General features: G+C 70.3%; 49 protein-coding genes (1 of these 49 running past the window's edge). 16 read left to right on the top strand and 33 right to left on the bottom strand.

Annotated elements, in window-relative coordinates; genetic code table 11:
* Positions 1-1693, top strand: the 3' portion of a protein-coding gene (locus tag CHAN_RS07335; protein ID WP_290288056.1) for an FAD-binding dehydrogenase. It extends 482 nt beyond the left edge of the window; only the last 1693 of its 2175 coding nucleotides appear in the window; its start codon lies off the left edge, out of view; its stop codon occupies positions 1691-1693.
* A 1218-nt stretch (positions 1694-2911) separates the two neighbouring features.
* Here the strand turns inward: CHAN_RS07335 and CHAN_RS07330 are convergent.
* Positions 2912-3241 (bottom strand): putative quinol monooxygenase, encoded by a 330-nt coding sequence (locus tag CHAN_RS07330; protein ID WP_290288054.1) that lies wholly within the window; start codon positions 3239-3241, stop codon positions 2912-2914.
* Positions 3242-3284: 43 nt separating this feature from the next.
* Entirely contained in the window at positions 3285-3569 is a 285-nt protein-coding gene (locus CHAN_RS07325) for an Lrp/AsnC family transcriptional regulator (RefSeq protein ID WP_048743527.1), read from the bottom strand.
* A 116-nt stretch (positions 3570-3685) separates the two neighbouring features.
* Here CHAN_RS07325 and CHAN_RS07320 point away from each other — a divergent pair, with 116 nt between their 5' ends.
* From CHAN_RS07320 to CHAN_RS07305, 4 genes are all read left to right on the top strand, one after another.
* Positions 3686-4504 (top strand): AzlC family ABC transporter permease, encoded by an 819-nt coding sequence (locus CHAN_RS07320; protein WP_290288052.1) that lies wholly within the window; start codon positions 3686-3688, stop codon positions 4502-4504.
* A complete protein-coding gene (locus CHAN_RS07315; protein WP_290288050.1) occupies positions 4501-4812 on the top strand; it encodes an AzlD domain-containing protein in 312 nt (103 codons plus the stop codon). Before CHAN_RS07320 ends, CHAN_RS07315 begins: the two co-directional genes overlap by 4 nt.
* 117 nt (positions 4813-4929) lie before the next feature.
* On the top strand, positions 4930-5427 hold the full coding sequence (tpx, locus tag CHAN_RS07310; protein ID WP_048743531.1) for a thiol peroxidase: 498 nt from the start codon (positions 4930-4932) through the stop codon (positions 5425-5427).
* A 237-nt stretch (positions 5428-5664) separates the two neighbouring features.
* A complete protein-coding gene (locus CHAN_RS07305) occupies positions 5665-7146 on the top strand; it encodes a sodium/glutamate symporter (RefSeq protein ID WP_048743533.1) in 1482 nt (493 codons plus the stop codon).
* Positions 7147-7267: 121 nt separating this feature from the next.
* On the opposite strand, the gene CHAN_RS07300 is transcribed toward CHAN_RS07305, so the two are convergent.
* From CHAN_RS07300 to CHAN_RS07290, 3 genes are all read right to left on the bottom strand, one after another.
* Positions 7268-8362, bottom strand: a complete 1095-nt coding sequence (locus CHAN_RS07300) for a hemolysin family protein (protein ID WP_290288046.1) — start codon at positions 8360-8362, stop codon at positions 7268-7270.
* Entirely contained in the window at positions 8359-9720 is a 1362-nt protein-coding gene (locus CHAN_RS07295; RefSeq protein ID WP_290288044.1) for a hemolysin family protein, read from the bottom strand. Before CHAN_RS07295 ends, CHAN_RS07300 begins: the two co-directional genes overlap by 4 nt.
* A gap of 242 nt (positions 9721-9962) precedes the next feature.
* Positions 9963-11060: a PhzF family phenazine biosynthesis protein gene (locus tag CHAN_RS07290; protein WP_290288042.1), complete on the bottom strand. Its 1098-nt coding sequence runs from the start codon at positions 11058-11060 to the stop codon at positions 9963-9965.
* Positions 11061-11112: 52 nt separating this feature from the next.
* Between CHAN_RS07290 and CHAN_RS07285 the strand changes: the two genes are divergently transcribed.
* Entirely contained in the window at positions 11113-12549 is a 1437-nt protein-coding gene (locus tag CHAN_RS07285; protein ID WP_290288041.1) for a PepSY-associated TM helix domain-containing protein, read from the top strand.
* A 22-nt stretch (positions 12550-12571) separates the two neighbouring features.
* Here CHAN_RS07285 and CHAN_RS07280 read toward each other — a convergent pair whose 3' ends face one another.
* The 4 genes from CHAN_RS07280 to CHAN_RS07265 all read right to left on the bottom strand — a co-directional run bounded on the left by CHAN_RS07280 (position 12572) and on the right by CHAN_RS07265 (position 14603).
* Complete coding sequence (locus CHAN_RS07280) at positions 12572-12706, bottom strand: hypothetical protein (RefSeq protein WP_290288040.1); 135 nt, start codon at positions 12704-12706, stop codon at positions 12572-12574.
* A gap of 150 nt (positions 12707-12856) precedes the next feature.
* Complete coding sequence (locus CHAN_RS07275) at positions 12857-13147, bottom strand: hypothetical protein (protein ID WP_290288039.1); 291 nt, start codon at positions 13145-13147, stop codon at positions 12857-12859.
* Between the two features lie 278 nt (positions 13148-13425).
* Positions 13426-14130, bottom strand: coding sequence for a YceI family protein (locus tag CHAN_RS07270; RefSeq protein ID WP_290288037.1), 705 nt, complete (start codon positions 14128-14130; stop codon positions 13426-13428).
* A gap of 125 nt (positions 14131-14255) precedes the next feature.
* Positions 14256-14603, bottom strand: a complete 348-nt coding sequence (locus tag CHAN_RS07265; protein ID WP_290288035.1) for a hypothetical protein — start codon at positions 14601-14603, stop codon at positions 14256-14258.
* 140 nt (positions 14604-14743) lie between these two features.
* On the opposite strand from CHAN_RS07265, the gene CHAN_RS07260 reads away from it, so the two are divergent.
* Both CHAN_RS07260 and CHAN_RS07255 read left to right on the top strand, forming a co-directional pair.
* Positions 14744-15133: an RNA polymerase-binding protein RbpA gene (locus CHAN_RS07260; RefSeq protein WP_048743541.1), complete on the top strand. Its 390-nt coding sequence runs from the start codon at positions 14744-14746 to the stop codon at positions 15131-15133.
* Positions 15134-15302: 169 nt separating this feature from the next.
* Positions 15303-16100 (top strand): hypothetical protein, encoded by a 798-nt coding sequence (locus CHAN_RS07255; RefSeq protein ID WP_290288031.1) that lies wholly within the window; start codon positions 15303-15305, stop codon positions 16098-16100.
* Between the two features lie 64 nt (positions 16101-16164).
* Here CHAN_RS07255 and CHAN_RS07250 read toward each other — a convergent pair whose 3' ends face one another.
* From CHAN_RS07250 to CHAN_RS07230, 5 genes are all read right to left on the bottom strand, one after another.
* Positions 16165-16956, bottom strand: coding sequence for a polyprenol monophosphomannose synthase (locus CHAN_RS07250; RefSeq protein WP_290288028.1), 792 nt, complete (start codon positions 16954-16956; stop codon positions 16165-16167).
* Complete coding sequence (gene lnt / locus CHAN_RS07245; RefSeq protein WP_290288025.1) at positions 16956-18686, bottom strand: apolipoprotein N-acyltransferase; 1731 nt, start codon at positions 18684-18686, stop codon at positions 16956-16958. The genes CHAN_RS07250 and lnt overlap by 1 nt, the downstream gene beginning before the upstream one ends.
* Complete coding sequence (locus CHAN_RS07240; RefSeq protein WP_290288023.1) at positions 18683-19708, bottom strand: FxsA family protein; 1026 nt, start codon at positions 19706-19708, stop codon at positions 18683-18685. Before CHAN_RS07240 ends, lnt begins: the two co-directional genes overlap by 4 nt.
* 765 nt (positions 19709-20473) lie before the next feature.
* Entirely contained in the window at positions 20474-24208 is a 3735-nt protein-coding gene (cobN, locus tag CHAN_RS07235; RefSeq protein ID WP_290288021.1) for a cobaltochelatase subunit CobN, read from the bottom strand.
* Positions 24209-24504: 296 nt separating this feature from the next.
* Positions 24505-25821: a lipase family protein gene (locus tag CHAN_RS07230; RefSeq protein WP_290288018.1), complete on the bottom strand. Its 1317-nt coding sequence runs from the start codon at positions 25819-25821 to the stop codon at positions 24505-24507.
* 224 nt (positions 25822-26045) lie between these two features.
* On the opposite strand from CHAN_RS07230, the gene cobG reads away from it, so the two are divergent.
* The 4 genes from cobG to CHAN_RS07210 all read left to right on the top strand — a co-directional run bounded on the left by cobG (position 26046) and on the right by CHAN_RS07210 (position 30209).
* Complete coding sequence (gene cobG, locus CHAN_RS07225) at positions 26046-27233, top strand: precorrin-3B synthase (protein ID WP_048743555.1); 1188 nt, start codon at positions 26046-26048, stop codon at positions 27231-27233.
* 53 nt (positions 27234-27286) lie between these two features.
* Complete coding sequence (locus tag CHAN_RS07220) at positions 27287-27940, top strand: precorrin-8X methylmutase (protein ID WP_290288012.1); 654 nt, start codon at positions 27287-27289, stop codon at positions 27938-27940.
* The gene (gene cobJ, locus CHAN_RS07215; protein WP_290288009.1) at positions 27937-29541 is read left to right on the top strand and encodes a precorrin-3B C(17)-methyltransferase; all 1605 of its coding nucleotides are present in this window, start codon (positions 27937-27939) and stop codon (positions 29539-29541) included. Before CHAN_RS07220 ends, cobJ begins: the two co-directional genes overlap by 4 nt.
* A 62-nt stretch (positions 29542-29603) precedes the next feature.
* Positions 29604-30209, top strand: coding sequence for an HAD family hydrolase (locus tag CHAN_RS07210; RefSeq protein WP_193388850.1), 606 nt, complete (start codon positions 29604-29606; stop codon positions 30207-30209).
* A gap of 149 nt (positions 30210-30358) precedes the next feature.
* Here CHAN_RS07210 and CHAN_RS07205 read toward each other — a convergent pair whose 3' ends face one another.
* The 5 genes from CHAN_RS07205 to CHAN_RS07185 are packed head-to-tail and all read right to left on the bottom strand — an operon-like array spanning position 30359 to position 35205.
* Positions 30359-31102 carry a cobalt-precorrin-6A reductase gene (locus CHAN_RS07205; protein ID WP_048743560.1) on the bottom strand — a complete coding sequence of 248 codons (744 nt, stop codon included), beginning with the start codon at positions 31100-31102 and terminating at the stop codon, positions 30359-30361.
* Positions 31090-31863, bottom strand: a complete 774-nt coding sequence (gene cobM / locus CHAN_RS07200) for a precorrin-4 C(11)-methyltransferase (RefSeq protein ID WP_290288003.1) — start codon at positions 31861-31863, stop codon at positions 31090-31092. Before cobM ends, CHAN_RS07205 begins: the two co-directional genes overlap by 13 nt.
* Positions 31860-33242, bottom strand: a complete 1383-nt coding sequence (gene cbiT / locus CHAN_RS07195; RefSeq protein ID WP_290288000.1) for a precorrin-6Y C5,15-methyltransferase (decarboxylating) subunit CbiT — start codon at positions 33240-33242, stop codon at positions 31860-31862. The genes cobM and cbiT overlap by 4 nt, the downstream gene beginning before the upstream one ends.
* Positions 33239-34003: an SDR family NAD(P)-dependent oxidoreductase gene (locus CHAN_RS07190; RefSeq protein ID WP_290287996.1), complete on the bottom strand. Its 765-nt coding sequence runs from the start codon at positions 34001-34003 to the stop codon at positions 33239-33241. The genes cbiT and CHAN_RS07190 overlap by 4 nt, the downstream gene beginning before the upstream one ends.
* Positions 34004-34005: 2 nt before the next feature.
* Positions 34006-35205, bottom strand: coding sequence for a M24 family metallopeptidase (locus CHAN_RS07185; protein WP_290287995.1), 1200 nt, complete (start codon positions 35203-35205; stop codon positions 34006-34008).
* A 30-nt stretch (positions 35206-35235) separates the two neighbouring features.
* Between CHAN_RS07185 and CHAN_RS07180 the strand changes: the two genes are divergently transcribed.
* Together CHAN_RS07180 and CHAN_RS07175 are read left to right on the top strand one after the other, a co-directional pair.
* Positions 35236-36321, top strand: a complete 1086-nt coding sequence (locus CHAN_RS07180) for an alpha/beta hydrolase (RefSeq protein ID WP_290287993.1) — start codon at positions 35236-35238, stop codon at positions 36319-36321.
* Positions 36318-37211, top strand: coding sequence for an SDR family oxidoreductase (locus CHAN_RS07175; RefSeq protein ID WP_290287991.1), 894 nt, complete (start codon positions 36318-36320; stop codon positions 37209-37211). Before CHAN_RS07180 ends, CHAN_RS07175 begins: the two co-directional genes overlap by 4 nt.
* A 5-nt stretch (positions 37212-37216) precedes the next feature.
* On the opposite strand, the gene CHAN_RS07170 is transcribed toward CHAN_RS07175, so the two are convergent.
* The 12 genes from CHAN_RS07170 to CHAN_RS07115 form a co-directional block, all read right to left on the bottom strand.
* Positions 37217-37813: a carboxymuconolactone decarboxylase family protein gene (locus tag CHAN_RS07170; protein WP_290287988.1), complete on the bottom strand. Its 597-nt coding sequence runs from the start codon at positions 37811-37813 to the stop codon at positions 37217-37219.
* A 64-nt stretch (positions 37814-37877) separates the two neighbouring features.
* Positions 37878-40721, bottom strand: a complete 2844-nt coding sequence (locus CHAN_RS07165; RefSeq protein WP_290287985.1) for a DEAD/DEAH box helicase — start codon at positions 40719-40721, stop codon at positions 37878-37880.
* 65 nt (positions 40722-40786) lie between these two features.
* On the bottom strand, positions 40787-42562 hold the full coding sequence (locus CHAN_RS07160; RefSeq protein WP_290287982.1) for an amidase family protein: 1776 nt from the start codon (positions 42560-42562) through the stop codon (positions 40787-40789).
* Between the two features lie 124 nt (positions 42563-42686).
* The gene (gene tatC, locus CHAN_RS07155) at positions 42687-43814 is read right to left on the bottom strand and encodes a twin-arginine translocase subunit TatC (RefSeq protein WP_290293404.1); all 1128 of its coding nucleotides are present in this window, start codon (positions 43812-43814) and stop codon (positions 42687-42689) included.
* Positions 43815-43884: 70 nt separating this feature from the next.
* A complete protein-coding gene (tatA, locus tag CHAN_RS07150; RefSeq protein WP_290287980.1) occupies positions 43885-44229 on the bottom strand; it encodes a Sec-independent protein translocase subunit TatA in 345 nt (114 codons plus the stop codon).
* A 71-nt stretch (positions 44230-44300) separates the two neighbouring features.
* Complete coding sequence (locus tag CHAN_RS07145) at positions 44301-45368, bottom strand: helix-turn-helix transcriptional regulator (protein WP_290287979.1); 1068 nt, start codon at positions 45366-45368, stop codon at positions 44301-44303.
* Positions 45368-46372 (bottom strand): helix-turn-helix transcriptional regulator, encoded by a 1005-nt coding sequence (locus CHAN_RS07140; protein ID WP_290287978.1) that lies wholly within the window; start codon positions 46370-46372, stop codon positions 45368-45370. The genes CHAN_RS07145 and CHAN_RS07140 overlap by 1 nt, the downstream gene beginning before the upstream one ends.
* Entirely contained in the window at positions 46369-47898 is a 1530-nt protein-coding gene (gene pafA, locus CHAN_RS07135; RefSeq protein WP_290287977.1) for a Pup--protein ligase, read from the bottom strand. Before pafA ends, CHAN_RS07140 begins: the two co-directional genes overlap by 4 nt.
* Positions 47899-47901: 3 nt before the next feature.
* Entirely contained in the window at positions 47902-48102 is a 201-nt protein-coding gene (locus CHAN_RS07130; protein ID WP_048743577.1) for a ubiquitin-like protein Pup, read from the bottom strand.
* 121 nt (positions 48103-48223) lie between these two features.
* Entirely contained in the window at positions 48224-49792 is a 1569-nt protein-coding gene (gene dop, locus CHAN_RS07125; protein ID WP_290287976.1) for a depupylase/deamidase Dop, read from the bottom strand.
* A 6-nt stretch (positions 49793-49798) separates the two neighbouring features.
* Positions 49799-51523: a proteasome ATPase gene (arc, locus tag CHAN_RS07120; RefSeq protein WP_082144551.1), complete on the bottom strand. Its 1725-nt coding sequence runs from the start codon at positions 51521-51523 to the stop codon at positions 49799-49801.
* 69 nt (positions 51524-51592) lie between these two features.
* Positions 51593-52432 (bottom strand): tRNA (adenine-N1)-methyltransferase, encoded by an 840-nt coding sequence (locus tag CHAN_RS07115; protein WP_290287971.1) that lies wholly within the window; start codon positions 52430-52432, stop codon positions 51593-51595.
* Positions 52433-52497: 65 nt separating this feature from the next.
* Between CHAN_RS07115 and CHAN_RS07110 the strand changes: the two genes are divergently transcribed.
* Both CHAN_RS07110 and CHAN_RS07105 read left to right on the top strand, forming a co-directional pair.
* Positions 52498-53532, top strand: a complete 1035-nt coding sequence (locus tag CHAN_RS07110) for a RecB family exonuclease (RefSeq protein WP_290287967.1) — start codon at positions 52498-52500, stop codon at positions 53530-53532.
* A 120-nt stretch (positions 53533-53652) separates the two neighbouring features.
* Positions 53653-54243, top strand: coding sequence for a TetR/AcrR family transcriptional regulator (locus CHAN_RS07105; RefSeq protein ID WP_290287964.1), 591 nt, complete (start codon positions 53653-53655; stop codon positions 54241-54243).
* Between the two features lie 57 nt (positions 54244-54300).
* Here CHAN_RS07105 and CHAN_RS07100 read toward each other — a convergent pair whose 3' ends face one another.
* Complete coding sequence (locus CHAN_RS07100) at positions 54301-55608, bottom strand: anaerobic C4-dicarboxylate transporter (RefSeq protein ID WP_290293403.1); 1308 nt, start codon at positions 55606-55608, stop codon at positions 54301-54303.
* Entirely contained in the window at positions 55608-57206 is a 1599-nt protein-coding gene (aspA, locus tag CHAN_RS07095) for an aspartate ammonia-lyase (RefSeq protein ID WP_290287961.1), read from the bottom strand. The genes CHAN_RS07100 and aspA overlap by 1 nt, the downstream gene beginning before the upstream one ends.
* Between the last annotated feature and the right edge of the window lie 27 nt (positions 57207-57233).

Raw genomic sequence — 57233 nt, 5'->3', positions numbered from 1 at the left:
CGAGCCGCTGAAGGCGGCCGCGAACGAGGGCCGCGTCGAGTTCCACCACAGGCACCGGGTCGACGAGATCATCATGGAGGATGGCCGTGCCGTGGGCGTCCGCGGGCGCATCCTCGTCCCGTGCGATGGCCTGCCGCGCGGCGTCGCGTCGCCGCGGGAGGAGGTCGGGGAGACCTTCGAGATCCGCGGCGGCGCCGTGCTCATCGCCACCGGCGGCGTCGGCGGCAACCTGGAGGCCGTGCGCCGCTGCTGGCCCGAGGAGCGCCTGGGTGCGATGCCGGATGACATGGTGGTCGGCGTGCCGGCGCACGTCGACGGCCGCGGCATCGACATCGCGGGCGCGGCGGGCGCGCATCTGATCAACCGCGACCGCATGTGGCACTACGCCGAGGGCATGGCCAACTGGGATCCGATTTGGCCGGGTCACGGCATCCGCATCATTCCGGGGCCGTCGTCGCTGTGGTTCGACGCCGAGGGCAATCGACTGCCGGCGCCGCTGATTCCCGGCGCGGACACGGTGAAGACCATGAAGCACATCCTCTCCACCGGCCACGGCTATTCGTGGTTCGTGCTCAATGGCGCGATCGTGGCCAAGGAGTTCCTTTTCTCGGGCTCGGAGCAGAACCCGGATCTGACGGACAAGCAGATCAAGAAGCTCATGGGCAAGGTGACCGCGGGCATCCCCGATCCGGTGCGCAAGTTCATGGACAACGGCGAGGACTGGGTCGTCGCCGAGACTCTCGAGGAGCTCGTCGCCGGCATGAACCGCGTTGCGGGTGTCCCGGAGGAGCTGATCGCGGACGGTTCCGGCTCGGGTCAAGGTATTTCGCTTGACGACGGCCCGGTCCCCGATGCGTCCACCGACGACGTCGACATCGCCGTGGGCGAGCAAGATGCGGGCGGCGGCGACGCGGAGGATGGCGGCGCGGGCGATGACGTTCCAGGCGGCGACGGCGACGCGGATATCGCTGCCGCCAACGATGAAGTCGCGTCGGACGAGCCTGCCGGTGACGCGGACAACGGCGGCGCCGAGAATGTTGCCGACGACGAAGCGGGGTCGGACGCTTCCGCCAATGATGAAGCGGGGTCGGACGAGGTCACCAACGATGATGCGGGGTCGGACGCTTCCGCCAACGATGAAGTCGCGTCGGACGAGGCTGCCGGTGACGCGGACAATGGCGACGATCACGTCCATGACCCCGCGGCGGCCGACGATCACCAGCACGATTCCGCCGACCAGAATCACGTGTCGGAAAGCCCGGTGCCGGTTCTCGACGTCGAGCACCTGCGCCGCCAGATCGAGGCCCGCGATCGCCAGACGGTGAACGCTTTCTCGAAGGACTACCAGGTCAACTACGTGCACGTCGCGCGGAAGTTCCTCGGCGACAAGCTCATTCGGACGGTACCCCAGAAGCCCATTCTCGATCCCACCGAGGGGCCGCTCATCGCGGTGCGTCTGCGGATGCTCACTCGCAAGACGCTCGGCGGCATCGAAACCGACCTCGATGGCCGGGTCATGCGTCACGACGGCACTCCCATCGAAGGGTTGTTCGCCGCCGGCGAGGCCTCCGGGTTCGGCGGCGGTGGCATGCACGGGAACAATGCGCTGGAGGGGACGTTCCTCGGTGGCTGCATTTTCAGTGGAATGCGCGCTGGCCGGGGCATGGCGGGCGTCGCCGAACCGCTCGATTAAGTGCGCAGTCCTTGAGTCGCTGGTCTGCTCGCGCGGTCCATGCAGTGCCACATGAGCCCCACCATTAACACCCACCCGAGCGGTCTAATGTCCGTTCGTGCGATCGCAGTGTGCGGCTCGGCCGGGGTGCGACGCCGATCCTCGCGTCGCCCCATGCGCCCCACTGTCAACACTCAGTTGTGATCCGGGCTGGCATATTCAACACCGGAGATTTCGTGCTCGATTTTCCCGTGCGAAACCGCCGAAGTTGAAGGAATCGGGCCCGAATTCTTCAACTTCAGCGGGTTCGGCGCGAGTTCGAGCTAGGCGAAACCGCTGGAGTTGAATCGGTGGGGCGGAACCCATCATTCTTCGTGTTTCCCGGCGTTGTGACCTGCACAGATGGAGAAGCGCCCTGGGTGGCTCTCAGGGGGTTTCATGGACCGGGGGTGGCGGCGTCGAAAAGCAAATGGCGCTACGAGGCGTGTGGCGAATTCACTGCAATGGCACCCGTGGTGATGGCGCACCGGGCGTCTCTCCTCGAGTGACGCACCAGGCGATCGCGCACCGGGCGCCTCTCCTCGGGGGATTGTCCTTCGGTGGAGTGCGGGGCTGGCCGGGGTATGGCGGGCGTCGCCGACCCACTGAACTGAGTGGCCGGCCCTTGAGTCGTTGGTCTGCTCGCACGGTCCATGCAGTGCCACATGAGCCCCACCATTAACACCCGCCGGAGCGGTCTACTCCCGTCCGTGCAACCCCAGTGCGTGGCCCGGACGGAGTGCGTCGCGCAGTCCATGCGGTGCCACATGTGTCCCATCATCAACGTTCGGTGGTGTCCTGGACTGGTGGATTCAACACCGGAGTTTTCGTGCTCGGTTTTCTCGTGCGAATCCGCCGAAGTTGAAGGAATCTGGCCCGAATCCTTCAACTGCAGCCCGTTCGTCGCGTGATCGGGGCAGGCGAAAACGCCGTGGTCGAATCGGTGGGGCGGAACCCATCATTCTCCGTGTTTCCCGGCGTCGTGACCTGCACAGATGGAGAAGCGCCCTGAGTGGCTCCCAGGGCGCTTCGCGGACCGGGGGTGGCGGCGTCGGAAAGCAAATGGCGCTACGGGGCGTGCGGCGCGTTAGCGGCGGTGGTGGAAAGAGAGCGGTGGTGGAAAGAGAGCGGTGTCGGTACGAGAGCTGTGCCAGTAAGAGAGCGGTGTCGGTAAGAGGGCGGTGGCGACAAAGAAGCGCGCTACGGAGTGGCAGGCGAATTCGTGTCGGCGTTGCGCAACGGCGACCCGCTCACCTGGAACTGATGCCCGGACATGATCCCCGACAGCAGGGGCATCGCCTCCGCGATCGCCGCCCGCACGGACTCCAGCCGAAGAGACGCCTGATGCGCCTCCGCCGACTCCCACAGCTCCGACACGACCACGGTGCCGGGATCGTCTTGGGAGGGACCGACCTCGTAAAGGAGGCATCCGGTGTCGGCCAGCTCCGGATTGGGCCTGGTCAGGATCGCGATGAGTTCGTCGCGCTTGCCCGGCTTCGCGCCCAGCAACCCGACATTGGCGAATGTCATGAGCGTCTCCGTTTTTCCGTGCGCGCGAAGGGCGCGCCGGCGACTAATCCAGGCCGAGCGAGAACGCGGCCTCGAGGTCGTGGCGCGAGTAGGCGCGGAACGCCAGTTGGGTTTCGGTGCGGATGACGCCGTCGACCTTCGAAATGCCGCCGGGGATGATCTCGGCGAGCTTCTCGTGGTCGGCGACGCGCACCATCGCGATGAGGTCCCAATCGCCGGTGATGGAGTACACCTCGGTGACGCCGTCGATGTTGACGATGGCCTCCGCTGCCTCGGGGATCCGGTCGGCCTCGACGTCGATGTGGACGATGGCGGTGGTCAGCGGCATGGGTGCTCCTCGGTGATCGGTGTCGGGTGGGTGATCGGGTGCGGTGCGGCCGGCCGGGGCCGAGACTCCCGGCCCGGTACGCCGCCGATGATACGCGGGTGGTTATGCTGACCGGCGTGAAGAAGGTTGTGGGGGACTCCGGCGGCGCCGCGCGGGCCCGGGATGGTCGGCCCGCCCCCGGTTACGCGGCGGGGTTGCGCGACGGAATCCCCATCGCGCTGGGGTATTTCACGGTTTCCATCGCCTTCGGTCTGGCGGCCGCGGCGGTCGGTTTCCCGACGCTGGGCCTGGCGCTGATGTCGGCGACGAATCTGTCGTCGTCCGGGCAGTTCGCGGGCGTGGCCGTCGTCGCGGGCGGCACGGTGGTGGAGTTGGCGCTGACGACGCTGCTGGTCAACTTGCGTTATCTGCTCATGAGCATGTCGCTGTCGCAGCGCCTCGCCCCCGGCACGTCGACTTTGGGCCGCCTGGTGGTGGCCTACGGCGTGACGGACGAGATTTTCGCGGTCGAGCTGGGCCACCGCATCGTCCGCGCGCGCTACGCGGCGGGCCTGATGACGCTGCCGATCCTCGGCTGGACCTCCGGCACCGTCGTCGGGGCGGTCGCCGGCGAGGTGCTGCCGGAGTCGCTGGCCGGCCCGATGGGCGTGCTGCTGTACGCGATGTTCACGGCGACGGTCGTCCCGGCGCTGAAGCGTTCGCGGCCGATCGCGATCGTGGCGGGCATCGCCGCGGCGGTCAGCGCGGCGCTGTACTACGTTCCGGCGACGGCGGATCTGCAGGCGGGGTGGCGCATCATCGTGGCCACGTTGGTGGCTTCGGCCGTTGGGGCGTGGTTGTTCCCGCAGGGCACGGGGCTTTCCGACGGCCCGTCGCCCGCGTCGAGGGGCGGGGGAGCCGATGGCGCCCGGACCGAGTTGGAGGTGCGGCGATGATCGCCCCGTGGCTGGCGGTGGCGGTGATGTTCGCGGTCACCTACGCGTTGCGCGCCGTGCCGTTGCTGCTGGTGCGCGGCGAGCTGCACAACCGGCGGTTGCGCACGTTCCTGGAGTTCACGCCGTATGCGGTGCTCACGGCGATGACGTTGCCGGCGGTCGTCCACGCCACGGCGCATTGGTGGTCGGGGGTCGCCGGCATCGTCGCGGCGGTGGCGCTGGCGTGGCGGGGGATGTCGCTGATGCCGGTGGCGGTCGGTGCTGCGGCGACGGTGTGGCTCGTGGAGATGGCCGCGGCTCTGGTGTGATGCGGCCCTGGTGTGACGCGGCCCGTGTCATGCGGTTCCGGGGTCATGCGCCCCCGGCGTGTCCCGGCCCGTGTGACGCGGCCTGCATTTTCCCGCGTTCGCGGGTACAACGGTGACATGGCCAACACCGCGTTCAAGGGAACCCCCGTCCACCTGTCCGGCAATCTGCCCGCCGATGGCGAGAAGGCGCCCGCCTTCACCGTCGTGGGCACCGACCTCGCGGACGTCAACTCCGCCGATCTGGTCGGCAAGCGCGTCGTGCTCAACATCTTCCCGTCGGTCGACACCGGCGTGTGCGCCGCCTCCGTGCGCCGCTTCAACGAGCTCGCCGCCGACCTCGGCGACACCGTCGTGGTCAACGTCTCGCGCGACCTGCCGTTCGCGCTGGGCCGTTTCTGCGGTGCCGAGGGCATCGAGAACGTCTCCGCCGCGTCCGATTTCCGCCACGGCTTCGGCGAGTCCTACGGCCTGGTCCAGCAGGATGGCCCGCTGGCCGGCTTGCTCGCCCGCGCGGTCGTGGTGCTCGACTCCGACGGCACGGTCGTTTACACGCAGCTCGTCGAGGAGATCACCGAGGAGCCGGATTACGACGCCGCCCTCGCCGCCCTCAAGTAGGCGCTCGCCCGCTCGACCGTCACCCCGCCGACCACATCGTCACTGGTCGGCGGGTTTTTCGTGCCCGCCGCTCGGCGGCGGGGTGGGCCGTCGCAAAGCAATCGCGCTGAAACGCTGCCGCGAAACGGGACAGGCGATGCTGAGGCCGCCCTTAAAGCGGTTAAGGTCTATGGCGAAAGACACATTGTGAGCGAGCGCCTCCCGTGATCCGGGGGCGCGAGACGAAAGGAGGTGCGGATGTCCCCGAACATGGTTGGATTCGCGCTGTTGCTGCTGGCGCTGATGCTGTTCGTCGGCAAGGTCATGCGGATCCAGATGAAGGTGACGCAGAAGCTGTTCCTGCCCGCCTCGATCATGGGCGGTTTCGTCGCCCTGTTGCTGGGCCCCGAAGTCCTCGGGTTGCTGGGCGGAACCATCGGCGGCGGCGTCGGCGAGTTCCTGGAATCCGGCGGCCTCTTCGGCGAAGAAGTGCTGAAGGTGTGGAAGACGCTGCCGGGTCTGCTGATCTCGGTGGTCTTCGCGACCCTGTTCCTGGGCCAGAAGCTGCCCGGGCCGAAGTCCGTGTACAACCTCGCCGGGCCCCAGCTGGCCGTCGGCGTGGCGTTCGCCTCCGGCCAGTACGTGGTCGGCCTGCTGCTCGCCGTCGCCGTTCTGGCGCCGCTGTTCGGCATGACGCCGATGGCCGGCGCGCTCATCGAGATCGGCTTCGAGGGCGGCCACGGCACCGCCGCCGGCATGATCCCCGTCTTCGAGGAGCTGGGCTGGGCGCAGGGCGGCGACCTGGCCGTCGCCATCGCCACGGTCGGCCTCGTCGGCGGCATCGTCATCGGCGTCGGCGTGATCAACTGGGCCATCCGCACCGGCCGCACGGAGGTCGTCACCGAGGTCAAGAACCGTTCCATCGCCGAGCAGCGCGGCCTGTTCCGCCGGGACGAGCAGTACACCGCCGGCACGCTGACGTCGCGCCCGTCGTCGATCGAGCCGCTGTCGCTGCACGTCGCGTTCGTGGCGGTGGCCATCCTCATCGGCGTGGTCCTGCTTAAGGGCCTCCAGTGGATCGAGCAGATGCTGTGGGCCGACACCGTGGAGCTGCTGGCCTACGTGCCGCTGTTCCCGCTGGCCATGATCGGCGGCATCTTCCTGCAGCTGGGCCTGAACAAGATCGGCTACGGCCATCTGATCGACTCCGGCATCATGCTGCGCATCCAGGGCCTGGCGCTGGACCTGCTCATCGTCGCCGCGCTGGCCACCATTTCGCTGCAGGCCATCGCCGACAACATGGTGGCGTTCGTGCTGCTGTGCCTGGTGGGCATCGTGCTCAACGTGTTCCTGCTGCTGTGGATGGTGCCGCGCACCATCCCGTCGTTCTGGCTCGAGCGCGGCATCGGCGACTTCGGCCAGTCGATGGGCGTCACCGCGACCGGCCTGATCCTCATGCGCATCGTCGACCCGGAGGGCGAGACCCCGGCGTTCGAGGCCTTCGGCTACAAGCAGCTGGTGTTCGAGCCGTTCTTCGGCGGCGGCCTGATCACCGCGATAGCGGTGCCGCTGATCTTCCAGGTCGGGCCGTACCCGCTGCTGATAGGCATGACGGTGCTCTTCGTCGCGTCGCTGCTGTGGGGCCTGCTGTTCTGGGGCAAGAAGACCGATGATCCGCACGCGCGGAAGCTGGTGAAACAGAAGGAAGCGGCCGGCGGCGGGGAAGCCGAACCGGTGTAGGCGGTTTTCCCGCGGTTGCCCGGGACATTCCCGGGTTCGCTTTACGACGGGCCGGCCCGCACATCATCCGATGTGCGGGCCGGTTTTCGCGTTCCCGGTGCAGGGACGGGGAGCGCGGCGCCTACGTCGACGTGGCCTCGCGGACCTCGCCGACCAGTTCCTCGAGGACGTCCTCGAAGGCGATGATGCCCGCGTAGCGCCGGTCCAGGTCGGCGATGGTCGTCGCCCCGGATTCGCCGGGTTCGGCGGGGCCGACGACGTCCGCCTGCTCGACCAGCGCGAAGTGCGTCTGGTCGCGCTGCATGGCGCGCATGACGGTCTGCAGCTTCTCGTCGGAGCGCACCCGCGAGGGATCGCGGATGAGCATGCCCGGGATGGCGTCGTCGCGAATCTCGGCGGGCAGGCGGATGGCATCCTTGACGTGGACGTAGCCGACGCATGCGCCGTCCTCCATCACGGGGTACCGGGAGAATCCGGTGTCGGCGCACAGCTCCTCCAGCTCCGCCGGCGTGACCTCCCGCGTGACTGTGACCAGGGTCTCCGGCGGGAGCATCACGTCGGCCGCGGTGAGCCGCTCGAACGTGAGGGCTCCCTGCAGGAGGGAGATTTCATCGTCGTCAAGCAGTCCCTGCCGGCCCGATTCCGCGACGAAGTCCTGGACCTGCGCGGACGTGAATGCGGAGTCGACCTCGTCCTTCGGCGTGGCCTTGAACAGCGTGCGCACCAGGAAGTTGGCGCTGGCGTTCATCAGCGAGATGAACGGCCGCATGACCACCACGAAGATGCGCAACGGCACCGCGATCATCGCCGCGGTGGTCGGGGGCTTGGCGATGGCTATGTTCTTGGGCACCATCTCGCCGAGCACCATGTGCAGGAAGGTCACGATCAGCAGCGCGATGACCAGCGCCACCGGGTGCGCCAGGCCCTCGGGCAGGCCCCAGGAGCGGAAGGGCCCCTCGAACAGCGAGGCGATGGCGGGTTCGCCGACCGCGCCGATGATCAGCGAACATGCGGTGATGCCCAGCTGCGTGGCGGCGAGCTGCACCGACACGTCCTCGATGCCGCGCAGCGCGTGCTTCGCGCCGGGGCGGCCGGCCAGGGCCATCGGCTCGACCTGATCGCGGCGGGCGGAGACCATGGCGAACTCCGCGGCGACGAAGAACGCGTTGAGGGCCAGCATGGCCACGAGCACGATGATTGCCGTTGCGGTGGTCATGTGGCGTCCTCCTCCCGGGTCACGGTGACGCGGACCCGGCCGATGCGGCGGCGGGCCATCTTCTGCACGCGGAGCTCCACCTGCGCGGTGGTGGGCAGGTCGTCTTCGTCGCGGTGGGCGTGGTCCAGCGCGTCGAGGCGGACGACGTCGCCGACGTGCGGCATGCGGTCGAGCTTTTCGGTGATCAGCCCGCCGATGGTGTCGGATTCGTCGCCCTCGGGCATGTCCAGGTCCACCAGGTCGCCGAGTTCGTCGGGGCGGATGAGGCCGGAGACGAGCAGGGTGGAGTCGTCGATGCGGTGGTGGTCGCGGGTTTCCTCGTCCTGCTCGTCGTCGATTTCGCCGACGATCTCCTCCACCAGGTCCTCGAGCGTGACGATGCCCGCCGTGCCGCCGTATTCGTCGACGACGACCGCGAGCTGGGTCGGGGTTTCGCGCAGCTCGCGCATGAGCGGGTCGAGGGTCATCGAATCGGAGACCACGTGCACCGGTTCGGCGACGGACGCGGCCGGAGTGGTCGCGCGCTGGTCGAAGGGCACGGTGAGCAGCCGGTTGTAGTGGATGACGCCGGTGATGTCGTCGACGTTGTCGGCGAAGACGGGGAAGCGGGCGTGGCCCGTTTCGGCGACGGCGTCGAGGGCTTCGGCGACGGTTTCGTCCTCGATGAAGCGCACGCGCGGGCGGGGCGTCATGACGTCCGCCGCGGTGCGGTCGCCGAACTCGATGGAGCGGGCGACCAGCTCGGCGGTGGAGCTGACGAGGGTGCCTTCGTCGCCGGACCGGGACACGACGGCGAGCAGCTCTTCGGCGGTGCGGGCCGACGCGAGCTCCTCTTCGGGGGTCAGCCCGAGCCAGCGCAGGACGCGGTTGGCCGCGCCGTTGAGCATCCGCGCCAGCCAGCCGAGCAGGAACATGAAGACGTTCTGGGGGCGCACCACCAGGTCGGCCACGCGCATCGGCTGGGCGATGGCCCAGTTCTTGGGCACCAGCTCGCCGAACACCATCTGCGTGAACGTGACCAGGATGAACGCGCCCGTCGTGGAAATCGCCGCGACCACGCCACGGTCGAGGCCGGTGAGCCCCAATCCCTCGCGGAAGAGCACGCCGACGGACGGCGCGGTGAGGAAGCCGGCGATGAGGCTGGTCAGGGTGATGCCGAGCTGCGCGCCGGACAGGTTCGTGGAGGTTTTGGTCAGCGCCTTGTCGATGAGCGCGGCCGTCGCGTCGCCGTCGTCGATGCGTCGCCTGACGTCGTTGCGGTTGACGGTCAGGTAGGAGAACTCGACGGCGACGAACAGCGCGTTGCCCAGGACGAGCAGCAGGAGAACCACCAGCAGGATGGCCGCGGACCAGATCATCGGCGCTCACCCCCTGCGGCGCCGGCGGGTGATTCCGCCGCTCGGGCGGAATCGGGACTTCGGGAGGGTTCGGCTGCGGCGGAGTCGTCGGTGGACTCCGCGGGAACCCGCGTCGTTGTGGATCGCTCTGGGGGCATGGCGCGATTTTATAGGTTTCTCCGGCCCCCGCGCACCCGCGGGGGAGAGGTTTCGCCCTGGGCGATCAGGGCATTTGCGTGACGACGGCCCGTGTTTAACTGTGTTTACCGTGCGGGTATCCGGATCGTGCCCGACATGTACCGCACGGCATTGCCCGAGATTTTGATGCGTTCGTCGGCCGCTTCGAGGTGCAGCAGTCCGCCGCGCGCGGATGCCTGGTGCGCGGTGAGGCGGTCGCGGCCGAGTTCGGTGAACCAGAAGGGGCCGAGCACGCAGTGCGCGGCGCCGGTGACGGGGTCCTCGTCGATGCCGATGCCGGGCGCGAAGTAGCGGGAGACGATGTCGTGGCCGGCGTCATCGCCGTCGGTGACGCCGGTGGTGTCGGCGGTGACGATGATCCCGTGTCGCGCGATGCGCGCGACGGCGGGGAAGTCGGGGGAGAGCGGCCGGATCAGCTCGGGGGAGTCGACGACCACCAGGAGCATCGTCCGCCCCGACAGGATGTCCGTGATCGATGCCGCGTCGATGCCCAGCGCGTCGGCGATGGTCGTGCGCAGGCGGCCCGCCATGACGACGGGGTCGGCGGTCATCGGGCTGACCTTTCCGCCGGCGCTCATCTCGATGTCGGTCTTGGCTTCGGCGGACAATGCGGGGGAGTCGGCGTCGAGGGGAGAGGGCGGATCGGCGGGGAAGTCCAGAGTGAACAAGTCGGGGGCCGCGGCGCGTCCGGTGGCTCCGTCGCCGCATTCGCCCCGCGTGCGCGTCACGCTGAGCCACCCGGACATTGTCCAGAAGTCCAGGCGGTCGGGCGAGGCGGAGGGACCGTCGTCAAGCGAATCGTCTCCGTCGCAGGCGCCGAAGCCTCCGCAGCCGGCGTCCAGCGCGGCGAAGAGATGCGCGGCGGCGGCGAGGGTGGCGTGGCCGCAGAGTTCGATCTCGACGGTCGGGGTGAACCAGCGCAAGTGGTGGGCCGGGGAGTTCGACGGCGCGGCGGGGGCGTCGTCAGGGATGCGGCCGACGAGAAAAGCGGTCTCCGAAAGGTTGTTCTCCGCGGCGATGGCCTGCAGCGTTTCGTCGGACGGCCATTCCGACAGGTGGACGACCGCCGCCGGATTGCCGCCGAAGACGGTGTCGGTGAACGCGTCGATTTGCGCGATCTCGAGGTCCAGGTGCGTGGATGCGTGGCCGGTGGGTTCCCTCATGTCACGAGGCTAGCAGGGGGAACTCTTCGGCGTCCGCGCGCGACTACTGAACATGACCCTTACAGAATCATCACGAGTTGACCCGGTCGAGTCCGGTGCGCAATCGGACGGTGCGGGCTCGCCGGCAGCTGGCATCCGCAAGTTGCTCCTTCGGATGCACTTTTTCGCCGGCATCATCTGCGCCCCGCTGATCCTTTTCGCGGCGGCCACCGGATTGGCATACGCCTTCGCGCCCACTTTGGAGACCATCGTCTACGACGAAGCGTTGACCGCCACGGGCGAAGGGGAGGCCAAACCCGTGAGTGAGCTGGTCGACATCGCGCAACGGCGGCACCCGGACTTGGACCTCGCCGGCATTCGGCTCGACGATGATCCACGCGCAACGGTGCGCGTGCTCTTCAACGACCCGACATTGCCCAAGTCGACCTCGCGCGCGGTGTTCGTCGACCCGCGTTCCGGGGAGATCACCGGCGACATGACGCAATACGGCAGTTCCGCGGCGTTGCCCTTGCGCCAGTGGATTTCCGAAGGGCACCGGATGGCGTGGCTGGGGCAGCCCGGCCGCCTCTACTCGGAGATCGCGGCATCGTGGCTCGGAGTGCTCGCCGTCGGAGGAGTCATCCTGTGGTGGCAACGCAATCGGGTACGCCGCACGACGGGCGGTGCCATTGCCGCAATGCTCCGGGTGAAGGGCGCGCGGAACCGGGTGCGGAGCCTGCGGTGGCATGGAGCGACCGGAACGGTGATCGCGGTCGGCCTGGTATTCCTCACCTTTTCGGGTCTCACCTGGTCTTCGGTGGCGGGCGACAACATCAGCGAACTGCGCACCGCCCTCAACTGGGGTACGCCGAAGGTTTCCACGGACCTCGGCGCGTCCGGCGCGGCGTCGGGCTCCGCCGGGTCGGGGCATGGGGACCACGGCGCCGGGGAAAGCGCAGCCGGATCCGGCCGGGTTCGCGGTGCCGAGATCGATCGGGTGGCGGCGGCCGTCGATGGGGAACTGGCGCGCCCCGTCACGCTGACGCCGCCGAAGGAGGCCGGCCAGGCTTGGTCCGCCACCGAGAATCGTGCCGCGTACCGCCTGAAGAACGATTCGGTTGCCGTCGACGGTGCCACGGGCGAAATCGTCCACCGTTTACTTTTCGACGATTGGCCGTTCGCAGCGAAGGCCACCGCATGGATCATTCAGCTGCACATGGGCACGTTGTTCGGCATCGCCAACCAGATCGTGTTGGGTGGACTGGCGGCTGCGATCATCGCGATGATCGTTCTGGGTTACCGCATGTGGTGGCAACGCCGTCCGGCGCGAGGGGATGGGTTCAGGTTGGCTTCGCCGCCGGCCCGACCCGTTCGAGTGGCCCGGGACTGGCGACTGGGCGTTCTCGTCGTCGCCGTGGCCGCATACGCGGTGCTCGCGCCGGTGTTCGGAGTCACGTGCCTCGCATTCGTCGTCGGCAGCATGGTGTGGGATCGACTGCGAAGGCGTTGAAATGCGCGTCGCCCGGGCCGCCTCAGCTCATGTCGGCAACGCCGATGTTGGCCGCATGGAAGCGGCGGCGGGTGCGGTCGATGACGACGGTCCGGGGGTCGAGCTTCAGGAAGCATCGTGCCGACGGCGAACCCGGGGCGCTCGGGCGCTGCGCCACGCGAGGCGCGGATCCATGTGAGGGGCGGAGCCATGTGAGGGGAAACCGAAATGCGAGGGGAGAACCGCCTTGTCCGGAATGTCATAATGTATATTATCGGACACCGGGTGAGAGGGGGCCTGCCGGCGGTGCGTCATGACCTCGCCTGCGTCAGTGCGTACGGCGCTTCTTGGGTCCCCGGGCGCCGCCGGTGCCGTCCTCGAAGCCGCGGGTGGAATCATCCACGACGTTGGCCGCCGGCCCGTACGGCACGCCCGCGTTCTCCGCCGCGGTGCGTACGGCGATCTCCTCGCGCAGGCGCTTGGTCTGCCACACGGTCAGCGCCATGAGCGCCAGGCCGATGACGGCCAGGATCCACAGCTTCTGCCATGCGACGAAAAGGACGAACACGACCAGCATCGCCATGCGCACCCGGCGCGCCAGGATCATTTTCTCGTACATGGGTCTCTCTTTCGTGTTCGGATCGTGTCGGGCCGTTCCAGGCCGTGTTCGGACCGTTTCGGGACTATACCGGAGTGCCCCTTCAAAACGTCACTGTGACGTAATGATGAAGCCCCGGGCGCGCTTCGGGCGGCGCCCCGGGGTCTTTCAAGCCGATTCCTTGCTTGGCTCTCGGGCCGGCCGGTCCGTTTCTCGGTCAGTCGGCCGGGCCGGCACGGTCCTCGGGTCGGCCGCGGCAACTCGACGGCGACTCCGCGGCCACCCCGGGACTGTCCGAGCTACTTTGCCTCGGCCTTGCGCAGCACGATGCGCAGGTTCAGCTCGCCGTTCTCGTCGACGGACGCCGCCACGAAGTCCGGCGTGCGCACGTTGTAGTCCAGGCGGTTGAACTCGAGCGTGCCGGACATGAGCACGTGATCTCCGTGGCGCATGACCTGCAGCGGCACGACGACGTCGTTGGTCACCCCGCGGATGGTCAGCCGGCCCGGCACCTGGACGTCGGCGGGCGTGCCATCATCCGGCACGACCGTCAGGTCGGTGTCGCCGGACACCTCGAACTTCGCCTCCGGGTACGACTCCGTGCTGAAGATGGTGTCGCGGACGTTGTTGTCTCGCTTCATGTCGTCGGACCGCAGGGTCTCCATGTCCACGACCAGCGACCCGGACTTCAGGGTGTCGCCGACGATCTCGAACGTGCCGGTCACGTCGTGCGTGGAGCCGGACGTCGTCCGCTGGCTGCCCGGCAGCAGCTCGTTGAACGTGTATCCGACCGACGTGCTCGTGCCGGCGCCGGACCGGGCGACCTCCCAGGTGCCGTTGCGGTCCGTTGTGGCCGGCTGGACGTTGGCGGTGTCCACGCCGCCGGTGCGCACGCCCTCGGACGTGATCACGCGGTACAGAACGGGGCCGACGATGACGATCGCCAACGCGACCACCGCCACCGCGACCAGCGTCACGATCGACTTCTTCATGCCCGAATTCATACCCGTCATGGTATCCCCTCAGGCGCCCTTAAGTGGCATCGGGCCCCGCCGCGGAGCTGTTGTTTTCGCCGTTTACCTCTCCCCCTGTGGCGCACTTCACTTTACGACGGCCTGCGCGCCCGGGTTCAGCGGAAATGCTCCAGCTCCCGCGCCTTGACCACCAACTCGCGGCACATCGCCGCCACTTCTCCGGCGTCGGCGCCCTCGCCGACCGCGGTTTCGACGTCTTCCGCCGCGCACCGCAGCGCGAAGAGCCCGTCGCGCAACGTCGCCAAGCGTTCGTCCGACAACCCGGCCGCCCGCTCCCCCGCGCCCGCACCGCCGGCCCCCGCGGCGGCCGCGGCCTCGGCGCGCCGGTGCTCGTAGGCCCGCTGGCGGCACGTCTGGTCGCAGTACTTGCGGCGCCGGCCGCGGGGCGACAGGGCGATTTCCCTGCCGCACCATTCGCAATGGGCGGTGTCGTTGACGGTCACGACCGGATTATGGCACGCCCCGCACCCAGGGGTTATAATCGAGGGTCAGCGTTTCGGGAGCGTGGCGGCGGAGATTGCTCCGCCGCCCGCCCCCATCCCCGTCCCATCCCCGAACATTTTGGAAGAAGGGCCGCCACACCATGGCAGATCGAGTTCTTCGCGGCAGCCGCATGGGCGCCGTCTCCTACGAGACCGACCGCGACCACGACCTCGCGCCCCGCCGCATGGTCCGTTACCAGACCGAAGACGGCATTTTCGAGGTCCCCTTCGCCGATGACGCCGAGATCCCCGGCGAGTGGCTGTGCAAGAACGGCCAGATCGGCAAGCTGGTCGAGGGCGAGGGCACCGAGGCGAAGCCCGTGAAGCCGCCGCGCACCCACTGGGACATGCTCCGCGAGCGCCGTTCCCTCGAGGAGCTCGACGTCCTGCTCGACGAGCGCGTCGACCTGCTGCGCAAGCGCCGCCGCAACGCCGCCCGGCTGCTCAAGCAGCAGCAGGAGGCGGAGGCCGCCGAGGCCGAGAACAAGTAGGTTTCCTCCCCCGGCGCACGAACGCCTCACGACGATCCGACCCGGAAGGCCACATGGTCCTTCCGGGTCGGATCGTTCTTTTCGGCCGTTCGCCGAATCCGCCGGCCCGCACGTGCCCTATCGTCGTGAGAATGCAGCTTGGTCGGTTCGGATGAGGGGGTGGGCGCGCATGAAGAAGCTGCCGGATCGGCGCGATAAGGTCCTTGCGCCATTCCGCGAGCTCGAGGCCAAGCAACGGCGTGACCGCCGGTCCTTCGCCGGAAAGTGGGCCGGAACGGTCCTGGTCGTATCCGTCGCCGCCGGGCTGGCCACGTGGGTCGTGGCGGCGACTCCGCCCGCCGGCCCATTCTTCATGATCGCGTCCGGCACCTTTTTCGGGACGGTATTGGTCGGCCTGCTGTGGTTCCCATTTTTGACGCATCCCGCCGCCCGTGCGCGAATCCGCGTTTCCGGTGATGACGTGGACATCGAGGCGCGATTCCCCCAACCGCAGCTGCTGGGCGCAATCGGGCTGATGATGTCGTTGGCGGCGATGTTCGCATTCTTCGGACTGGCCGACGATGGCGGCGGATCATTTCCCGGGGGTTCGGCGGCGCCGTGGGCCCTGGCCGTGTTCATGTTTCTCTTCGCCTGCATCCTCGCGATGATGTCCGCCGGGCAATCATGCATCCGCATCTCCGGAAATCGGCTTCACGTCCGAATCGGAACGCTCAGCGCCGCCGACGTGGAACTGACGGAGGAATGCCGCACGAAATACGTCGTCACCCGAGGAAACACGGCCCTTCATGTTCTCCTGGACCCCCGTCAGGAAACCGTGTTCCTGGGCAGGACCCGCCCGCGGCGGAAAGTGATCATCCCCGACATCGTCTTCTCCGGCCTGGAGATCGGCCATGTCGCGCGGTTGATCGACCACCGCATCGAAAACGCGGAGGCGCCGCCCATCCAGGATGGTGCGGCGTCGTCGTAAAGCCGTTATCGGGATGGTGCGGACCATCAGGTATGGTGCGGCGCCGTAAAGCGGCGAATGCCCGTCAGAACCGCTTCTTGATCGAATGCTTGGCCAGGCGGGACACTTCCTCCGCGATGTCGCGCAGCTGGCCGGCGCGGTAGCCGATGCCCCACTTGGTCACGGCCGTCAGCGAATCGGTGACGAAGCTGCCCGACAGCTTCGACTCGCCGTACACGCGCTCGGTGAAGGTGATGGGCACCTCGCGGACGTCGAAACCGGCCTGCACGGCCTTCCAGCCGATCTCCGTCTGGAACAGGTACGCCTCCTTGCCGATCCCATCGAGGTCCAGCATCTCCAGCACCTCGCGGCGGAACGCGCGGTAGCCGGCGGTGATGTCCCGCACCCCGGCGCCCAGCAGCACGGAGATGTACAGGTTGCCGCCGCGCGACAGGATCTTGCGCGACGCCGGCCAGTTCACCGTCGAACCACCCGGCACGTAACGCGACCCGATGACCAGATCGGCTCCCGCATCGACGGCGTCGAGAAGCAGATGCAGCTGCTCGGGGGCGTGCGAACCGTCGGCGTCCATCTCGCACAGCACCCGGTAGTCGCGCTGCAGGCCCCACTCGAAGCCCGCGCGGTAGGCGCCCCACAGGCCGCCCTTGCTCTCGCGGTGCAGGACGTGGATCTGCTCCGGCGCCTCGGCGGCCAGCTCGTCGGCGACGTCGCCCGTGCCGTCCGGCGAGGAATCGTCGACGACGAGAACATGCACGTCCGGCTGCGCCGCGCGCAGGCGGCCGACGACGAGAGGCAGGTTCTCCCGCTCGTTGAACGTCGGGATGATGACGAGGGTGCTGTCACTCGGCTTGGACACTATCGCTCCTTACGGGAATCCTGCTGGTGTTCGTCCTCGCGGGCCGCGGCGACCGCGGCTGCGGCACGGCGCACGGCTGCGATCAGCGCGAACGCGGCGAGGGCGACGATGGCCCACTCCACCGCTCCACCATACCGGGCGGCGAAGGTGAGGTTGTCGCGCAGCGGCAGGTCCGCGGTGAGCACATGCTGCTCGAAGATCCCCGTCTCCTGCTCCACCGACCCGTCCGGGCCGACGATGGCGCTGACGCCGCTGGTCGCGGCGACGACGACGGCGCGGTCGAACTCGATGGCGCGCATGCGGCTCATGGCCAGCTGCTGGTACGTCATGTCGGTGAAGCCGAAGGTGGCGTTGTTCGTGGGCGTGGCCAGGATCGTCGCGCCGTTGTTCACCGCGTCGCGGAAGGCATCGTCGAACACGACCTCGTAGCAGGTGGCGATGCCCATCGCGATGGTGTCGACCACCGCGCGGGCGCCGTTGGCGGCACCGATTTCGCCCTGGCCCTCGCGCGTGCCGTTCCCGCCATCATCGCCGCCGCGCGCTTCCCCGCCGTTTTCGTCCGCGCCGCCTTCCCCGCCGCCTTCCGCACCGCGATCCAGGTCCACCCGGATCACCCCGTCGCCGCTGCCCGGCGTCATGTCGCCCGCGCGGTCGACCAGCGGCGTGATGCGCCGCAGCAGATCGCGGAACGGCATGGTCTCGCCGAAGGGCTGCAGGTAGATCTTCTCGTGGCGCTGCCCGTCGACGGGGCCGTCGACCGGGTCCCACAGGACCATGGTGTTCTGCACGCCGTCGTCGTAGGTGAACGTCCCCACGATGATCGGCGCCTTGATGTCCTTCGCCGCCGCGTCGATGATCCGCGCCGCCTCCGGATCCCGGAACGGGCTGACATCCGACGAGTTCTCCGGCCACACCACCAGGTCCGGCCGCGGTTCGGCGCCGTCGCGCACCCGGGCGGCGAGCGCGCGCGTGGCGTCGGCGTGGTTCTTCAGCACCGCCCGCCGTTGCGCGTTGAAGTCCATCCCCAGCCGCGGCACGTTGCCCTGCACCGCGGCGATGCGCACGGTGGCCGCGTTCTCCCCCGCCGCGGGCTGCGCCACGAGGCCGACCGCGAGCGGCAGCAGGATCAGCACCAGGCCGGTAGCCCATTGCTTGACGACGAACGACGCCAGACCCGCGGAAACCAACACCGCCAAGAAACCGACGAGGGCAACTCCTCCGAGGACGGCGGCGTCGTCAAGCGGGCTTCCGAGCTGGCCCCAGCCGATGCGCAACCACGGGAACCCGCCGAACGGCCAACGCGCCAGCAGCGCCTCACCCGCCAGGATCGCGGCCGCTGCGCCAACCGCGCGGACCGGCCACGGCACGGCCGCCGGGGTGCGGGGGCCGGTGCCGCGCCCGTCCGCCCCGAGGATGAACCGCGCCAGCAGCACACCGGGGATCTGCATCAAGCCGAGCGTGACGGACAACGCGACATACGGCATGGCGCCGACGAACTCGGAGATCCACGGCAGCGCGATCATCGACGTGGTGAACCCCCAGATCACCGCCATGCCGACGGTCGCGCCCCACGACGGGCGTCCGAGCAGCGCGACCAGCAGGCCCGCCACTCCCAGCCACGCCAACCACCACAGGCCCACCGGCTGAAACGACCACGCCACGAAGGCGCCGCCGACCGCCGCGGCCGCGAATCGGATCAGGACCGGGCCGCGTTTGCGCAGGTGGATCATCCGCGCGGCTCCGGGCCGCCGGCGTTCCCGTCCGTGTTCTGGTTCGGGTTTTCGTCCGGGCGCTTGTCGGAGCCGGGCTCGGCGTTGCCGGGGTTGTCGGGGTTCTCGCCCCGGCGCTTGTTGGAGTCGGGGTTCTCGCTCTTGCCCTTGTCGTTGCCCTTGTTCTGGGTTCCGCCCGCACGCTTGTCCGAGCCGGAATCGGGGCCTTCATCGATGACCATGGGGTCGCCGGTGCCGCCGCGCCTCTTCTCGTCGTCACGCGCCCAGTCGTCGAGCGCGGAGGCGTCGTCGGGAACGTCGAACGTGATGCGCTCGCCGGTGCCCCGGCCGAGGCGGCGAGGTGCGGAGGCGTCGTCCGCCGTGGAGCGCGGACCCGCCGGTCCCGAGGGGGCGGATGGGGAGGACGGGTCGTCGTGGTCGATGACCTCGGCGCCGTCGTCGCCGTACTTCACGCCGTACCGCTGGACCACGAACATGCTCTTCGACCCCGTGCGCTGGAACCACGCCGCCAGCGACGCGCCGCCGACCGTGCGGATCAGCCACCGCGTCGGCGGCAGGATCAACAGCAGGCCGAAGATCGTCGTGACGAACCCCGGGATCGCCAGCAGCACGCACCCGACCATGAGCATCGCCGAATCCACGACGAGAGTTCCCGCCGAGGCCAGTGCGCGGCGGGCGCGCTTCTCTCGGTCGGCGGGGTCGATGATGTCGTCACCGGCCGCGTCCGAATCGCCGGCCTGGCCGGTCGCGCCCATCGATCCTCCGTGGCCTGGTTCGCCCTGGTTGCCCATCGGGCTGCCGTGACCCATGGCGCCGGGGCCGCCCATCGCTTCCTGCGCGGCGATCGCGTCGTCCATTGCGCGCTGCGTCAGGCGGCGCATTTCCCACGCCGCGGTGACCACGCCGACGATGAAAAGGCCGCCAAGCGCGAGCAGCGCCCAGCCGACGCCGATCCACTTGGAGACCGCGATGAAGGCGACCAGTTCGATGATCAAATACAGCGGGAAGAGGACCCTTGACATGCGGCCAAGCCTACCCGCCCGCCGTCGTGCGGCCGGGGCGCGGGATGGCCCGCTGGCTCGCGTCCGCCGTTGGACGAACTCCATGGTGGATCACCCGCCGGTTCGCGTCCGTCGTTGCGTGGTCCGAGGGATGAATTGCCGGCCATCTCGATCCCGCCGTCGTGTGAACTCCGCGGTGGATCACCCGCCGGCTCGGATTCGCCACTGGTTCTCACTCAGGAAATTCATACACACCTTTTGTTGCTCGGAACTGCGGATTTGGGGTGATTTCGGCGGTTTCGAGCAACGAAAAGTGTGTATGAATGCGCTAAGTCAACGGGTGTGAAAGTTGAGACGAAAGTGGCGCGACGGGATCACGGATCGTGGTCGGAATCGGCCGGGGGGCGGCTGGACGAGGGCCATCCGGCGATCGCCGCCGTGGATGGTCCGCGCAAGGGTGGGTGACTTCCGCGGCGCATGGGTGGCGCGACGGGATCACGGATTGCGGTTCGGATCGACCGGGGTGCGGCTGGACGAGGGCCATCCGGCGATCGCCGCCGTGGATGGTCCGCGCGAGGGTGGGTGACTTCCGCGGCGCATGGGTTGCGCGCCCGGGGTGGCCGGCCGGACAAAAGAAGGCCAGCGGCCACCGCGCATGACATGCTGGAAAGGCGTCGGCGGCGCTCGGCCCCCTCCGGTCGTGCCCCAATCACCGGGCGACCCCGGAAACCCTGACCGAGGGGAGACACGACCGGAGGAGACTGAGCACCGCCGCCGCCACCGGCGCTACCGGTCCTCGAGCTCGCCTTCCGTCTCGAGGAACGTCCGCCGCAGCAGCTCCAGCCGCTCCTCGTCGGGGTTCTCCCACATCTCGCGGTCGGCGGCCTCGAGCAGCCGCTCCGAAATGTCGTGCAGCGCCCACGGGTTCGACTTGTCGAAGAACTCGCGGTTCTCCGGGTTCGCCACGTACTCGTCGGTGAGGGTCTCGTACATCCAGTCGTCCATGACGCCGGTGGTGGCGTCGTAGCCGAACAGGTAGTCCACCGTCGCGGCCATCTCAAACGCGCCCTTGTAGCCGTGGGCGCGCATCGCCGACATCCAGCGGGGGTTGACCACGCGGGCGCGGAACACGCGGCGGGTCTCCTCGTGGAGGGTGCGGGTGCGCACGGCGTCGGGCCGCGTCGAATCGCCGATGTACGCCTCGGGGTCCTTGCCGGTCAGCGCGCGCACGGTGGCGACCATGCCACCGTGGAACTGGAAGTAATCGTCGGAGTCCGCGATGTCGTGCTCGCGGGTGTCGGCGTTCTTCGCGGCGACCTGGATGCGGCGGTAGGCGGTGCGCATCTCGTCGGCGGCGGGGGCGCCGTCGACGCCGCGGCCGTAGGCGTAGCCGCCCCAGGTGGTGTACACGGCGGCGAGGTCCTCGTCGTCGCGCCACGACCCGGAGTCGATCAGCTGCAGCAGGCCCGCGCCGTAGGTGCCCGGCTTGGAACCGAAGATGCGGCGGGGGCGGAGTTCGACCGCGCCTTCACCATCGCCCGCTTCCGCCGCATCGGCCTTCGCGTGCGCCCGGACGTAGTTGACGTCGTCGGCTTCGTCGAGGCCCGCGACGAGCGCGACGGCGTCGTCAAGCAAATCGATGACGTGCGGGAACGCATCGCGGAAGAACCCGGAGATGCGCACGGTGACGTCGATGCGGGGACGCCCCAGCTCCTCGGCGCCGATGACCTCGAGGCCGGTGATGCGCCGCGACGCCTCGTCCCACACCGGGCGCACGCCCAGCAGCGCGAGGACTTCGGCGATGTCGTCGCCGGAGGTGCGCATGGCGGACGTGCCCCACACGGACAGGCCGACGGACTTGGGGTATTCGCCGTCGTGGTCGGCGCGGAACCGCTCGATCAAACCGTCGGCCAGCCGCTCGCCGGTTTCCCACGCCAGCCGCGACGGGATGGCCTTCGGGTCGACGGAGTAGAAGTTCCGGCCGGTGGGCAGCACGTTGACCAGGCCGCGCAGCGGCGAGCCGGACGGCCCGGCGGGGATGAACCCGCCGTCCAGCGCGTGGAGGACGCGCGGGATCTCGCCGGCGGTTTCGGCCAGGCGCGGCAGGATTTCGTCGCGGGTGAACTCCAGGAGCTTGACGACGGTGCCCGCCGCCGACGCTTCCAGCCCGTTGGCGCCGATGACGTCCTCCGCCAAGGAGCCGAGGTCGACGGCCGGATCGTCGATCAGCGCGGTGACCAGCGAGGTGGCGATGCCGTCGATGCGGTCGACGTCGACGCGCTCGTCGGAGCCGTCCTCGGCCAGGCCCAGCGACTCGCGCAGGCCCGGCAGCGTGAACTCGCCGCCCCACAGTTGGCGGGCGCGCAGCATCGTCGCGACCGTGCCGGAGAGGTCCTCCCCCGACGGCGCGCGGCCGAGGATGTGCAGGCCGCCGCGGATGGCGGCGTCCTTGATCTCGCAGAGCCAGCCGTCGACGTGCATGAGCATGTCGTCGAAGACGTCCTCGTCGGGGCGCTCCTCCCAGCCGAGGTCGCGGTCCATCTGCGCCGCCGAGATCAGCGTCCAGATTTCCTGGCGGATGGCCGGCAGCTTCGCCGGGTCCATGGCGGAGATGTTCTGGTGCTCGTCGAGCAGCTGCTCCAGGCGGGTGATGTCGCCGTAGGACTCCGCGCGCGCCATCGGGGGGATCATGTGGTCGACCAGCGTGGCGTGGGCGCGGCGCTTGGCCTGGGTGCCCTCGCCGGGGTCGTTGACCAGGAAGGGGTAGATCAGCGGCAGCTCGCCGATGGCCTGGTCGGGGCCGCATTCGGCGGACAGGCCGAGGGTCTTGCCGGGCAGCCACTCCATGTTGCCGTGCTTGCCCATGTGCACCACGGCGTCGGCGCCGAAGCCGCCGGAATCGGCGGGCCGGGCCAGCCAGTGGTAGCAGGCCAGGTAGTGGTGGGTCGGCGGCAGGTCGGGGTCGTGGTAGATGCCCACGGGGTTGTCGCCGAAGCCGCGGGGCGGCTGGACCATGACCACGACCTTGCCGAAGCGCAGGCCCGCGATGTAGATGTCCTGCGTCTTCGGGTGGACGTAGAGCGAACCGGGGGCCTCGCCCCAGTGGTCGACCATGGATTCGCGCAGTTCCCAGGGCAGGGTTTCGAAGTGCTCGAAGTAGCTGTCGGCGGGCAGGCGCAGCTCGTTGGCGGCCATGACCTCTTCGGTGAGCCAGTCCGGGTCCTGGCCGCCGGCGGCGATGATCGCGTGCATGAATTCGTCGGCCGCGGCGGTGCGCGCCTCGGCGTCGGAGTCGGCGTCGGCCTTGCCGTAGGCCTCGAATCCGGGGATGGCGGAGACGTCGCCGAGGTCGTAGCCGGCGTCGTGCAGCGCGTGGAGGACCTTCAGCGTGGAGGCGGGGGTGTCCAGGCCGACGGCGTTGCCGATGCGCGCGTGCTTGGTGGGGTACGCCGACAGCATGACGGCGATCTTCTTGTCGGCGTTGGCCAGGTGGCGCAGCCGCGCGTGGCGGACGGCGATGCCGGCGAGGCGCGCGCAGCGCTCGTAGTCGGGGACGTAGGCGATTAGGTCGTCGGCGTCGATCTCCTTGAACGAGAACGGCACCGAGATCAGTCGGCCGTCGAACTCGGGGACGGCGACCTGGGTGGCCACGTCCAGCGGGGTCAGGCCCTCGTCGTTGTCCTCCCACGCCTCGCGCGGCGAGGTCAGCGCCAGGCCCTGGATGATCGGCATGTCCAGCTTGGCCAGCGCGGCGACGTCCCAGGTGCCGTCGTCCCCGCCGGCTTGGGCCAGCGCGGGGCGGTTGCCGCCGGCGGCGAGCACGGTGGTGATCAGCGCGTCGCAGGTGCCCAGCTCGTCCAGCAGGTCGTCGCCGGCGGTGCGCAGCGATGCCGCGTAGATCGGCTTTGCGACGGCCCCCCGCTCCTCGATGGCGGCGCACAGCGCGGAGACGTAGGCGGTGTTGCCGGCGAGGTGCTGGGCGCGGTAGTAGATCACGCCAATGACGGGAGCGTCGTCGGCGAGCGTCGGGGCCGCGGGCGCGGCGGCGGTCTCGCCGTCCGCGTCGTGTTCGGGATCCCAGTCCCGTTCGAGGTGGCCCCACGCCGGCAGGCGCTGCGGCTCGGAGAAGCCCAGGCCGGTGAAAAGCAGGGTGTCCGAGAGGAAGTTGTGCAGCTGCACCAGGTTGTCGGCGCCGCCCTCGGCGAGGTAGGCGTGCGCGGTGGTGGCCACGTTCGCCGGCACGGTCGAGTACTCCGTCAGCTCCGCGTCGGGGGCCTGCTCGCCGGAGACCAGGACGGTCGGGATGCCCGACGCGATCACGTGGTCGATGCCCTCTTCCCACGCCCTGCGGCCGCCGAGCAGGCGGATGATCGCGACATCGGCGCCGTCGAGGAGCTTCGGCAGGTCGTCGTCGAGCAGGCGGGCGGGGTTCGCCCAGCGGTACTCGACGTCCTCCCCCTTGGCCGATGCGGCCCTGGCGGACAGCAGATCGGTGTCGGACGTGGAGAGCAGCAGGATCATCGCGGCTGCGCCTTTCCCGGGGATCTCGCGCCCCGTGGCCAAGCTTCCCGGAACGTGGGGGTCTGACTCTCACAGTGGCGCGACCGTCCGGAATTCCACCGGCTTCCCCACACCCGGGTCGGGTGGTTGAACGTTTCGCGGGTAGCCTACCCGCCCGCCGGATCCGGGGCACCGGGGACCCCGGAACACGCTCCCCCGGCCGGCGGTCGGCTGCCGCGGTGGGTCCGGCCCCGGACCCTTATTGCGGCCGGCCGGGTTGCCGGACCGGTGCCGCGCCGAACCCGGCTGCCGGTTCCCTACCGCGACAGGCCCGGCAGCTCGGACTGCGACGGCAGCTGCGGCGTCAGCGAGCCCGGCGCTCCGGGGATCGGCGTCGACGGCTCGGGCGAGAAGTGCGCCCACAGGAAGTCGATCGCCGGCAGCAGCTGGGACAGCATGGGCGCGATGTGGTTGACGCCCACCTTGCCCGGGATGGCGGGGGTGTTGTCCTCGACGTAGGTCACGTCGGCGCCCTTGCCGGTCCAATCGGCGTTGAGTTCGCGGATCTGGTTGATCGGGATGATGTCGTCGCCGATGCCGCCGTAGACCATCGTCGGGTGGTCGGGGACGTCCTTGCCCAGCTTCTGGCGGGCCAGCTCCTCGAGCACCTCCGGGTAGCGGGCCTCGATGACCTCCTTCAGCGAGCTGCCGTCGGCGGTGAAGTCGCGGGTCGAGCGGAACCCGGAGTCGAGCACGGCGCCGCCGATGCACAGCCCGTCGGAGGACTTCAGCCAGGCGCGGCCGGCGTCGTTGAGCTCCTCTTCGGTGATCTTGCGGCGCAGTTCCTCGTCCTTGCCCAGCACGCCGTTGATGGCGTAGGCGACGGCCGCGGACAGGATCGAGCCGTCGATGGTGTCGAGCACCTCGATGAGGTTCGACGGCGGGGCGCCGACGGTCGACGCGACCACGTTGAGGTCGGGCGCGTACCGGTGGGCGTTTTCCGCGGCCCAGCCGGAGGTGCTGCCGCCCTGCGAGTACCCGTACAGGCCCACCGGAGCGGCCGGGTCGACGCCGAGGCCGCGGGCGGCGACGGCCGCGTCGAGCATCGACTGGCCGGAGGAGATGTTGTCCGCGTACTCCTGGGATCCGGTGTCGGGGTTGCGGTGGTGGTCGATGATGACCACGGCGGCGCCGCGGGAGAGGTTCTCGGCGGCCGGCAGCATCTCGTAGCCGACGCCGAGGTCCGGCGGGGTCATGCCGACGTGGATGCCCGTGGCCGCGGTGCTCGACGGGTCGCAGTGCTCGCCGGGGCCCTGGGTGCCCGGCGCGATGGCCACCAGCGGGCGGGGGCCGGGGCCCTTCCACGGGGTGCGCGGCTCGATGTAGGTGGCGCGGTCGATGCTGGGCCGCCCCATCGAGTCGGTCGACGAGTAGGTGAACTTGGTGGCGTCGGCGCGCCAGGCGCCGTTGCCGCCGACGAGTTCCATCTTCTCCGAGGTGGACACGACCCCGGCGTCCCCCGAGCGGGTCGGGTTCTGCGGGAACGGGCCCAGGGCGTGCGCGGCCGGCGCGGCGGAGAGGACGAGTGCTGCGGAGGTGCCGATGGCGAGGACCGTGCGGCGCAGTCGGATCATGTACGAGCTCCTTGGTGTGGCTGTGCGGCCATGTGGCCGCGGCGGCTTCGCGACGACTGCGTCGGCGAATGCCGCGGGGAAATTATTTATATGCCAAAGGTTACATTCGCGTAAGTTTTGCCGGCGGCGTTTTGGGGAAAATCACCTCCGACCGGGTGAACCGGGACGCGCCGGGCGTCGCCAAGCAGGCAGATCGACCGTCTGCGCAGACGTATGATCGGGGCATGGACACACCCGCCAACCAGCCCGAATCCCCCCGCCCCGAACGCGACCGGCCGGACGGATGCCCCGGCACCCGGCGCGTGCACGTCGCCGCCGACGGTGCGATCGGCCGCCTGCGCTTCCCCGGCGGATTCCTGCCCGCGCCGGGCTTCGCGGTGCTGGCGGATCTCGCCGAGAATTTCGGCGACGGCGACATCCACTTCACCTCCCGCGGCAACGTGCAGATCCGCGGCATCCGCGACGTCGCCGGGTTCGCCGACGCCGCCGAGGAAGCCGGCATGCTCCCCCACCCGGAGCACGACCGCGTGCGCAACATCCTGCAGTCGCCGATGACCGGCCGCGTCGGCGGGCTCGACGACGTGTCGGATCTGGTCCGCGCCTTCGACGACGCGCTGTGCGCCGACCCGTCCCTGGCGACCCTGCCGGGGCGCACCCTCTTCGCGCTCGACGACGGCCGCGGCGACGTGCTCGGCGAGGCCCCCGATCTCGGCCTGGTCGCGCTCGGCGGCGGCGAATTCGAGCTCGTCGTCGCCGGCGCGCCCGCGGGCCTGGCCGTGCCGCGCGACCGCGCCGTCGAACTGCTGCTGGCGGCGACGCGCGCGTGGGCGGAAGTGCGCGGCGAAGCGTGGCGCGTGGCCGAATCCGGTCTGGCCGACCGGGTGATCGCCATGACGGCGGAGGCCGCGGGCGTGGCCGTCGGCGAGGCCTCCGACGCCGAGTCCTTCGCCTTCGCCCACCCCGGCACCGAGCAAATCGGGTGGATCGACCAGCCCGACGGCCTGGTCAGCCTCGCCGCCGGCCTGCGCTTCGGCGTCCTGCCCGCCCGCCTGGCCCGCGCCATCGCGCACACCCGGGTGCCGGTCCACGTCACCCCCTGGTACTCGCTGGTGCTCCACGACCTGGAGGAGGACGTCGCCGAGCAGGTCGTGCGCGTCATGGCGCCCAACGGGCTGATCTTCGACCGCAAGTCCACGTGGCTCAACGTCTCCGCCTGCACCGGGCGGCCCGGCTGCCCGAAGTCGCTGGCGGACACCCGCGGCGACGCGGCGCACGCCATCGCCCAGGCGCGGCTGCCCGAGGGGCGCGTGCACTTCTCCGGCTGCGAGCGCCGCTGCGGCCGGCCCAAGGGCGGCTACGTCGACTACCTGGCCACCGGCGACGGCGAGTACGAGGTCACGTCGGTCGACTGAGCCGCCGCGCGCCCGTCCACCGTCGGCGCGCGGCCGTGGCTTACCCTTGTCGCATGACAGGCTTCGACTACGTAACCGACGGCCCGGCCATCTACCGGGAGTCGTTCTCCATCATCCGCGCCGAGTCCGACCTGGGGCGATTCACCCCGGAGCAGGAGGTCGTGGCCGTGCGGATGATCCACGCGGCCGGCCAGACGGATCTTGCCGGGGACATCGTGTTCTCCCCCGGCGCGGTCGCCGCGGCGCGGGCCGCGCTGGAGGCGGGCAAGCCGATCTTCACCGACGTCACCATGATCGCCTCGGGCATCACGCGGCGGCGCCTGCCGGCGGACAACGAGGTCATCTGCACGCTCAACGACGAGCGCACCCCTGAGCTCGCCGCGGAGCTGGGCACCACGCGCACCGCCGCCGCCGTCGACCTGTGGGGCGATCGTCTCGAGGGCGCCGTCGTGGCCATCGGCAACGCGCCGACCGCCCTGTACCACCTGCTCGACCGCCTGCGCGCCGGCGAGCTGCCCATGCCCGCCGCCGTGCTGGCCATGCCCGTCGGGTTCGTCGGCGCAGCGGAGTCGAAGCAGGCGACCATCGACGTCGCCCCCGGGATCCCGGGCCTGGAATACATCACCGTCACCGGCCGCCGCGGCGGTTCGGCCATCACGTGCGCGGCCCTCAACGCGCTGGCGACGAAGCAGGAGATCCTTCCGTGACCGCCGCCGCCCCGGGGGCCGTCGAACCCGGCCACCTCTACGGCGTGGGGCTGGGCCCCGGCGATCCGGGCCTGATCACCCGCCGCGGCGCGGACGTCATCGCCTCCGCCGACGTCGTCGTCTTCCACGCGGGCCCGCACGGGCGCTCGACCGCGCGGCGCATCGCGGCGGAGCTTCTCGACGCCCGCCCGGAACCCGCCATCGAGGAACTGCTGGTCTACCCCGTCACCAGGGGCGGCGGGGACGACGGCGGGTATGCCGAAGCCATGGGCGCCTTCTACGCCGAAGCCACGCGGCGACTGGCCGACCACCTCGCCGCAGGCCGGTCGGTGGCGGTGCTCTCGCTGGGCGACCCGATGCTCTACAGCTCCTACCAGCACCTGCACCGCGCGCTGGAGGGCGATTTCCCCGCCCACGTCATCCCCGGCGTGCCCAGCGTCACCGCCGCGGCCTGCGAACTGGCCACTCCCCTGGCGGAAGGCGGGGACATCCTGTCGATCCTGCCCGCCACCGCCGGCCGCGAGCGCCTCGAGGCGGCGGCGAACGCGGCCGACTGCCTGGTGATCATGAAGCTCGGCGGCCACGTCGACGAGGTCCGCGAGGTTCTCCGCGGCGCGGGGATGCTCGACCGGGCGCGCGTCGTCGTCCGCGCCACGATGGGCGACGGCTGGTCCGCGCCGCTCGACGCCGTCGATCCGGCGGACGTGCCCTACTTCTCGGTGGTCGTCGTGGGCTCGACGCCCGCGGAGGGTCCCGACACCGGCGTGCGCGTCGCCTCCCGCATCGGCGGTGCCGCGACGGAATCCACCCCGGCGGGGATGGGCGAAGTCGTCGTCATCGGCCTGGGACCCGGCCCCGACCGCTGGCTCACCCCCGAAGCCGCCGCGGAACTGGAGCGGGCCACCGACGTCGTCGGCTACAACACCTACGTCGCCCGCGTTCCCAACCGCTCCGGCCAGACCAAGCACATGTCCGACAACCGCGTCGAGGGCGAGCGCGCCGCGATGGCTCTGGACCTCGCCAAGTCCGGCGCCCGCGTCGCCGTGGTCAGCTCCGGCGACGCCGGGGTGTTCGCCATGGCCGCCGCCGTGCTGGAAACCGCCGACGACGACCCCTGGCGCGACGTGCCCGTGCGCATCGTGCCCGGCATGACCGCCGCCCAGGCCGTCGCCAGCCGCGTCGGCGCACCGCTGGGACACGACTTCGCCATGCTCTCGCTGTCGGACCGCCTCAAGCCGTGGGCGATCGTCGAAAAGCGCCTGCGTGCCGTCCTCGGCGCGGACATGGCCTTCGCGGTGTACAACCCGGCGTCGAAGACGCGGCGCGCGCAGGTCGTGGCGCTGCGCGAGCTCGTCGCCGAGTACCGCGACCCCGAAACGCCCGTCGTCGTCGCCCGCGCGGTCGGCGCGCCGGAGGAAAAGGTCACGGTCACCACCGTCGCCGACCTCGACCCGGAGGTCGTGGACATGCGGACCATGCTCATCGTCGGAGCGTCGTCGACCCGCGCCTACGACGCCGTCGACGGCGTGCGCGTGTTCACCGCCCGCCACTACGGCGGCGGCGGATTCGCGGGAACCGGGGCGCTCGGCGGGGATCGCTGAGGCGGACGGCCGGGGCCTTCGGTGCGGGCGTCGGCCCGGGCCCCGCGGGTACCATCCGGGCCATGACGTACTGGCTCTTCGACATCGATGGCACCCTCGTCGACTCGACCCCGGCGGTCGAACGGGCGTGGCGGACGTGGGCGTCGGAAAACGGCGTCGACGGCGACGAGATCATGCGCGTGAGCCACGGCCGGCGCACCGAGGACACGCTCGCGGACTTCCTCCCGCCGGAGCAGGTCGCGCCCGCGTACCGGCGCATGGAGGAACTGGAGATGTCCGACCTCGACTCCGTCGTGGCCCTGCCCGGCGCCGCCGATCTGCTGGAGTCGCTGCCCCGCGACCGTTGGGCCGCGGTGACGTCCGGCGCCCGGGAGCTCATGCGCGCCCGGCTCAACGCCGCCGGATTGCCCGTGCCCGACGTGCTGATCACCGCGGAGGACGTCGAGCAGGGCAAACCCGACCCGACGGGGTATCTCCTCGCCGCCGGGCGCCTGGGCGCGGAACCGTCGCAATGCGTGGTCGTGGAAGATGCGCCCGCCGGTTTGGAGGCGGGCACCCGCGCCGGGTGCCGCGTCATCGCCGTGGCGACGTCCCACGCGCCCGAGCAGTTGGCGGGCCACGAGGTCATCGCCGATCTGACGCAGCTTCCCGACGACCTGCGGCCGTAGCGTTCGGTGACACTGCGCCATGGCCCACTGGCCGCCGCTCCCTCAGGCGGCTCCGCTCCCTCAGGTGACTCCGCTCCCTCAGTCGGCTCCGCTCCCTCAGGTGACTCCGCTGCCTCAGGTGACTCCGTCCCTCGGGCGGCTCCGTCCCCTCAGACGCGGCCGCGCGTGACCGCGTCGAAGGCCCGATCGACGGTGTCGGCGACGTAGGCGATGTCCTTGCCCGGCAGCTCCGGGCGCTGGACCATGATCACCGGCTTGCGCAGGTCGCGGGCCGCCTCGATCTTGGCGTGGGTCTGCGCCCCGCCGGAGTTCTTGGTCACCAGGCAGTCGACGGCGTAGTCCCGCATGAGCTTGCGCTCGCCTGCGACGTCGAAGGGGCCGCGCGACAGCAGCACCTTCCGGTTGCGCGGCAGCGGGCCGGTGGGCTGGTCGACGCAGCGGATCAAGTACCGGCCCTTGTCGTCGGCGGCGAAGTGCGACAGCTGTTGCCGGCCGATGGTCAGGAACGGAGCGGCGAACCTCGTCCGGGCCAATTCGGCGGCCGCCTCCATGTCGGGCACCTCCAGCCAGTGGTCCCCGCGCTCCTTCTCCCACGCGGGCCGGTGCAGCGCGACCAGGGGCAGGCCGGTGGCGCGCGCCGCTTCCGCCGCCGACGCGCTGATGCGCTCGGCGAAGGGGTGGGTGGCGTCGACGATGACCTCGGTGGCGTCGGAAAGCAGCCACCGGGCCAGGCCCGCCGGGCCGCCGAAGCCGCCGATGCGCACGTGCCCGACGGGCAGCTTCGGCTCCGCGACGCGCCCGGCCAGCGACGACGTCACGTGCCAGCCTGCGTCGACCAGGCGCTTGGCCAATTGCCGGGCTTCGCCGGTGCCGCCGAGGATCAGTGCCCGCACGTCAGGGTCCTCCCCTCGGCGTCGCGGGGACGGCCGTCGGAATAGAGGTAGCTGTCCGGGAAACCCTCGGCGCCGAGCACGCGGCCGACGACGATGACGGCCGTGCGGGTCACGCCGGCGCCCTTCACCTGGCCGGCGATGTCCGCGAGGGTGCCGCGCAGGATCGTCTCCTCCGGCCGCGACGCGAAGGCCACCACGGCCACGGGGCAGTCGGCGCCGTAGTTCGGCTCCAATTCCGCGACGACCCGGTCGATGTCGTGCGCCGCCAGGTGGATGCACAGGGTCGCGCCGGTGCGGCCGAAGTTCTCCAGCGTCTCGCCTTCCGGCATCGCCGACGCGCGGCCGGAGACGCGGGTGAGGATGACCGACTGCCCCACCGTCGGCACCGTCAGCTCGTGGCCCAGCGCCGCGGCGACGGCCGAGAACGACGCCACGCCGGGCACGATCTCGTAGTCGATGCCCAGGGCGGTCAAGCGGCGGGCCTGCTCGGCCAGCGCCGACCACACGGACGGGTCGCCGGACTGCAGCCGGGCTACGTCCTTGCCCTCGTCGTGGGCCCGGGAGATCACCGCGATGATGTCCTCCAGCGGCATCCGCGCGGTGTTGACCACCTCCGCCCCCTCGGGGCAGTTGGCCAGCACCTCCGGCGGCACGATCGACCCGGCGTACAGGCACACCGGGCAGGACCTGATCAGGCGGTCGGCGCGCAGCGTCAGCAAGTCGGCCGCCCCCGGCCCGGCCCCGATGAAGTACACGGTCACTGGTTCTGCTCCCCTTCCGCGCCCCTGCGGGCGGTTCCTTCCGCATCGGCCGGTCCGGCCGGGGCCCCGCCTGCGGCATTGCTTTGCGACGGCCCGTCCACGACCCATTGGACCACCGGCAGCGCCGGCCGCCAGGCCGTGAACGATCCAACCCTACCGGCGCGTTCCACGCCGATCCGGTGCACCTCGCCGCCGAAGCGCGACCGGGCGTCCCACAGGACCGCCTCCGATTCGATCGTGACCGTGTTGGCCACCAGCCGCCCGCCCGGCGCGAGCGCGTCCACGCAGGCGTCGATCATGCCCTCGGCGGTGAGCCCGCCGCCGATGAAGATCGCGTCGGGTGCGGCGCGGTGGACGTCGGCAAGCGGGGCGAGGGCCTCCGGCGCACTGCCGTGGACGACCTCGACACCGCCGGACAGGTTCGCGGCGTTGGCCCGGATGCGTTCGGCGCGGGTGGCGTCGCGCTCGATGCAGATGGCGCGGCCGCCGTGGCGCGCCCATTCGATGGCGATGGAGCCGGTGCCGCCGCCGACATCCCACAGCAGTGCGCCGGGGCGCGGGCCGAGGGCGGCGACGGTGAGCTCGCGTATGGGGCTCTTGGTCAGCTGGCCGTCGGTGTCGAAGGCGTCGTCGGGGAGCCAGGCGCGGGAGGGGCCGGACGGTTCGACGGCGAGGATGGTCAGGTCGCCGGCGGGCGTCGGCGGGTGCGCGGCGGTCCCCCGCGCGATGGATTCGGGGTATGGCCCGGCCTCGCCGCCGCCGGCGTTGGTCAGTGTGGTGAGCACCGAGTCGGGGCGGTCCGACAGCGCGTCGGCGACGTGGGCCACCGAATCCGCGCCGCGGCACAGGACCAGGAAGGGCTGGCCGGCGTCGGCGAGGGGGACGACGGCGCCGGCGCCCTCGCGGCCGGCGGGACCGGTGACCAGCGAAACCACCGGCGTGCGGTCGAGCGCCCACCCCAATCGGGCGCACGCCAGCGACGCCGAGGACGGCGCGGGGAACACCTCGATGGCATCGGCGCCGAGTTCGCGCACCAGCGTCGTACCGATGCCGTGGAACATGGGGTCGCCGCTGGCCAGGATCACGTCGCCGGACGGGTCGAGGTCGGCGAGTACCTCGCCCCATCGCCGCCAGTAGCCCTCGGGCCACGTGGCGCGTTCGGCGGTGATCGGCGGGGCGGTGGCGTAGGAGGCGGTGGCGTCGGGGTTGTCGGGGCAGCCGGGCGAAGCGGAGGCGGATTCCCCGACGTCGAGAAGCTCGAGCTGCCGGGGCGCGCCGATGATGCGCCGCGCGTCGGCGAGCACGGCCCGGGCACGCGCCGTCAACCCGTCGAGGCCGTCGCAGCCGATGCCGACCACGCGGAGGCGGGTGCGCGTCATCGCGGCATCTTCCTCCAGATGAACCGCGGCGTGAACCGGGTGGCGCGCGCCAGGAAGCCGAGGCGGGCGGGAATCCACACGTCGAGTTTCCGGCCGTCGAGCGCGGTCACCGACGCCTCGGCGACCTGCGCCGGCGTCGACGACATGGGCGCGGGCTTCATGCCCTCGGTCATTCGGCCGATGACGAAGCCGGGGCGCGCGATGGTCAACTGCACCGGTTCGCCGTGGAGGCGGTCCTGCATCCCCTGCAGGAAACCGTCGAGCCCGGCCTTCGCGGAGCCGTAGACGTAGTTCGCGCGGCGCACGCGGGCGCCGGCGATGGAGGAGAACGCGAGGATCCGGCCGGCCACCCCGTCGCGCACGGGCAGTTCGCCGGTGGCGGCGGCCGCCGACATGCGCGCGACGAGCTCGGTGGCGATGGCCGCGTGCGCGGTGAAGTCGGTGTGGATGACCCGCGCGGCGGCCGCCCCGGAAGTTTCGCATTCGGCTTGGTCGCCGAGGATGCCGAAGGCGATGACGGCGGTGTCCACTGGGCCGTGCGCCCATGCCTCGTCGAGGACCCGGCCGTGCGACTCGAGGTCGTCGGCGTCGAAGCGCACGCGGTGGACGGCCACGGCCCCGGAGTCGGTGAGGCGCTTGGCGATGTCGTCGAGCGCCTCGACCCGCCGCGCGGCCAGCGTCACGGTGTTGTGGTTGGCCAGGCGCGCGGCGACCTCGCCGCCGATTTCGCTGGTGCCGCCCAGGACGAGCACGTGCCCCATCGCTACTTGTCCCCCGTCTGTCGCGTGGCCGATTCCCCCGCCACGACCAGCTCATGCGGCCCCCGGTTCAACGGCTCGCAGCCGTCTTCGGTGACCACGACGATGTCCTCCAGCCGCATGCCGAAGTCTCCCTCGAAGTACAGGCCGGGCTCGACGGAAAACGCCATGCCCGGTTCGAGCACCAGGTCGTTGCCCTCCATGATGAAGGGCTCCTCGTGCAGGCTCAGCCCGATGCCGTGGCCGGTGCGGTGGATGAAGGCGTCCCCGTGCCCGGCGGCAGCGATGGCCCCGCGGGCGGTGGCGTCGATCGACGCGGCGGTCACGCCCGGGCGCACCGCGGCGACCGCGGCTTCCTGGGCTGCGCGGAGGACCTCCCACGCCTCGGCGGCGCGTTCCGGCGCCTCGCCGATGACGTAGGTGCGGGTGCAATCCGAGTGGTACCCCACTCCCCACGTGCCGCCGATGTCGACGACCACGACGTCACCGTCGCCAAGCTTCTTGTCCGAAAACGCGTGGTGGGGATTCGCGCCGTTGGGTCCCGAACCGACGATGACGAAGTCGACCGCCGAGTGGCCCTCCTCCAGGATCGCGGCGGAAAGCTCGTCGGCGACCTCGGCCTCGGTGCGGCCGGGGCGCAGCATGCCCGGCACGCGGGCGTGGACGCGGTCGATGGCGGCGGCGGCGTCGCGCAGCTCGGCGACCTCGGCGTCGTCCTTGCGCATGAACAGCTCGCGCAGCGTCTCCCCCGCCAGCACCGCCTTCGCGTCGGTGAGCTCCAGCAGCGGCAGCAGGTGGTCGGCGGTCAGCGACGCGCCGACGCCCAGCACCCCGTGCGCCCCTCCGGAACCGGCCGCCATGCCCAGCGCCTCGGCGACGAGCCGGTGCGGACTCTCGCCGTCGGCCCACAGAACCACGTCGACGTCGAGATCCGGCACCGCCGACGCCGGCAGATCGCCGCGTTCGACGGCGGGCAAAACCAGCACCGGCCGGGCCGGCTCCCCTTCCCCGGGCTTCGCGGCGGGCACCGCCAGCGCCGTCAGCCGTTCATGCGAGCTGACCTTCGACCCGATGAGGTACTCCAGGTCGGGCCCCGTGCCGAAAACCAGGCCCCCGATGCCGCGGTCGGCGGCGAGTTCGGAGGCGCGGGCCAGGCGGCGGGAATAGACGTCCGATGGGAAGAGTGATTCGGTCATATCGCCCACGATAACCCCGGGCGACGGTATTTTGATGGCATGAACCACCGCCCCGACCCGTTGACCAGGATCATCGCGAGGGCAGGACGCGGCATCATGGCGCTGCCGGCGCCGGTGCTGCGTCTGGTCGCCCGGCCGCCGCGCAATGGGCGGGGGTATCTGCTGGACGCGGACGTGGCCATGTCGCTGGCCATGCTCGAGCGCCTCGGCCCGGCGAAGGGCATCCGGGAGATCCCGGCCGCCAAGGCCCGCAAGGGACTGGACCGCGAGGCGTACCTCGCCGCCGGGCCGCGGCCGAAGATCCGCACGCGCGGGGAAATCATCGCCGGCGTCGGCGTGCGCAGGTACTTCGGTTTTCCGCTTGCCGACGCCACCGCGCCCGTAGTCATGTATCTCCATGGGGGCGGCTGGGCGCTGGGATCCCTGGATTCGCACGACGCCCCGTGCCTGCGCCTGGCCGAGTCCGCCGGCGTCGACGTGGTCTCCGTGGATTACCGGCTGGCGCCGGAGCACCCCTTCCCGGCGGGGCTCGACGACGCCATGGCCGTGTACGCGGCGCTGGTGGGCGACGGTCCGGGGCCGCACCGCCGCGTGGCGGTCATGGGCGACTCCGCCGGCGCGAACCTCGCCGCCGCCGTGTGCCTGGAGGCCAAGCGCCTCGGGCTGCCTCAGCCGGCGCTGCAGGGCCTGATCGTGCCGGTGACCGACGTCGCCGCGTGGATCGGCGGCCGCGACGCCTGGACCGGCAGCGGCCGCGAGTTCGAGACCGGGTACTTCCTCGCCTCCGCCGACATGGCCGGGTTCGCCGACCTCTACATCGGCGACGGCACCCGGGATTCGGCCTCGCCGGAGCTCGCCGTGGATCCGAGGGTGTCGCCGCTGTACGCCGAAGACCTCTCCGGGCTCGCCCCCGCGTTCGTCGCGCTGGCCGGCTTCGACCCGCTGCGCGACGAGGGAGAGGCCTACGCCGCCCGTCTCGCCGACGCCGGCGTGCCCGTGACCGTGAAAATGCACCGCGGCCTGGTCCACCCCTTCCTCAACTCCCCCGGCCTGTGGCGCGCCTCGCGCCGGGCCATCGACGAACTCGCCGGCGCCGTGCGCCTGGCCCTGGAGGTCCGACAGTGAACGACGACGCGACTGACGCACGCCCCGTGGACCCGCGCCCGCTGGCGGTGGTCACCGGCGCCGCATCCGGCATCGGCCGCGGCCTGGCCATCTCGCTGGCCGGCGACGGCTGGCGCGTGGCCATGGCCGACCGCAACCCCGCCGGGCTGGCCGACACCGCCGAAGCGGCGCGCCGGGCGGCCGGTCCGGGCAACCACCCCGTCGTCGATTCCGCCGAACTGGACATCGCCGACTTCGATGCGGTGAAGGGATGGGCGGACGGCGTCGTCGCAAAGCACGGCGCCCCGCGGGACGTGTACAACGCCGCCGGGATCTCCGTGTGGGGCGACCCGACGACGCTGCCGCACGCGAAATGGCGCGGCGTCATCGACATCAACCTGATGGGCACCATCCACATCGTCGAGGCGTTCACCCCGTCGATGGCCGACGCCGGGCGCGGGCGGCTGGTGTGCGTCTCGTCGGCCGCCGGGATCCTCGGGCTGCCGTGGCACGGCGCGTATTCCGCGTCGAAGGCCGGGGTGCTCGGCCTGTGCGAGGTGCTGCGATTCGACCTCGCGCCCAAGGGGATCTCCGTCCACGCCGTGGTGCCCGGTGCCGTGGACACGCCGCTGGTGCGCACCATCGACATCGACGGCATCGACCGCGACGCCCCGCGCGTGACCAAGGCGACGAAGCTGTTCCGCAACCACGCCATCTCGCCGGCGAAGGCCGCGGCGATCATCCGTTACGAGGTCGACGCCGGCACGTACCTCATCCCCACCTCCCCCGACGTGCCGGTCGGCCGGTGGGCGCAGGTGAACATGCCGTGGGCCTACCGCGGCGCGATGAAGCTGCTCAACCGCGGCCTGCGCTGGGCCGCCGACGGCGCCGCGGCCGACCGCGCGAAGTAGGCGCGCTACCGCTTCTCGTCGGGCGGCGTGCCCAGGACGTGGAGGGCGGTGGCCAGGCCGTCGTAATGCGTGACAAGCTGCACCAGCGCCACGCATTCCCGGTCGGTCAGGTGGCGGGTCAGCTCCGCCCAGGTGGCGTCGTCGACGTCTCGCTTTGCGACGAGCTGATCCGCAACCGCGAGCATCGCCCCGCGGTGTCCGGTGAAACCGTGGTCGCGGCGGTCGACGGCGGCGATTTCCGCATCGGTCAAGCCCGCCCTCTTGCCGATGACCCTGTGATGGTCCCGCTCGTAGTCCGCGCCGCGGCCGTGGGCGACGCGAAGGATGACCAGCTCGGTGTCCGTCCGCGACAGTTCGCCGAAGGGCATCATCGTCGCCGAATAGATGAGCCAGCCGCGGAACAGACGTTTCGCGCGGCCGATGGTTGCGAACACGCCCAGGCGGCGGCGGCCCGTGGCGCGGGCGCCGATGGCTTCGATCGCCCCGTTCAGCAGGCCCAACTGCCTGCGGCTTCCCGGGCCGGGGCGGCCGGCGGGCAACGGCGGGCTGGCGGGGCGGTCGAGGGCGGGGTCCTGGCCGCGATCGCGGGAAGTATCGTCCATGAAACCAGGTTAGGCGGGCTCACCCGCGGGCGCAGCGAAACGGCTGCGCGGGCGCGGGGTGCCTCTAATGCCCCAGCGCGACCACGCCGCGGCGAATCGCCTGCACCGCCTGCGTGGCATTGTCGCGGATCCTGGTGGAGTACCCCGTTTGCCGGACCTGCGACAGCAGATCGACCACCTGCCGGCACCAGCGGACGAAATCGCCCGGCGTGAGCTCGGCGCCGGCATCCTTCGCCGCCGCCAGGCAATACCCCAGCGGGGCGCCGGCGGTCCACTGGTGGACGGCGGTGGCGAAGGCGAGGTCCGGCATGCGGGTCATGGGCAGGCGATGGCGCTGCTCGTCGGACGCGAGTTCCTGCCAGATGCGGTACGTGTCGGAGATCGCGGCGGCCAGCGGCTCGGTGGGCACTTCGTCGGAGCCCTGGGTGGCCCGGCGATTCTCGAACACCAGCGTCGACACCGCGCCCGCGAGTTCGGCCGGATCCAGGTCATCCCAGATCCCCCGGCGCAGGCATTGGGCGGCCAGGAGGTCGGAGGCGTTGTGGATCCGCGCCAGGCGTTCGCCCTCCTCGGAAACGTAGGGCTCGCCGCGATCGGCGTCACCATCGGCCGCGCCATCGGGCCACTCGACGTAGTCCATCTCGCCGAGCAGGTCCAGCACGCGATCGAAGGTGCGCGCCAGCGTGTCCGAGGCCGCCGAGACGCGCCGCTCCAGGGTCTTCACGGTGTTCTGGGCGCGTCGCAAAGCATCCGCGTCCCGGGCCACCGACTCCACCGCGGGATCGCCGTGCAGGGGGTGGTCGCGCAGCTCGCGGCGCAGGCGCTTGAGCTCCGGCGACGTGACCGCCGTGCGGCGGCGCAGGCGCTTGGGGCCGCGGATGTTGCGGCGGTCGATCTCCGACCGGATGATGCTCACCGCGCGCTTGGGATGGCGGGCGGCGTCACCGGGGACCTTCACGCGGCCGAGCACCTCGGGGGCGCTGGGGAACGCGTCGGGCTCGATGCGGCCGGTGAAACCGCCGACGCCGACGACGGTCGGGCGGGGATTGTGGGGCGAATTGTCCTCGCGCACCACCACCGCCAGCTGGGCCTTCTTGCCCATCGGGATGGCGATGACCTCGCCGCGCCGCAGGCGCCGCAGCACGGTGACGGTCTCGGTGTGGCGGTCCTCGATGTTGCGGCGCTTGGCGGCCTTCTCCTCCGCGGAAATGGTCGACCGCAGCTCCAGGTAGGCCAGCAGGCCCTCGACGTCGGCGCCGGCGGTGCCCATCTCGGCCTTCAACTGCTCGACGCGCGCCCGGGCGCGCTCCAACTCGGCCACGTCGCCGACGACGTCCCCGTCGGCCTGGAACTGGGCGAAGGACTTCTCCATCATCTTCCGCGCTTCGGCGTGGCCGAGGGTGCGCAGCAGGTTGATGGACATGTTGTAGCCGGGCGTGAACGTGGACACCAGCGGGTACGTGCGCGTCGACGCCAGGCCGGCGACCCACTTGGGGTCCATCGCCGGCGCCCACTGCACCACCGCGTTGCCCTGGGTGTCGATGCCGCGGCGGCCCGCGCGGCCCGTCATCTGCGTGTACTGGCCGGGCGTCAGGTCGACGTGCGCCTCGCCGTTGAACTTGACCAGCTTCTCCAGCACCACGGTGCGCGCGGGCATGTTGATGCCCAGCGCCAGCGTCTCCGTGGCGAACACGACCTTGACCAGGCCGCGGTTGAACAGCTTTTCCACGATGTGCCGGAACGCCGGCAGCATCCCGGCATGGTGCGCGGCGAATCCGCGGACCACCGTGCGCCGCCAGCGCCGGAAGCCGAGCACCTCGAGATCCTCGGGCGGGATGTCGGCGACGCCGGCGTCGATGATCGCGGCGATCTCCTCCTGCTCGCCCATGTCGGTGAGCTCCATCCGAGAGGCCCCGAGCTGCTGCAGCGCGCCCTCGCAGCCGGCGCGGGAGAAGATGAAGACGATCGCGGGCAGCATCGAGCGCGAACCGAGCAGCTTGACGACGTCCCCCCGCCGCGGGGGCCGCCACTTCTGCGTTTCCTCCCGCTGCTTCCACTGGTGGCGGGCAAACTTGCCGCCCCCGAGGTAGTCGCCGCCGCCGGAGTCGTCGGAACCGCGGCGCCCGCGGCCACCGGATCGGCCGGGGCCGCCCTGGCCCCCGCCCTTGAAGCCGCGGCCGCCGTGCCCTCCGTGTCCGCCGTGGACTCCCCCGCCGCCGCCGTCGTAGCCGGATTCGGCGCGCGCGGCGGCCTGGAGCAGATCGCGGTTGACTTCGGTCCCGCCGGCCTCGAACAGCGGATACAGGCGCTGGCCGACGAGCATGTGCTGGCTCAGCGGCACCGGGCGGTGGTCGGTGACCACGACTTCGGTGTGGCCGCGGACGGTGGACAGCCAGTCTCCGAATTCCTCGGAGTTGGACACCGTCGCGGACAGGCCGACGAGCTTCACCGATTCGTCGAGGTTGAGGATGACCTCCTCCCACACCGGCCCGCGCTCGCGGTCGGCGAGGTAGTGGATCTCGTCCATGACCACGTGGCTCAGGCGGTTCAGCGTCGGCGACTGCGCGTAGAGCATGTTGCGCAGCACTTCGGTGGTCATGACGACGACGTCGGCGTCGCCGTTGCGCGAGACGTCGCCGGTGAGCAGGCCGACCTTCTCCTCGCCGTAGACGTCGACGAGGTCGTGGTACTTCTGGTTGCTCAGCGCCTTGATCGGCGTGGTGTAGAAGCACTTTCCGCCGTCTGCGAAGGCAGCGCGGATGGCGAATTCGCCGACGACGGTTTTGCCGGCGCCGGTGGGGGCGCACACGAGAACTCCGCGCCCGGCCTCGATGGCGCGGCAGGCGCGGAGCTGGAAATCATCGGGGGCGAAGCCCAGGTCGGCGATGAAGTCGTCCAGAAGGGTCATACATCCCAGAGTGTCACAGAACGTGCCCGGGCACCGGCGCGGGATCCGGTGCCCGGGAAGCGGTGTCAGCGGGCGTCGGGCTTGAGGGCCTCGGCGATGGCCATCACCTGCGGCAGCGCGTCCTGCCGGGCGGCGGTGACCTGGAAGGCGACCTCGGGCGACTCTTCGCCGAGCATCTCGCCGGCGGGCTTCTTTTCCAGCGGCACGGAGATGCGCGGCACGCCGGCCAGCGAGAACGTCGCCAGGTCGGTCGACTGGGTCACCAGCGCGTCGACGCCGGCGGCGCGCAGTTCGGCGTCGACGTCGGCGACGAGCTTCTTCACCTTCTCCAGCTCCTTGGCCCCCTTGGCGCGTTCGTCGGCGTCGAAGTCCGCGGAGTTGCGCAGCGTGTCGAAGCCGTAGGGGGCGGTGTCGGGGTTGTCGTCGAAGTACTTGGCGACGTCGCCCACCGTCTTCGCGGCGCCCGTGGAACCGCGCAGATGCTTCTCCAGTGAGGGGCCGAACCCGCCCAGGAGGATGTCCTCGGCGTTGGCCTTGTCGAGCTCGCCGGCGAGGTCCTTGACCTTCTGGGGCGCCTCGACGACTTCGAGGTCGCCCTTCTTCGCCAGGTCCTTCAGAGACTGCGGGACCTCGCCGAGCACCATGATCTTCTTCGGCTTGGCGCCGTCCTTCGCGGTCTTGTCCCGGTCCGCGGTCGCGGATTCTTCGTCGCCCGGCTTCTCCGCCGCGGCGTCGCCGGAGGCCTTGCCCTTCCAGCACGTCGCGTCGTGGGCGAGTTGGACGTCGCGGAGGCTGCGGCCGAGGAACCCGACCGAGTCGATGCGATCGTCGATGGGGACGATGCCGGAAATGGAGCAGCCCTCGTGGGCGGCCTTGAGGCCGACCACGCCGGCCGCACCGGCGGGCGCGAGCACGGAACCGGAGGTCTCGGTGCCGATGGTCACGTCGGCGTAGTCCAGCGCGACGGCGGTCGCCGACCCCGTCGACGAGCCGAGCGGGTCGACGGTGAGCGGCCCCTGGGGGCTCAGCGTCTGGCCGCCCCTGCCGGAGAAGCCGTTGGGTCCGCGGGTGGTCAGGAAGTTCGCGAATTCCGACTGGTTCGTGCGGCCGGCGATGATCGCGCCGCCTTCGCGGAGATGCTTGACGACGTCGGAGTCCGCCGTCGCCTTCGAGTCGGCGAGCGCCCAGCTGCCGGAATCGTTGACCAGCCCGTCGACGGCGATGTTGCCCTTCACCAGGACGATCGCGCCGTGCATCGGGTTGTTCGGGTCGGCCTCGCCCGCCTTCTCGGCGGCTTCGATGGCGCGGGGGTCGAGTTCCATGACGGCCCGGTAGTAGGCGTTGCCCTTGGCGTCCTTGGCCGTGCTGCCGCCGCCCTGGCCCTTCATCTGCCACACGTAGTACGCGAGCATGTCGGAGGACGTGTACCCGTGCTCCACGCGCATCTTGTGGCGCGCGGTCATGTCGGCGCCCGTGAAGCGGTCCTTCATCTCGCGGAGGCGATCCTCGCCGACCCGGTCGATGAGGGCGTCGAACGCGGCCATGTCGACTTCGATCTGGCGGGGGAACTTGTTGGTGTTCTCGTCCAGCGTGAGCACCTTGCCCACCTGCCGGTTGAGTCCGCCCGGCTGCTGCATCCCCTTGAGAGCCCCGGCGACGACGCCGACGATGAGCGCGATGACGATGAGCAGGGCGGGGACCGCCTTGCCCCATTTGAGTCCGCGGCGCTTCCTGATGAACGCGTAGATGCCCAGCAGGATGGCGGCGGTGACGATGAAGACCGCGATGGCGGTCACTGCGAAGGATGCTCCGAGCGCATCCGCGATGAATGGCAATCTCACGCCACCATTAAAGCATCGCCTATTGGGGACGCGCCGTGGCCGAGGAGCCGAAACGCGGCGGCCGGAGGGGCCGCCGCGTCATCGGAAAAGGGATGCTTGCTGGGAGAACCCGCGGTGATCGGCGTCAGAGCACGTCGTCGAAATCCGTCGACGAACGCGTGGACAGATCCGGCGTGACGTCCGGCTGCGGTGGCGCCGGCGGTGCCGGGCGCGAGTTGCGCGTCGGCCGGGTCCGCGGGGTCGGCGACGCATTCACCGGGGCGGTGCCGGCGACGGGGCCCGACCCGCCGATCGGGGCAACCCCGTCGATGGGCGACGCCCCGCCGACGGCGCCGGAAGCGGACACCGGCGTCGGTGCCTCGATTCCGCCGGACTCGCCGATGCCGCCGGATGCGGTGATCGGGCCCGACGACTGGTCGTCGTCGAGGTCCATCCACTCCGGGCGTTCGTTTTCCCGGCGACGGTCGTTGATTCGGGTGAACTGAATCGCGACTTCCATCAGGACCGTCAGGGACACCGCGAGAACCACCATCGACACCGGGTCCTGGCCCGGCGTCATGAACGCGGCGAAGATGAACAGCATCAGGATGATCAGGCGCCGCTTGTCCCTCATCGTCTCGTACCGCAGCACGCCGACGATGTTGAGCATGATGATGAACAGCGGCAGCTCGAAGCTGACGCCGAAGATCAAGATCAGGGCGAGAAGGAAGTTGAAGTACCTCTCACCCGTCAGAGCGGCGATCTGGGCGTTGTCGCCCATCTGAAGGAGGAACTCGAGTCCGTAGGAAACGACGAAGTAGGCCAGCACCGCACCCGCCGAGAACAGCAGGGCCGCCGACGTGACGGCGATGAGGGTGTAGCGGCGCTCCTTCCGAACCAGGCCCGGCGTGATGTACGCCCAGATCTGGTAGAGCCACCACGGCGCGGAGATCACCAGGCCGGCGAGGGCGCCGACCTTCAGGCGCAGCATGAACATCTCGAAGGGGCTCGTCGCCAGCAGGCGGCATTCCTCGCTGCCCGCGCCGCCGAACCGCTGTTCCGGCGGCAGCTGGCAGTAGGGCTCCTTCAGCAGCTCGCCCAGCGACATGAAGTGCGCGGGGCCGAAGGTCGCATCGCCGAAGGGCAGCTTCCACGGGCCCATCGTGAAGGAGAACTGGTACCACGTGAAGCCGATGATGGTGCCGACGACGACGCCCGCGAGGGCCTTGAGCAGCCGGGAGCGCAGCTCCTGGATGTGCTCGACGATCGACATGACGCCCTCGGGATCCCGCTTCTTCCTCTTGCGGGCCCGGGGGCGTTGCGTGGACACGGTCACGGCTCGGTCAGCGCTGCTCGCCGGTGCCCGGCTGCTGCGGCGGGTACTGCTGGTGGTCCTGCGGCTGAGCCTGCGGCTGCTGCTGGTACTGCTGCGGCTGGGCCTGCGGAGACTGCTGCGGCGGCTGCTGCACGAAGGGGTGCTGCGGCTGGGCCTGCGGGGCCTGCTGGATGGCCTGCTGCTCCGGAACCTCCGGCTGCTCGTCGTCGTTCTTCATTTCCTTGACCTCGGACTTGAAGATGCGCATGGACCGGCCCAGGGACCGGGCGGCGTCGGGCAGCTTCTTCGCGCCGAAGAGCAGGATGAGGACGACGGCGATGATGATGAGCTCGGTGGGGCCGAGATTCGGCATCCGCTTCACCTTTCGGGACTGAGTGTTCGTGTGCTGTGGACGGGGTGATGGATCGGTGGCGCCGGTCCGGGTCACCCGTTGTTCGGGGTTTCACCATACGCCCGCAGTCCCCTGCGCGCCCGTTGCGCCACGGCCTTTGGCAACGATACCGGTTCGACGGCCTTCGCGCCCGGCCAGCGGCGGAGCAGGAAGCCGATGGTCCGGTCGGCGTTGGCGGCGGGGATCCAGGCGGGATGCGGGCCGCCGTCGACGAAGCCGTCGTCGCCCTGGTCGTGCACCCACGCGACCGGGTCATAGTCGGCGATCCAGGTTGCGTCGTCGGCGATGTCGACCAGCGCCCACGACCCCTCGTCGCGCAGGAACCCGTGGGGGTCGTCGGGCGCGTATTCGGGGGCCCGGTGCCGTTTGGCCCTCTCCCCCGTCACCGCGGCGCCGAGCATGCGGTCGATGCGGAAGGACTTGACGACGGTCCCCGCCTCCCTGTCCCCGGCCGCGCCATCGGAGTCGTCGTCTCGGCGGTCGACGGCCCGGAGATACGGGTCATCCTCGACCATGACCAGGGAAACCGGGTCCACGCGCCGGACGCTGCGTTCGCCGGATGCGCTGCGGTAGTCGATTTCGAGCACCCGGCCGTCCGCGATGGCGCCGCGGACGGTGGCCAGGATGTCGGCGTGCGCGACGTCGGCGGCCGCATGCGGGGTCGTGTCCGCGACGGCGGGCCTCCCCGCCGCGCTCCCGCGCAGTTTCGCCGCCGCCGAGCGGACGACGCCGGCGTCGCGCTGCATCGGCGACGACTCGAGCGTTTCCAGCGACAGCAGCATCGCCGACGTCTCCTCCTGAGTCAGATGCAGGGGGTCGGCCAGCAGGTCAGCCGCGGGAACGACCTGGGCGGTGATGCCCTCGCGCTTGACCGCGAACGCCGCCTTGCCCGGTACGCCGGGCATTTCCAGCTGGGCCAGGAAGTTCAGTCCCTCGTTGATCTGCCCGTAGCCGATGCCCAGGTCGGCGGACGCCTCGGTGAGCTGCCGGGGCTCCGCGAAGTAGGGCACGAGCGCCAGAGTCCGCGCCCACGACAGTTCGGGCACCTTCGGGGCGTCCTTCGCCGTCCGCTTCCCGGGCTTCTTTCCGCCGGTGACCATCAGCGCTCCTCCCCTTCCGTGCCGGCGTCGGCCGATCCCGGCGCAGCGCCTTCGGCGGCGACGATCTCGTGCAGCGTCGCCACGATCCGCTCGCGCACCTCCGCGGGTTCCTCCACGATGAGGTCCCCGGCGTGCTCCATCCCGATGTCCGTCAATTCCGCCGTGGTCATCGGCCCGATTTCGTGGCGCCCGTCCCCGAGCTCGCGGGCGCCCGCGAGGGCGTCGGCGCACGACTCGGGCGCCGCGCCGTCGGCAAGCTTCACGACGGCCCGCAGCGGCGCGGAACCCCGATTCAACGCCCGCTCCGCGATGGCCTGCACGTCGCCGCCGGGGAAAGGCTGCGCCGCATCGACGTCGGTGACCGTGACGTCGGTCATCCGCGCCATGCGGAACACGCGGACGGCCCCGCGGTCGACGTCGTGGCCGACCACGTACAGCCGGCCCCGGAGGTTGACCATCTGCCACGGCTCAATGGAGCGCTGGACCTCCTCGCCGAAGACCTGCGGCGCGTAGAAGAAGTCGATGCGCTTGCGCGGCGGCTGCATAGCGCGGTTGAGGTCGGCGAACTGATCGCGATCGAGCGTGATGCGGTCGCCGAGGATGACCGTGCCGCGCCCGCCCGCCAGATCGGCGCGCTGCGCGACCGGCGCCAGCTTCGCCCAGGCGTCCCGGGTCAGATCGCCGAGCGAGTCATCGCTGAAGGCCACCTGCGACGCCATCGCCAGGACCTCGGCCTCTTCCTCGGTGAACCCGGGGTCGCCGTCGCGCCACGCCTGGCGGTCCAGGCGCAGGACGTCGTTGTCGTCCCACGTCACCGTGATGCCGGCGACGGCCAGCGCCGGGAGATCGTCGCGCAGGTACCGGTCCGCGGAGCCTTCCGCCACGGAGTCGTATCCGCGGACGTTGCGCAGGATCCAATCCTTGCGCAGCCCGCCGGGCTCATCGGCGAGCGCCGTGAGCAGGCTGATCAGGCGGATGCGGGTCGCCGAGTAGCGGGCGCTCATCGGCCGCCTCCGTCGCCGTCGTCCGTGTCGGCGGAGCCGTGGCCGCCTCCGTCGCCGTCGTCCGTGTCGGCGGAGCCGCCGGAACGAAGGGACTCCAGGTGCTCCACCAGGGCGTCGACCTCCGGATCAGAGGTGGCGAAGGGATCGTCGACGACGACCATGCGGGGTTCGTCGCCGGAGATCTTCAGGTGCGTCCAATCCACCACCGTGGCGGCGCCGACCGCGCGGGCGGCGGCGAGGAACCGGCCGCGCAGGATGGCGCGCGTCGTCGCGGGCGGGGCCGACATGGCCTCCGCGATCTCCTCGTCGGTCACCCAACGCGACACCGTGCCCCGGGCCTCCAGCGCACGGAAGATGCCGCGGCCCGGGCGGATGTCGTGGTAGGCGAGGTCGATCTGCGCGAGTTTCGGGTCGGCGATGTCCAGGCCGCGGTCCATGAAGCGCCGCAGCAGCGACCACTTGATGGCCCAGTCGATGTCGCGGTCGATGGTGGACCAGTCGCCGGATTCGACGGCGTCGAGCACCCGGCCCCACAGCTCGACCAGGCGGGCGAGCTCCTCGTTGGGGGTGCCGCCGCCGGAATCGTCGCGGCGGTCGAGCCACGACGTCGCCGCGGCGAGGTACGCGCGCTGGATCTCCAGCGCCGACGCCTCCTCCTTCGACGCCCCGGTGCGCAACGGGATCGGAGCGGTGCCCGTCATGTCGCGGCTGACCAGGCGGATGGCCTTGATCTCGTTGGCCACCTCGAAGTCGGGCAGGTCCACGCCGGCCTCGATCATCTCGAGCACCAGCTGCGTCGAACCGAGCTTCAGCGCAGTGGTCGTCTCCGACATGTTCGAGTCACCGACGATGACGTGCAGGCGGCGGAACCGGGTGGAGTCGGCGTGCGGCTCGTCGCGGGTGTTGATGATCGGCCGCGACCGCGTCGTCGCGCTGGACACGCCGTCCCACACGTGGTCGGCGCGCTGCGAGAAGCAGTACTGCTCCGGTTCGTCCTCGTAGGGGCTGCCGGGATAGGGCCGCGCGATCTTGCCCGCGCCGCACAGCAGCTGGCGGGTCACCAGGAACGGCAGCAGCAGCTTCGACAGCGCCTTCAGGCCCATCGAGCGTCCGACCAGGTAGTTCTCGTGGCAGCCGTAGGAATTGCCGGCGGAGTCGACGTTGTTCTTGAACAGGAAGACCTTGCCGCCGATGTCTTCGCCGACGAGCCCCGCCTCGGCCTTCGCCGCCAGGTCGTCGAGAAGCCTCTCGCCCGCCCGGTCATGCGCGACCAGCTGCGACACGGAGTCGCACTCGGCGGTGGCGAACTCCGGGTGGCTTCCGACGTCCAGGTACAGGCGCCCGGCGTTGCCGGTGAAGATGTTCGTCGCCCCGAATTCCTCGATGACCGGGCGGAACATGAACCGGGCGATCTCGTCGGGGCCGAGCCTGCGCTCGCCGTCGAGGGTGCACGTGATGCCGTACTCGGTTTCGAGTCCGGCGATCCGCCGCGTCAGCGCCCGTCCGGAGAGGCCCGATTCCGTCACCGCCTACTCGCCGCCCTTCTGCACGTAGGAGCGCACGAACTCTTCGGCGTTGCTCTCCAGAAGGCCGTCGATCTCGTCGAGCAGATCGTCGGTCGACTCGATGTGGGCCTGCGCCTGGCCGCCGCCGGCGACCTCGTCGATGGCGTCGTCGTCCCCGCCGGAACCGCCGCCGCCCTGGATCTGGCCGCCCTTGATGTCCGCCATGTTCTTCTCCCCTTGATCGGCGTTGCCGCCGCTAGTACTTCGGTGAATTCGTTGTGTGGTTCTCGGACCGCTGCGTGGTTCGCCGCCGCAGCGTTCGGTCCTTCGCCGCGGCGAAGTTTCTCTACGACAATCCTGCCAGGCCGCGCTCGCGCAGCCCGGCAACCAGGCTCGCGATGTCGGGCGCCTCCTCCAGGAGCTTGCCGACGGTGCCCGCGCCCAGCCCGGACACGTCCGACAGCGAGAGTTTGACCATCTCGTCGCCCACGTCGACGATGGCGCTGTCCCAGCTCGCCGCCGCGACGTCGTCGGCGAAGCGGCGCAGCAGCCCGCCGCGCAGGTACGCGCGGGTGGATTCGGGTGCGTGGGTCACCGCGCGCTCGACCTCGGCCTCGTCGGCGATGGTCTTCATCGCGCCGCGGCGCACCAGCGCGTGATACAGGCCGCGCGCGGGGTCGATGTCGGAGTACTGGATGTCGATGAGCGCCAGCTTCGGGTGGTCCCAGCCGATGCCGGCCCGCCGCCGCAGACCCTCCATGAGAGTGAGTTTCGCCGTCCAGTCCAGCAGGTGCGCGGTGGACGCCGGGTCGGACTCGAGCAGGTCGAGGACCTCGCCCCACAGCTGGATGATGTGGGCGGCGGACCTCACGCCCGTCGCGCCGGTGGCCTCATCCGATGCCCGCGCGTAGGGCGCGACGCGCTTGAGGTACCGGCGCTGGATCTCGATGGCCGTCAGATGCGTGACGTGGTCGTCGAGCTGGAGCTTCTCGGTGCACGCCAGATCGCGCGAGACGCGCCGGACGTCGTCGACCGGGTTGCGCAGCTTCAGATCCGAGAAGTCCACGCCGTCCTCGATCGCGTCGAGCACCAGCGACGTCGTGCCCAGCTTCAGCAGCGTCGCGGTCTGCGACAGGTTGGCGTCTCCGATGATCACGTGCAGGCGGCGCCACTCGTCGGCGTCGGCGTGCGGCTCATCGCGGGTGTTGATGATGCCCCGGTTCAGCGTCGTCTCCAGCGACACCTCGGTCTCGATGTAATCGGCGCGCTGCGAAATCTGGAACCCGGGCTCCTGGCCCTGCTGCCCCAGCCCGACGCGCCCGGAACCGGTGAACACCTGGCGGGTGACGAAGAACGGCGTCAGGCCGGCGATGATCGCGTCGAAGTCGGTGTCGCGGCGGAACTGGTAGTTCTCGTGCGCGCCGTAGCTGGCGCCCTTGCCGTCGACGTTGTTGCGGTAGATCTTCAGCTCGACGGGCTCGGTGTCCTCGTCGGAGCGGCTGGACCCGGAGCCGATCGTGCGGCGTCCGGCCAGCCGCGCCGCCTCGAGCATGATCCGGTCGCCGGCCAGATCCGCCACCAGGGCGTCGTACGCCGAGGTCGTCTCCGGCGCCGAGTACTCCGGGTGCGCATGGTCGACGTAGAACCGCGCCCCGTTGACCAGGATCAAATTCGCCGCGCCCAGCGCATTCGGGTCGATGACCGGCGCCATGCGATAGCGGCGCAGATCGAAGCCGCGGGAATCGCGCAGCGGCGACTCGGGCTCGTAATCCCAGCGCGTGCGCCGGTCGAGCCCTCCGGAATGCTCCTCGGCGTAGGCCAGCACGGCCTTCGTCGACGTGAGGATGGGGCTCAGCTCCGGCTTGCCCGGCGACGTGATCCCGTATTCGATTTCGGTGCCCAATACCCGCGCCATCTGCCGTCACCCCTCCATTGAGCCCGTGCGGTGGCCGTCGTCAAGCGGCCCGGATGCGGCGGAACCGCCCAGCACCCCGAACTCCGCGTCCTCGTGGACGTGCTGGTGCTGGATGACCTGCACGTCGACGACGCGGCCCGTGGGCCGGCCCGAAATCCGCGCCCACTCGTCCGGGTTGGACGTGTTGGGCAGGTCCTCGTTCTCGGCGAACTCCTCGCCCACCGCGCGCAGCAGATGCGCCTCGGTGATGCCCTCGGCGCCGCCCGAGATGACGTCCTTGATCGCGTGCTTCTTCGCCCGGTCGACGATGTTGGCGATCATCGCGCCCGAATTGAAGTCGCGGAAATACAGCATCTCGCTCGACCCGTCGGCGTAGCGGATGCGCACGTATTCGTTGTCCGGGCTGGTGCGGTACATTCGCTCGACCACGGAATCGGTCAGCGCCGCGACCAGCCGGTCGACTCCCCCGTGCCGCTCGATCTCGTCGGCCGCGTAGGGCAGGTCGGCGGTGAGGTACTTGGAGAAGATGTCCTTCGCCGCCTCCTCGTCGGGGCGCTCGATGCGGATCTTCACGTCCAGGCGGCCGGGGCGCAGGATCGCCGGGTCGATCATCTCCTCGCGGTTCGACGCGCCGATGACGATGACGTTCTCCAGCCCCTCCACGCCGTCGAGCTCCGCCAGCAGCTGCGGCACGACGGTGTTCTCCATGTCGGAGCTCACGCCCGAACCGCGGGTGCGGAAGATCGAGTCCATCTCGTCGAAGAAGACGATCACCGGCCGGCCGGCTTCGGCGATGTCGCGGGCGCGGTCGAAGATCAGGCGAATCTGGCGCTCCGTCTCGCCGACGAACTTGTTCAGCAGCTCCGGGCCCTTGACGTTGAGGAAGTAGGACTGCGCGCGGCGCGCCTCCTCCTCCGAATGGCCCTTGTTCAGGGCGATCTTGCGGGCCAGCGAATTGGCCACCGCCTTGGCGATCAGCGTCTTGCCGTTGCCCGGCGGGCCGTACAGCAGCACGCCCTTCGGCGGCCGCAGCCGGTAGCGCGTGAACAGCTCCGGGTGCAGGAAGGGCATCTCCACCGCGTCGTGGATCTGCGCGATCTGGCGCTTCAGGCCGCCGATGTCGGAGTATTCGACGTCGGGGATCTCCTCCAGCACCAGGTTCTCCACCTCCGCCTTCGGGATGACCTCGAAGGCGTGGCCCGACTTGCGGTCGATGAGGACGGTGTCGCCCACCTTCGCCTTCAGGTCGCCGGCGAGCTTAACGACGAACTCCTCGCCGTGGTGATCGGTGGCCAGAACCCGCTTGCGGTCGGGCAAAGTTTCCCGGACGAGCGCGAGGTCGCCGTGATCGGGGAAACCGCAGTCCTCGACGATGAGGTTGCCGTCGGTGAGCCGGACCATGGTGCCGGGCTTGAATTCCTCCACGTCCAGGCCGCGCAGGACGTTGAGGCGCATCCGGCGGTTGCCGGTCCACACCTCGGCGGCCTGGGCGGGCCTGCCCGAACCGCCGGTCTGCACGATCGGCCCGTTCGGGTCGTCGATCTTGCCCTTCGCCGGCTCGAGGAAAATGCCGTACGTGCTCGGCGGATTGGTCATCTGCTCGAGGTCCTGGCGCAGCAGCGTCATCTGGTCGCGCGACTCGCGGAGCAGCTCCACGAGCTTCTCGTTGCGCGCGCCCAGGGCCCGGTTCTTCTGCCGCAGATCGCGGATTTCGTCGGCGGGGGTGGTCATGGCCACCAGGCTACCGTTTGGCCGGGCGGGATCTTCCGCGGGTGGGCGCCGCGCGGCCCGGCGGTGCGGCTACCTCTTCTGGTTGCGCCGCTGTGGGCGCGGGGGCACGGTGCCGTCGGCGAGCCTGCGGGCCCACACCAGGAAGGCCGTGTGCGCCTGCATGCGGTGGGCCGGGCGGACGGACAGGTCCTTGACGTTCCAGTCGCGGACCAGGGATTCCCACGCGCGCGGCTCGGTGAAGCACTTCTGCTCGCGGATGCCCTCCATGACCTTCATCAGCTGCGGCACGGTGGCCACGTAGACCATCAGGACGCCGCCGGGCTGCAGCAGCTTCGACGCGGTGTCCAGGCATTCCCACGGGGCGAGCATGTCCAGGATGATGCGGTCGACCGGGCCGCCGAGGTCGTCGGGCGTGGCTTCGGCCATGTCGCCCAGCCGCAGGACCCAGTTGTCCGGCTTGCCGCCGAGGAACTCCACGACGTTGCGCTCGGCGTGCTCGATGTGGTCCTCGCGGATCTCGTAGGAGAACAGCTTGCCCTCGGGCCCGATGGCGCGCAGCAGGTTCAGGCTCAGCGCGCCCGATCCGGCGCCGGCCTCCAGCACGCGGGCGCCGGGGAAGATGTCGCCCTCGACGATGATCTGGGCGGCGTCCTTGGGGTAGATCACCGCCGCGCCGCGGGGCATGGACAGGATGTAGTCGACCATCAGGTGCCGCATGGCCAGGTACACGGTGCCTTCGGCGGAGGTGACGGTGGTCCCCTCGTGCGCGCCGATCAGGTCGTCGTGGGCGATGGCGCCGCGGTGGGTGAAGAACCGCCCGCCCTCTTCCAGAGTCACCGTGAAGTGCCGGTTCTTCGAGTCCGTGAGCTGGACGCGATCGCCGACCTGGAACGGGCCGCTGTCTGCCATGTGTGTCTGATCCTCGCTGATGGGGTGCCGGGGCGCCCGAAGTCCATCGGGTTAACCTGGCCAGTATGCCCGAAAACCCCCTGCACTCCGATTCGGCCGCGTCACCTTCCGACACTCCAGCGTCACCCGCCGGGAATTCCCCCGCTCCCGCGTCACCCACCGCACCCGCTGCCGCGGATTCCCCCGCACCGGCGCCCCGGGGGCGGCGCGGCCTGGCGTTGTCGCCGTCGCGCGCCGGGGATTACCGCCAGTGCCCGCTGAAGTACCGGCTGCGGGCGATCGACAAGCTGCCCGAGCCGTCGACCGTCGCGCAGGTCAAGGGCACGCTCGTCCATGCGGTACTGGAGCACATGCACGGCCGTCCGCGCGAGGAACGTTCGTACCCGGCCGCCGTGAAGCGGCTCAAGCCGACGTGGCAGGGGATGCTTGACGACGACTCGAGCGGCGAGCTTTCGAGGCTCGTCCCCGAATCGGATTTGCTCGATTTCCTCGTCGAGTGCCGTGGCCTGCTGAAGGGCTACTTCATCATGGAGAACCCGACGGGCTTCGATGCGGCGGAGATCGAGAAGTTCGTGCAGATGACCCTCGGCGTGGACGTCCCGGGCCTCGGTGGCGATGCCGGCGTGGAAGGCGACGGTGAGGCCGACGGCTCGGCCGGTTCGTCCGGTTCGTCCGGTTCCGGCGGCGTGCCGGTCCGCGGTTTCATCGACCGCGTGGACATCGCGCCGACGGGCCAGGTCCGCATCGTCGACTACAAGACAGGCAAAAAGCCCCACCCCCGGTTCCAGGATGAGGCGCTGTTCCAGATGCGGTTCTACGCGCTGGTGTGGTGGCGGCTGACGGGCCACATCCCCGAGCAGCTGCGCCTGATGTACCTGAAGGTCGCCGATGACCTGACCCACTCCCCGACGGCACCCGAGCTCGAGCGTTTCGAAGCCGAACTCGCCGAGCTGTGGGGCGCCATCGTCCGCGACGGCAGGTTCGGCGATTTCCGCCCGAAGAAGTCGAAGCTGTGCGGCTGGTGCTCCTTCCAACAGCTGTGCCCGGCGTTCGGCGGCACCCCGCCGGAGTACCCGGGGTGGCCCGGCGCCCACGCCTGATTCGGGCTGACGCGCGGGCCCGAAACGATGATGGGATCCGGGATGCTTCCTGATATCTTCTTCCGATAAGACGACCACGGAGCGGGCAGCGCCCGCCGACGAACCGGGGAGGAGATCGCCATGAGCGGGCTTCGCGAACGGAAGAAGCGTCAGACGAGGTCGAGCCTGGCCACCGCGGCCGTGGAACTGCTGGTCTCGGAGGGAGATGAGGGCGCGACCGTCGCCGCCATCGCATCCCGGGCCGGCGTGTCCACGCGCACGTTCCACAACTACTTCGCCGCCCGCGAAGACGCCTTCCTGTGCTTCCTGGAGGACACCTTCGCCGACTGGGTGTCGGAGATGCGCGAGGCCCCGGCCGGCGAGACCCCTTTCCGGGTTCTGCGCCGCCTCACGGTGGCCATGTACGACCGGCCCCGCGCCGATGCCGCCTCGGTGCCGAATCTGGCCACCGTGGTGGAGCACGTCCTCGCGGGGATGGGCCCGGAGGGCGGCGCCCGCGTGCGCGCGATATTCGACGAGCTGCGCGAGGCCGTCGTCAAGCGGTCCGGCGGCGACCTGTCCCCCTACCGCGCGCAGACGCTGATCCACGTGTGCCTGTCGGCGTCGGCCGCGGTGCTCGACGGCGTGCGGGACGAGGCGCTCGCCGACGGGCGAACCGTCGCGCAGCTTCTCGACGAGGCCTTCGACTTCGTGGCCGGGAAAATCGAATGACCCGCACCGGAAGCCGGTGCGGGCCAATCGACGTGCGACGGGTTCGGTGACTCGGCGTCAGAGAACGACGGCGCCGATGGCGAAGCCGAACACGACCGCCAGGGCGATGCACACCGTGCCCGGGATGAAGAACGGGTGGTCGACGACGTACTTGCCCAGCCGCGTCGAACCGGTGTCGTCCATCTCCACGGCCGCCAGCAGCGTCGGGTAGGTCGGCAGGACGAACAGCGCCGACACCGCGGCGAAGCTGGCCACGGCGGTCAGCGGGCTGACGCCCACCGCGAGGGCCGCCGGGATCATGGCCTTCGCCGTCGCGGCCTGCGAGTACAGCAGCGCGGAGGCGAAGAAGAGGATCACGGCCAGCAGCCACGGCCACTGCGTGAGCAGGTCGCCGGCGGTGCTCTTGATGCCGTCGATGTGGGCGTTGACCAGGGTCGTGCCCAACCAGGCCACGCCCATGACGCACACGCAGGCGCTCATGCCGGACTTGAACACCTGGGTGCCGGGCACCTCGGCGGCCGGGATCTTGGCCACGGCGACGATCAGGCCGGCGGTGGCCAGCATGATGGCCATGATGGCCTCGTTGCGCGGCAGCGCCGGATCCTTGATCAGGCCCAGCTGGTCCGAGATCATGGTCGCGTAGACCATGACGACGAGGATCGCCGCCAGGAAGATGACCACGGACGCCTTCGCGCCGCGCGGGGCCTCGAAGGACGCGGCCCCCTGCGGCGGCTTGACCAGGCCGTCGGCGAGGCGCTGCTTGTACACCGGGTCATCGTCGAGCTCGGGGCCGAGCCGCTGGACCAGGAGGGACGTCACGATCACCGCCAGCAGCGTCGCGGGGATGACCACCGCCAGCAGCTGCAGGTAACCCACGCCGCGGGGCTCGAGGACCGATGCCATGAACACGACCGCCGCGGAAATCGGCGACGCCGTGATGGCCATCTGCGAGGCGACGACCGAAATGGACAGCGGGCGCGACGGGCGCACGCCGCCTTCCTTCGAGACCTCCACGATGACGGGGAGGGTGGAGAAGGCGGTGTGGCCGGTGCCGGCCAGCACGGTCATCGACCACGTCACCAGCGGGGCCAGCGTGGTCACGCGCTTCGGGTTGCGCCGCAGCAGCCGTTCGGCGAGGTGGACCAGATAGTCCATGCCGCCCGCCCGCTGCATGGCGGAAATGGCCGCGATGACGGCCATGATGATGCCGATGACGTCGAAGGGGATGTCCTCCGCCTTGACCGGCGTGCCCAGGGCGCCGAGCAACAGCACGCCGGCGCCGCCGGCGAAGCCGATGCCGACGGAGCCCCACCGGGCGCCGATGATCAGCGCGGCGACGACAACGAGGATCTGGGCCGCGAGCATCATTGGAGGTCGCCGGCTTCCGTTTCCCGGTCGTCGGCGTCGGAGGCGTCGGTGGCGGCGCCCGCGTCATCGGCGGAGGTGTCGGGGTTCTCGGGGTCCGCGTCCTCGTCGTTCGGCGTCAGGCCGAGCTCGGCGAGCCGGGTCTCCCCCGCCACGTACCGCTTGCCGCGGTACTCCGGGTGCATGAGGTTGTCCGTGGACAGGATCCGGTCCAGCTCGGCTTCGTCGAGCAGCCCGCGCTCCAGGACGATCTCGCGCACGCCGCGGCCCGTGTCGGCGGCCTCGCGGCCGATGATGTCGCCCTCGTGGTGGCCGATGACCGGATTGAGGTAGGTGACGATGCCGATGGAGTTGTCGACGTAGGCGCGGCAGACCTCCGGGTTGGCGGTGATGCCGGTGATGCACTTGGTGCGCAGGGTCATCGCCGCGCGGCGCATCAGGCCGATCGACTCGAACAGGCACTGGGCGATGACCGGCTCCATGACGTTGAGCTGCAGCTGCCCGGCCTCCGCAGCCATGGAAAGCGTGACGTCGTTGCCGAAGACCTTGAAACAGACCTGGTTGACGACCTCCGGGATGACCGGGTTGACCTTCGCCGGCATGATCGACGAACCCGCCTGGCGCTCCGGCAGGTTGATCTCGTTGAGGCCCGCGCGCGGTCCGGAGGACAGCAGGCGCAGGTCGTTGCACATCTTGGACAGCTTCATGGCCGTGCGCTTGAGGGCCGAGTGGACGTTGACGTAGCCGCCGGTGTCGGAGGTGGCCTCGATGAGGTCCTTCGCGGAGGAGACCTCCAGCCCGGTGACCTCGCGCAGCGCCTGCACGACCGCCTTCTGGTAGCCGGCCGGGGCGTTGACGCCGGTGCCGATGGCGGTGGCGCCGAGGTTGACCTCGAGCAGCAGCTCGCCGGCGTGCGCGAGTACGGCGTGCTCCTCGGCCAGGTTGTTGCCGAAGGCGTGGAACGCCTGGCCCAGGGTCATGGGCACCGCGTCCTGCAGCTGCGTGCGGCCCATGGTGATGACGTCGTTGAATTCATCGCCCTTGGCGTGGAGCGCGTGCTCGAGCTCATCCAGCTCGACGAGCAGCGACTGCAGCGCGATGTGCACGGCGAGGCGGAAACCCGTCGGGTAGGCGTCGTTGGTCGACTGGCACTGGTTGACGTCGTCGTTGGGGTTGACGACGTCGTACCGGCCCTTGGGGAAGCCGAGGTACTCCAGGGCCAGGTTGGCGATGACCTCGTTGGTGTTCATGTTGATGCTGGTGCCCGCGCCGCCCTGGAACAGGTCCGTGGGGAACTGATCCTGGCAGCGGTGGTTGACCAGCACCTGGTCGCAGGCCCAGATGATGGCGTCGGCGACGTCGGACGGGATGGTGTGGATGCGGCGATTGGCGATGGCCGTGGCCTTCTTGACCATCACCATGCCGCGGATGAACTCCGGGACGTCGTTGACGGACGTGCCGGAGATGGAGAAATTCTCGATCGCGCGCATCGTGTGCACGCCGTAGTAGGCGTCCGCCGGCACTTCCCGGTCACCCAGGAGGTCGGTTTCGATCCGGAATCCGTCAGCCGGCGCCTTCTCGTTTCCAAATGTGCTCATGAGGTTGAGCATACGTGCCGAAAGGCG

Origin of the sequence: Corynebacterium hansenii (assembly GCF_030408795.1) — a bacterium.
Taxonomy (GTDB): domain Bacteria; phylum Actinomycetota; class Actinomycetes; order Mycobacteriales; family Mycobacteriaceae; genus Corynebacterium; species Corynebacterium hansenii.
This window is presented reverse-complemented; position numbering and strand designations above follow the sequence as displayed.

What these genes read in the sequence shown, in the direction of transcription:
- CHAN_RS07330 (WP_290288054.1), bottom strand. Translation starts at nt 3,241, where the DNA reads ATGACATTCGCCAATGTCGGGTTGCTGGGCGCGAAGCCGGGCAAGCGC.
- CHAN_RS07325 (WP_048743527.1), bottom strand. Translation starts at nt 3,569, where the DNA reads ATGCCGCTGACCACCGCCATCGTCCACATCGACGTCGAGGCCGACCGG.
- CHAN_RS07315 (WP_290288050.1), top strand. Translation starts at nt 4,501, where the DNA reads ATGATCGCCCCGTGGCTGGCGGTGGCGGTGATGTTCGCGGTCACCTAC.
- tpx (WP_048743531.1), top strand. Translation starts at nt 4,930, where the DNA reads ATGGCCAACACCGCGTTCAAGGGAACCCCCGTCCACCTGTCCGGCAAT.
- CHAN_RS07305 (WP_048743533.1), top strand. Translation starts at nt 5,665, where the DNA reads ATGTCCCCGAACATGGTTGGATTCGCGCTGTTGCTGCTGGCGCTGATG.
- CHAN_RS07300 (WP_290288046.1), bottom strand. Translation starts at nt 8,362, where the DNA reads ATGACCACCGCAACGGCAATCATCGTGCTCGTGGCCATGCTGGCCCTC.
- CHAN_RS07295 (WP_290288044.1), bottom strand. Translation starts at nt 9,720, where the DNA reads ATGATCTGGTCCGCGGCCATCCTGCTGGTGGTTCTCCTGCTGCTCGTC.
- CHAN_RS07290 (WP_290288042.1), bottom strand. Translation starts at nt 11,060, where the DNA reads ATGAGGGAACCCACCGGCCACGCATCCACGCACCTGGACCTCGAGATC.
- CHAN_RS07285 (WP_290288041.1), top strand. Translation starts at nt 11,113, where the DNA reads ATGACCCTTACAGAATCATCACGAGTTGACCCGGTCGAGTCCGGTGCG.
- CHAN_RS07275 (WP_290288039.1), bottom strand. Translation starts at nt 13,147, where the DNA reads ATGTACGAGAAAATGATCCTGGCGCGCCGGGTGCGCATGGCGATGCTG.
- CHAN_RS07270 (WP_290288037.1), bottom strand. Translation starts at nt 14,130, where the DNA reads ATGAATTCGGGCATGAAGAAGTCGATCGTGACGCTGGTCGCGGTGGCG.
- CHAN_RS07260 (WP_048743541.1), top strand. Translation starts at nt 14,744, where the DNA reads ATGGCAGATCGAGTTCTTCGCGGCAGCCGCATGGGCGCCGTCTCCTAC.
- CHAN_RS07255 (WP_290288031.1), top strand. Translation starts at nt 15,303, where the DNA reads ATGAAGAAGCTGCCGGATCGGCGCGATAAGGTCCTTGCGCCATTCCGC.
- lnt (WP_290288025.1), bottom strand. Translation starts at nt 18,686, where the DNA reads ATGATCCACCTGCGCAAACGCGGCCCGGTCCTGATCCGATTCGCGGCC.
- CHAN_RS07240 (WP_290288023.1), bottom strand. Translation starts at nt 19,708, where the DNA reads ATGTCAAGGGTCCTCTTCCCGCTGTATTTGATCATCGAACTGGTCGCC.
- cobN (WP_290288021.1), bottom strand. Translation starts at nt 24,208, where the DNA reads ATGATCCTGCTGCTCTCCACGTCCGACACCGATCTGCTGTCCGCCAGG.
- CHAN_RS07230 (WP_290288018.1), bottom strand. Translation starts at nt 25,821, where the DNA reads ATGATCCGACTGCGCCGCACGGTCCTCGCCATCGGCACCTCCGCAGCA.
- cobG (WP_048743555.1), top strand. Translation starts at nt 26,046, where the DNA reads ATGGACACACCCGCCAACCAGCCCGAATCCCCCCGCCCCGAACGCGAC.
- CHAN_RS07220 (WP_290288012.1), top strand. Translation starts at nt 27,287, where the DNA reads ATGACAGGCTTCGACTACGTAACCGACGGCCCGGCCATCTACCGGGAG.
- CHAN_RS07210 (WP_193388850.1), top strand. Translation starts at nt 29,604, where the DNA reads ATGACGTACTGGCTCTTCGACATCGATGGCACCCTCGTCGACTCGACC.
- cbiT (WP_290288000.1), bottom strand. Translation starts at nt 33,242, where the DNA reads ATGACGCGCACCCGCCTCCGCGTGGTCGGCATCGGCTGCGACGGCCTC.
- CHAN_RS07190 (WP_290287996.1), bottom strand. Translation starts at nt 34,003, where the DNA reads ATGGGGCACGTGCTCGTCCTGGGCGGCACCAGCGAAATCGGCGGCGAG.
- CHAN_RS07180 (WP_290287993.1), top strand. Translation starts at nt 35,236, where the DNA reads ATGAACCACCGCCCCGACCCGTTGACCAGGATCATCGCGAGGGCAGGA.
- CHAN_RS07170 (WP_290287988.1), bottom strand. Translation starts at nt 37,813, where the DNA reads ATGGACGATACTTCCCGCGATCGCGGCCAGGACCCCGCCCTCGACCGC.
- CHAN_RS07165 (WP_290287985.1), bottom strand. Translation starts at nt 40,721, where the DNA reads ATGACCCTTCTGGACGACTTCATCGCCGACCTGGGCTTCGCCCCCGAT.
- tatC (WP_290293404.1), bottom strand. Translation starts at nt 43,814, where the DNA reads ATGTCGATCGTCGAGCACATCCAGGAGCTGCGCTCCCGGCTGCTCAAG.
- tatA (WP_290287980.1), bottom strand. Translation starts at nt 44,229, where the DNA reads ATGCCGAATCTCGGCCCCACCGAGCTCATCATCATCGCCGTCGTCCTC.
- CHAN_RS07145 (WP_290287979.1), bottom strand. Translation starts at nt 45,368, where the DNA reads ATGGTCACCGGCGGAAAGAAGCCCGGGAAGCGGACGGCGAAGGACGCC.
- CHAN_RS07140 (WP_290287978.1), bottom strand. Translation starts at nt 46,372, where the DNA reads ATGAGCGCCCGCTACTCGGCGACCCGCATCCGCCTGATCAGCCTGCTC.
- CHAN_RS07130 (WP_048743577.1), bottom strand. Translation starts at nt 48,102, where the DNA reads ATGGCGGACATCAAGGGCGGCCAGATCCAGGGCGGCGGCGGTTCCGGC.
- dop (WP_290287976.1), bottom strand. Translation starts at nt 49,792, where the DNA reads ATGGCGCGGGTATTGGGCACCGAAATCGAATACGGGATCACGTCGCCG.
- arc (WP_082144551.1), bottom strand. Translation starts at nt 51,523, where the DNA reads ATGACCACCCCCGCCGACGAAATCCGCGATCTGCGGCAGAAGAACCGG.
- CHAN_RS07115 (WP_290287971.1), bottom strand. Translation starts at nt 52,432, where the DNA reads ATGGCAGACAGCGGCCCGTTCCAGGTCGGCGATCGCGTCCAGCTCACG.
- CHAN_RS07110 (WP_290287967.1), top strand. Translation starts at nt 52,498, where the DNA reads ATGCCCGAAAACCCCCTGCACTCCGATTCGGCCGCGTCACCTTCCGAC.
- CHAN_RS07105 (WP_290287964.1), top strand. Translation starts at nt 53,653, where the DNA reads ATGAGCGGGCTTCGCGAACGGAAGAAGCGTCAGACGAGGTCGAGCCTG.
- CHAN_RS07100 (WP_290293403.1), bottom strand. Translation starts at nt 55,608, where the DNA reads ATGCTCGCGGCCCAGATCCTCGTTGTCGTCGCCGCGCTGATCATCGGC.
- aspA (WP_290287961.1), bottom strand. Translation starts at nt 57,206, where the DNA reads ATGAGCACATTTGGAAACGAGAAGGCGCCGGCTGACGGATTCCGGATC.